The 57,671-nt window shown below is 70.1% G+C and carries 47 protein-coding genes, 1 tRNA gene and 3 pseudogenes (2 of these 51 only partly in view); 19 read left to right on the forward strand and 32 right to left on the reverse strand.

Going from position 1 to position 57,671, the window contains the following annotated elements; translation table 11 throughout:
* Positions 1 to 376, reverse strand: partial view of a hypothetical protein gene (locus IPN03_04015; GenBank protein ID MBK9372897.1) — the 5' portion only. 296 nt of this gene lie to the left of the window's left edge; the window shows 376 of its 672 coding nt (coding positions 1-376); the start codon lies at positions 374 to 376; its stop codon lies beyond the left edge, outside the window.
* Positions 377 to 421: 45 nt separating this feature from the next.
* On the opposite strand from IPN03_04015, the gene IPN03_04020 reads away from it, so the two are divergent.
* Positions 422 to 2,110: a serine/threonine protein kinase gene (locus IPN03_04020; GenBank protein ID MBK9372898.1), complete on the forward strand. Its 1,689-nt coding sequence runs from the start codon at positions 422 to 424 to the stop codon at positions 2,108 to 2,110.
* A gap of 22 nt (positions 2,111 to 2,132) precedes the next feature.
* A complete protein-coding gene (locus IPN03_04025; GenBank protein MBK9372899.1) occupies positions 2,133 to 3,785 on the forward strand; it encodes a tetratricopeptide repeat protein in 1,653 nt (550 codons plus the stop codon).
* Between the two features lie 30 nt (positions 3,786 to 3,815).
* Here IPN03_04025 and IPN03_04030 read toward each other — a convergent pair whose 3' ends face one another.
* From IPN03_04030 to IPN03_04060, 7 genes and pseudogenes are all read right to left on the reverse strand, one after another.
* Positions 3,816 to 4,427, reverse strand: a complete 612-nt coding sequence (locus IPN03_04030; protein ID MBK9372900.1) for a CoA pyrophosphatase — start codon at positions 4,425 to 4,427, stop codon at positions 3,816 to 3,818.
* Positions 4,424 to 5,524: pseudogene (gene prfB, locus IPN03_04035) on the reverse strand (peptide chain release factor 2). The gene IPN03_04030 and the pseudogene prfB overlap by 4 nt, the downstream one beginning before the upstream one ends.
* 73 nt (positions 5,525 to 5,597) lie before the next feature.
* On the reverse strand, positions 5,598 to 7,157 hold the full coding sequence (gene lnt / locus IPN03_04040) for an apolipoprotein N-acyltransferase (GenBank protein ID MBK9372901.1): 1,560 nt from the start codon (positions 7,155 to 7,157) through the stop codon (positions 5,598 to 5,600).
* A gap of 5 nt (positions 7,158 to 7,162) precedes the next feature.
* A complete protein-coding gene (gene lipA / locus IPN03_04045; protein MBK9372902.1) occupies positions 7,163 to 8,056 on the reverse strand; it encodes a lipoyl synthase in 894 nt (297 codons plus the stop codon).
* Positions 8,053 to 8,769 (reverse strand): SPOR domain-containing protein, encoded by a 717-nt coding sequence (locus IPN03_04050; GenBank protein ID MBK9372903.1) that lies wholly within the window; start codon positions 8,767 to 8,769, stop codon positions 8,053 to 8,055. The genes lipA and IPN03_04050 overlap by 4 nt, the downstream gene beginning before the upstream one ends.
* Positions 8,766 to 9,539 (reverse strand): slipin family protein, encoded by a 774-nt coding sequence (locus IPN03_04055; GenBank protein ID MBK9372904.1) that lies wholly within the window; start codon positions 9,537 to 9,539, stop codon positions 8,766 to 8,768. The genes IPN03_04050 and IPN03_04055 overlap by 4 nt, the downstream gene beginning before the upstream one ends.
* Entirely contained in the window at positions 9,536 to 10,828 is a 1,293-nt protein-coding gene (locus IPN03_04060) for a nodulation protein NfeD (GenBank protein MBK9372905.1), read from the reverse strand. The genes IPN03_04055 and IPN03_04060 overlap by 4 nt, the downstream gene beginning before the upstream one ends.
* A 35-nt stretch (positions 10,829 to 10,863) precedes the next feature.
* Between IPN03_04060 and IPN03_04065 the strand changes: the two genes are divergently transcribed.
* Complete coding sequence (locus IPN03_04065) at positions 10,864 to 11,772, forward strand: phosphatase PAP2 family protein (protein ID MBK9372906.1); 909 nt, start codon at positions 10,864 to 10,866, stop codon at positions 11,770 to 11,772.
* Here IPN03_04065 and IPN03_04070 read toward each other — a convergent pair.
* Together IPN03_04070 and IPN03_04075 are read right to left on the reverse strand one after the other, a co-directional pair.
* Positions 11,724 to 12,872 carry a hypothetical protein gene (locus tag IPN03_04070; GenBank protein MBK9372907.1) on the reverse strand — a complete coding sequence of 383 codons (1,149 nt, stop codon included), beginning with the start codon at positions 12,870 to 12,872 and terminating at the stop codon, positions 11,724 to 11,726. The two genes, IPN03_04065 and IPN03_04070, sit on opposite strands and share 49 nt — an antisense overlap.
* A gap of 99 nt (positions 12,873 to 12,971) precedes the next feature.
* Positions 12,972 to 14,210, reverse strand: a complete 1,239-nt coding sequence (locus tag IPN03_04075; protein MBK9372908.1) for a pyridoxal phosphate-dependent aminotransferase family protein — start codon at positions 14,208 to 14,210, stop codon at positions 12,972 to 12,974.
* A 190-nt stretch (positions 14,211 to 14,400) separates the two neighbouring features.
* Here IPN03_04075 and IPN03_04080 point away from each other — a divergent pair, with 190 nt between their 5' ends.
* From IPN03_04080 to pckA, 4 genes are all read left to right on the forward strand, one after another.
* Positions 14,401 to 16,482, forward strand: coding sequence for a M1 family metallopeptidase (locus IPN03_04080; GenBank protein ID MBK9372909.1), 2,082 nt, complete (start codon positions 14,401 to 14,403; stop codon positions 16,480 to 16,482).
* A 13-nt stretch (positions 16,483 to 16,495) separates the two neighbouring features.
* The gene (locus tag IPN03_04085; GenBank protein ID MBK9372910.1) at positions 16,496 to 17,437 is read left to right on the forward strand and encodes a hypothetical protein; all 942 of its coding nucleotides are present in this window, start codon (positions 16,496 to 16,498) and stop codon (positions 17,435 to 17,437) included.
* A 91-nt stretch (positions 17,438 to 17,528) separates the two neighbouring features.
* Positions 17,529 to 18,746 (forward strand): aminotransferase class I/II-fold pyridoxal phosphate-dependent enzyme, encoded by a 1,218-nt coding sequence (locus IPN03_04090; protein ID MBK9372911.1) that lies wholly within the window; start codon positions 17,529 to 17,531, stop codon positions 18,744 to 18,746.
* 95 nt (positions 18,747 to 18,841) lie between these two features.
* The gene (pckA, locus tag IPN03_04095) at positions 18,842 to 20,383 is read left to right on the forward strand and encodes a phosphoenolpyruvate carboxykinase (ATP) (protein MBK9372912.1); all 1,542 of its coding nucleotides are present in this window, start codon (positions 18,842 to 18,844) and stop codon (positions 20,381 to 20,383) included.
* 104 nt (positions 20,384 to 20,487) lie between these two features.
* On the opposite strand, the gene IPN03_04100 is transcribed toward pckA, so the two are convergent.
* Positions 20,488 to 21,396, reverse strand: a complete 909-nt coding sequence (locus IPN03_04100) for a DUF1684 domain-containing protein (GenBank protein ID MBK9372913.1) — start codon at positions 21,394 to 21,396, stop codon at positions 20,488 to 20,490.
* Between the two features lie 259 nt (positions 21,397 to 21,655).
* Here IPN03_04100 and IPN03_04105 point away from each other — a divergent pair, with 259 nt between their 5' ends.
* Complete coding sequence (locus tag IPN03_04105) at positions 21,656 to 22,813, forward strand: DUF1207 domain-containing protein (GenBank protein MBK9372914.1); 1,158 nt, start codon at positions 21,656 to 21,658, stop codon at positions 22,811 to 22,813.
* Positions 22,814 to 22,820: 7 nt separating this feature from the next.
* Here IPN03_04105 and IPN03_04110 read toward each other — a convergent pair whose 3' ends face one another.
* Complete coding sequence (locus IPN03_04110; protein MBK9372915.1) at positions 22,821 to 24,863, reverse strand: NADPH-dependent 2,4-dienoyl-CoA reductase; 2,043 nt, start codon at positions 24,861 to 24,863, stop codon at positions 22,821 to 22,823.
* Positions 24,864 to 24,875: 12 nt separating this feature from the next.
* Positions 24,876 to 26,363, reverse strand: a complete 1,488-nt coding sequence (locus tag IPN03_04115; GenBank protein ID MBK9372916.1) for a hypothetical protein — start codon at positions 26,361 to 26,363, stop codon at positions 24,876 to 24,878.
* On the opposite strand from IPN03_04115, the gene IPN03_04120 reads away from it, so the two are divergent.
* From IPN03_04120 to IPN03_04135, 4 genes are all read left to right on the forward strand, one after another.
* A complete protein-coding gene (locus tag IPN03_04120; GenBank protein MBK9372917.1) occupies positions 26,362 to 28,068 on the forward strand; it encodes an amidohydrolase in 1,707 nt (568 codons plus the stop codon). The genes IPN03_04115 and IPN03_04120 overlap by 2 nt on opposite strands.
* Positions 28,069 to 28,133: 65 nt before the next feature.
* The gene (locus IPN03_04125) at positions 28,134 to 29,180 is read left to right on the forward strand and encodes a histone deacetylase family protein (protein MBK9372918.1); all 1,047 of its coding nucleotides are present in this window, start codon (positions 28,134 to 28,136) and stop codon (positions 29,178 to 29,180) included.
* Positions 29,177 to 29,737, forward strand: a complete 561-nt coding sequence (locus IPN03_04130; protein MBK9372919.1) for a dual specificity protein phosphatase family protein — start codon at positions 29,177 to 29,179, stop codon at positions 29,735 to 29,737. Before IPN03_04125 ends, IPN03_04130 begins: the two co-directional genes overlap by 4 nt.
* Positions 29,734 to 30,519, forward strand: a complete 786-nt coding sequence (locus IPN03_04135) for an RNA methyltransferase (GenBank protein MBK9372920.1) — start codon at positions 29,734 to 29,736, stop codon at positions 30,517 to 30,519. The genes IPN03_04130 and IPN03_04135 overlap by 4 nt, the downstream gene beginning before the upstream one ends.
* Here the strand turns inward: IPN03_04135 and amrA are convergent.
* Positions 30,480 to 31,037 (reverse strand): AmmeMemoRadiSam system protein A, encoded by a 558-nt coding sequence (gene amrA / locus IPN03_04140; GenBank protein MBK9372921.1) that lies wholly within the window; start codon positions 31,035 to 31,037, stop codon positions 30,480 to 30,482. The genes IPN03_04135 and amrA overlap by 40 nt on opposite strands.
* Before the next feature lie 17 nt (positions 31,038 to 31,054).
* Positions 31,055 to 31,708: an alpha/beta hydrolase gene (locus tag IPN03_04145; protein ID MBK9372922.1), complete on the reverse strand. Its 654-nt coding sequence runs from the start codon at positions 31,706 to 31,708 to the stop codon at positions 31,055 to 31,057.
* Between the two features lie 26 nt (positions 31,709 to 31,734).
* On the opposite strand from IPN03_04145, the gene IPN03_04150 reads away from it, so the two are divergent.
* The 3 genes and pseudogenes from IPN03_04150 to IPN03_04160 all read left to right on the forward strand — a co-directional run bounded on the left by IPN03_04150 (position 31,735) and on the right by IPN03_04160 (position 37,216).
* The gene (locus IPN03_04150) at positions 31,735 to 33,429 is read left to right on the forward strand and encodes a glycosyltransferase family 39 protein (GenBank protein ID MBK9372923.1); all 1,695 of its coding nucleotides are present in this window, start codon (positions 31,735 to 31,737) and stop codon (positions 33,427 to 33,429) included.
* Positions 33,430 to 33,627: 198 nt separating this feature from the next.
* The gene (locus IPN03_04155; protein ID MBK9372924.1) at positions 33,628 to 36,303 is read left to right on the forward strand and encodes a protein kinase; all 2,676 of its coding nucleotides are present in this window, start codon (positions 33,628 to 33,630) and stop codon (positions 36,301 to 36,303) included.
* A gap of 823 nt (positions 36,304 to 37,126) precedes the next feature.
* A pseudogene (locus tag IPN03_04160) lies at positions 37,127 to 37,216 on the forward strand (SEC-C domain-containing protein).
* Positions 37,217 to 37,280: 64 nt separating this feature from the next.
* On the opposite strand, the gene IPN03_04165 reads toward IPN03_04160, so the two are convergent.
* Together IPN03_04165 and IPN03_04170 are read right to left on the reverse strand one after the other, a co-directional pair.
* Entirely contained in the window at positions 37,281 to 37,859 is a 579-nt protein-coding gene (locus IPN03_04165) for an NUDIX hydrolase (GenBank protein ID MBK9372925.1), read from the reverse strand.
* 4 nt (positions 37,860 to 37,863) lie between these two features.
* Complete coding sequence (locus IPN03_04170; protein MBK9372926.1) at positions 37,864 to 38,628, reverse strand: NYN domain-containing protein; 765 nt, start codon at positions 38,626 to 38,628, stop codon at positions 37,864 to 37,866.
* A gap of 225 nt (positions 38,629 to 38,853) precedes the next feature.
* Here IPN03_04170 and IPN03_04175 point away from each other — a divergent pair, with 225 nt between their 5' ends.
* The 3 genes from IPN03_04175 (at position 38,854) to IPN03_04185 (ending at position 42,096) form a co-directional block, all read left to right on the forward strand.
* The gene (locus IPN03_04175) at positions 38,854 to 39,849 is read left to right on the forward strand and encodes an aminomethyl transferase family protein (GenBank protein MBK9372927.1); all 996 of its coding nucleotides are present in this window, start codon (positions 38,854 to 38,856) and stop codon (positions 39,847 to 39,849) included.
* A complete protein-coding gene (locus IPN03_04180; protein MBK9372928.1) occupies positions 39,839 to 40,759 on the forward strand; it encodes a DMT family transporter in 921 nt (306 codons plus the stop codon). The genes IPN03_04175 and IPN03_04180 overlap by 11 nt, the downstream gene beginning before the upstream one ends.
* Positions 40,760 to 40,857: 98 nt before the next feature.
* A complete protein-coding gene (locus IPN03_04185) occupies positions 40,858 to 42,096 on the forward strand; it encodes a hypothetical protein (GenBank protein MBK9372929.1) in 1,239 nt (412 codons plus the stop codon).
* Between the two features lie 12 nt (positions 42,097 to 42,108).
* Here the strand turns inward: IPN03_04185 and uvrB are convergent.
* Positions 42,109 to 44,099, reverse strand: a pseudogene (gene uvrB, locus IPN03_04190) (excinuclease ABC subunit UvrB).
* Positions 44,096 to 44,521, reverse strand: a complete 426-nt coding sequence (locus IPN03_04195; GenBank protein MBK9372930.1) for a hypothetical protein — start codon at positions 44,519 to 44,521, stop codon at positions 44,096 to 44,098. Before IPN03_04195 ends, uvrB begins: the two are co-directional and overlap by 4 nt.
* A 64-nt stretch (positions 44,522 to 44,585) precedes the next feature.
* On the opposite strand from IPN03_04195, the gene IPN03_04200 reads away from it, so the two are divergent.
* A complete protein-coding gene (locus IPN03_04200) occupies positions 44,586 to 47,015 on the forward strand; it encodes a PBP1A family penicillin-binding protein (protein MBK9372931.1) in 2,430 nt (809 codons plus the stop codon).
* Between the two features lie 111 nt (positions 47,016 to 47,126).
* Here IPN03_04200 and IPN03_04205 read toward each other — a convergent pair whose 3' ends face one another.
* The 13 genes from IPN03_04205 to IPN03_04265 form a co-directional block, all read right to left on the reverse strand.
* Positions 47,127 to 47,570: a 50S ribosomal protein L9 gene (locus IPN03_04205; GenBank protein ID MBK9372932.1), complete on the reverse strand. Its 444-nt coding sequence runs from the start codon at positions 47,568 to 47,570 to the stop codon at positions 47,127 to 47,129.
* A gap of 16 nt (positions 47,571 to 47,586) precedes the next feature.
* Entirely contained in the window at positions 47,587 to 48,558 is a 972-nt protein-coding gene (locus IPN03_04210) for a DUF2232 domain-containing protein (protein ID MBK9372933.1), read from the reverse strand.
* 46 nt (positions 48,559 to 48,604) lie between these two features.
* Positions 48,605 to 48,865 (reverse strand): 30S ribosomal protein S18, encoded by a 261-nt coding sequence (locus IPN03_04215; protein MBK9372934.1) that lies wholly within the window; start codon positions 48,863 to 48,865, stop codon positions 48,605 to 48,607.
* Positions 48,866 to 48,883: 18 nt separating this feature from the next.
* The gene (gene rpsF, locus IPN03_04220) at positions 48,884 to 49,423 is read right to left on the reverse strand and encodes a 30S ribosomal protein S6 (GenBank protein MBK9372935.1); all 540 of its coding nucleotides are present in this window, start codon (positions 49,421 to 49,423) and stop codon (positions 48,884 to 48,886) included.
* Between the two features lie 67 nt (positions 49,424 to 49,490).
* Complete coding sequence (locus IPN03_04225; protein ID MBK9372936.1) at positions 49,491 to 50,108, reverse strand: aminoacyl-tRNA hydrolase; 618 nt, start codon at positions 50,106 to 50,108, stop codon at positions 49,491 to 49,493.
* 2 nt (positions 50,109 to 50,110) lie between these two features.
* A complete protein-coding gene (locus IPN03_04230; protein ID MBK9372937.1) occupies positions 50,111 to 50,857 on the reverse strand; it encodes a 50S ribosomal protein L25 in 747 nt (248 codons plus the stop codon).
* Positions 50,858 to 51,035: 178 nt separating this feature from the next.
* On the reverse strand, positions 51,036 to 51,992 hold the full coding sequence (locus IPN03_04235) for a ribose-phosphate pyrophosphokinase (protein ID MBK9372938.1): 957 nt from the start codon (positions 51,990 to 51,992) through the stop codon (positions 51,036 to 51,038).
* 13 nt (positions 51,993 to 52,005) lie between these two features.
* Positions 52,006 to 52,080, reverse strand: a tRNA-Gln gene (locus tag IPN03_04240).
* Between the two features lie 15 nt (positions 52,081 to 52,095).
* Positions 52,096 to 52,962, reverse strand: coding sequence for a 4-(cytidine 5'-diphospho)-2-C-methyl-D-erythritol kinase (locus tag IPN03_04245; protein ID MBK9372939.1), 867 nt, complete (start codon positions 52,960 to 52,962; stop codon positions 52,096 to 52,098).
* The gene (locus tag IPN03_04250) at positions 52,959 to 53,606 is read right to left on the reverse strand and encodes a hypothetical protein (protein MBK9372940.1); all 648 of its coding nucleotides are present in this window, start codon (positions 53,604 to 53,606) and stop codon (positions 52,959 to 52,961) included. Before IPN03_04250 ends, IPN03_04245 begins: the two co-directional genes overlap by 4 nt.
* Complete coding sequence (locus IPN03_04255) at positions 53,603 to 55,552, reverse strand: tetratricopeptide repeat protein (protein ID MBK9372941.1); 1,950 nt, start codon at positions 55,550 to 55,552, stop codon at positions 53,603 to 53,605. Before IPN03_04255 ends, IPN03_04250 begins: the two co-directional genes overlap by 4 nt.
* Before the next feature lie 139 nt (positions 55,553 to 55,691).
* Positions 55,692 to 57,392, reverse strand: coding sequence for a methylmalonyl-CoA mutase family protein (locus IPN03_04260; protein MBK9372942.1), 1,701 nt, complete (start codon positions 57,390 to 57,392; stop codon positions 55,692 to 55,694).
* A 115-nt stretch (positions 57,393 to 57,507) separates the two neighbouring features.
* Positions 57,508 to 57,671: the end of a pseudouridine-5'-phosphate glycosidase gene (locus IPN03_04265; protein ID MBK9372943.1), read on the reverse strand. The gene runs 766 nt beyond the window's last position; 164 of the gene's 930 nt are visible here — the last part of the coding sequence; the start codon falls outside the window, past its right edge; the stop codon is at positions 57,508 to 57,510.

Raw genomic sequence — 57,671 nt, forward strand, 5'->3', positions numbered from 1 at the left:
ACGCCGCTGCCTCCGCCTCGAGAATCCGCTCCCTCACCCAGAGGTATTCCTCGGGCGGCACGGCGAGCTGGCGGGCCGCGCGCATTTCGGCGGCCCGAGCCAGGGTCGCGCGGGAGATCCCTTCCTCCCCCTCCAGCGGCACCGGTTCTCCGGGAGAGGAGAAGGTACGGACGGTCGCCTCCCGCACCTTCAGAAAGTCCTCGACCTGGGCGGCGGTCAGGATGGCGTCGTCAGGGGGCCGGTAGCCCTCTCTCTCCGAAAGGGCCGGACGCCTGGTCTCCCCCGGCCGGCTCTCCCCTGAGGCACCGTCGCGGCAGGCGCCAGCCCCGAGTGCGAGGGCCGCGACGAGGGTAAAGGCGAGGAACGAAGACCTCACGGGGCAGGAATATACGCGACCGCGTGGTAGGCTCGCCGGACGGGCATGCTCACGAAGGTCGGCAAGTACGAAATCATCGAAAAGATCGGCGTCGGTGGCTTCGGGACGGTCTACAGGGGACGTGACCCGTACATCAAGCGCACCGTCGCGATCAAGACGTGCCAGAGCGACGAGGACGAGCTGCGGAAGCGGTTCTTTCGCGAGGCCGAATTCGCCGGCAACCTTCACCACCGCAACGTCACGACGATCTACGACTTCGGCCTGACGGACGAGGGACTCCCTTACATCGTCCAGGAGTTCCTCACGGGAGAGGACCTGGACCGGAAGATCAAGCGGAAAGACGACCTGCCGCTCGCCTGGCGCGTCCGGGTCCTCGCCGACATCTGCGACGGCCTCCACTACGCCCACACGGCCGGAATCGTCCACCGCGACGTCAAGCCGTCGAACATCCGGATCCTCGAGGACGGCACGGTCAAGATCATGGACTTCGGCATCGCCAAGTCCATGGTCACCGAGTCGACCCTCACGCAGACGGGGATCACGCTCGGCACGGCGTCGTATCTCGCGCCGGAGCAGATCCGGGGAGAGCCGGTCGACGCGCGTACCGACATCTTCTCGCTCGGCGTCCTCGCGTACGAGCTGTTCACCTACGCGCGCCCGTTCACGGGCGACCACATCTCGACCGTTCTGTACAAGATCATGAACGAGCGCCCGCCGTCGCCCTCCGAGGTCGACCCGGGACTGCCCCCGGAGATCGTCCGGGTCATCGAGAGGTCCCTCGAGAAAGACCGTACGAACCGCTTCGCCTCGTGCGCCGAGATGAAGGAACACCTGCTGGCGGTTCTCGAAGTGCTCTCCGGGCCGGTCGGGGCCCCTCCGCGCACGGTCCCGGGGGAAGAGCCTCTTCCGTCAGGCCCACGAACCTTCGGGAGCGCCCGCCTCGACGAAAGGGCCCTCGTCGCCCCGGGCGGGCCGTCCATGGCCGCGGAGCTTCCCCTCCGGCCGGACCCGCCGTCGTCCGCCACCCCCGCCCCGCTCGCTCCCGCACCCGAAGAGACCGGCGGCGCGCTCAAGGTCTTCCTCGGAGCCCTCGCGATCCTCGTCGTCGTCGGAGGGGGCCTGGGCTGGCTTCTGCTCGGCCCCGGGGCGAAGAAGACGACCCTCCCGGGCGGCACCCCGGATCCCGCAGCCACGGTCGCTGCGGCGCCGACACCAGTTCCGGGGGCGGCCGCCGAGCCGACCCCGCTCCCTCCGACGCCCGTCCCGACGCCTGTTCCGACGACCGCCGCGAAGGTCGTCGCCTCCGGGACGGCCGTCGTCTCGTCGAACGCCTACGCCCAGGTCTCCATCGACGGCACTCCGCGTGGCGGAGTGTTCAAGCCCAGGAGCTTCACGCTTCCGCCTGGCCGGCACGTCGCCTCGTTCGAAAGCGGCGGCTTCGGTCCGCTCAAGGAGACGTTCGAGGTGAAGGCGGGAGAGACCGTCCCCGTGCGCGCGGACTTCCCCCCGCTCGGACAGCTCTGGGTCTCCGTCAACCCCGACGCCGTCGGGGCGGAGATCCTCGTGGACGGCGTCGTCGTCGGTCGCGCGGGGAACGCCCCGCTGAAGAAGACGGTCGCCGCGGGAAACCGTCGCGTCCAGGCGCGGCTCCAGGGGTTCGAGACGGAAGAGCAGTCGGTCGAGGTCTACGAGCAGGACAAGGCCGACGTCCTTCTCACGCTCCGGAGGAAGTAGCTCCTCGCCGTAGAATCAACGGGTGATCCGCTCCCGTCTTCTCCCCGTCGCCCTCGCGTTCCTCCTCTGCCCGGTGTTGCAGGCGCAGCCGGCGTCCGAGTCCCTCGAGAGAGAAGCCCGGGCCGCGTCGAGGTCCGGGAAGTTCCGCGAGGCCTCGGTGAAGTTCGAGCAGGCGGCCACGGCCGCGTCCGACGCCCGCCGCCGGGGCAGGCTCCGGATGCAGGCGGCCTACGCCACCCTGAACGGCGGGAACGCGAAAGAGGCGCGCGAGACCCTCGAGGTCGCGTTCGCCGACGACCCCGCGCTCGAGATCGTCGAGCAGCTCTATACGCCCGAGTTCCGGAAGCTCTGGAATGACGTGAAGGCCGACGTGGCGAAGGCCGTCCCGCCGGCGCTTCCCGACCTGGCCGAGCTGAAACGGGCCTCCGAGGAGAAGCTCAAGGACGGCCGGTTCGCCGAGGTCGTCTACGACCTCGGGAACTACCCGCAGGACAAGCTCGACCGCGACGCCTGGGCGCTGCTGGCCCAGGCCTACGAGAAGGCCGGGCGGGCCGACCAGGCCGCCCTCGCGCGGCGGCGCGCCCTCGGTGAGACGGTCCCGGTCCTGCCCGTCCCGGCCCCCGCCCCAGCCGCGGCGGGCCTGCCCGGCGCGGGCGCCACGCCGACCGACCTCCTTGCCTTCGGCAGGGAGGCGCTCAACCGCGGGGACGCGCTCACGGCGCAGGCCGCCGCGAATCGCGTCGTCGAGGTCGAACCGACCTCGAGCGAGGGGTACCGGCTCCTCGGAGACTCGTACGCGGCCCGCGGCGAGAAGGCGCTGGCCGACGCGATGTGGCGCCAGTCGCTCAGGCTGAACGAGCAGAACGAGGGGACGCTCCTCTCCCTGGCCGACCTCTCCCTCGGCGCCAGGGAGTTCGACGAGGCGCTCGGCTTTCTGAAGAGGGCCGTCGAGGTGAATCCCCGCAATGCCGACCGCCTGACGACCCTGGGCCGAAAGGCGCGGGCCGAGGGCGACCTCAAGACGGGACGCCAGGTCTTCGCCGTGGCCGCCGAGGCGCTTCCGAAGGACGTCGCCGTCCTCGCGGAGTACGGGGCCGTTCTCTTCCAGTCGGGCGACGTCGACGCCGCCCTCGATCCGCTCATGAGGGCGGCCGCCGAGGCGCCCGATCGTGCCCCGGTCCGGGCGAGCCTCGCCGCAGCCCTCCGGAAGAAGGGCTCGACGAAGGAGGCGGAGAGAGAGTACCGGGAGGCGCTGCGGGCAGACCCCTCGTGGACCCCGGCCCTGAAAGGACTCGGCGCGCTCCTCCTGGCGACGGGCCGACCCGCCGACGCCGTCGAGCCGTTCCGGACGGCCCTGGGGGCGAGGCCGTCGGACGTCGAGTCCCTCGTCGGGCTCGCACGGGCGCAGCGCCTCTCGGGCGACGTCGAAGGCGCGGCCGCTTCGCTCGCGACCTCCGTCGCCGGAGGCGACGCCGCGATCCTGAACGAAGCGGGTGCCGTCGCCTACGCCCGGGGCGCATGGGCCGACGCCGCAGCCCTCTTCGGGAAGGCCCTCGCGGCCGATCCGGCCCTTCCTGGGGCCGCCGCGAACCGCGATGTCGCGTTGGCCGCCGCGGGGCTCGTCGCGCAGCTGGCCGAAGCGCCTGCCCCCCTGGTGATCCCTCCGAAACGCTGACGCATCCCGCCGCGCCGGACGGCTCCCCCGTCAGGCCGGCGGCCGGCCCTCGTCGGCGAGCGCCTCCAGCAGGCTCGCCAGCAGGAACGCGGTCGCCCCCCAGATGACGTGGCCCTTCACGTGGTAGACGGGGGTCGGAATCGACCTCCCCTTCCACGAAACGCCCCGTTCCTCGACGAGCGTCGGCCCCATGAGGACCCGGATCGGCATCTCGATCACCGAGTCCACCTCACCCGGGTTCTTCCGGATCTCGAACGGGTACGGTATCGCCCCGACGAACGGACGGATCCGGAACCCGGTGAAGGTCACCACCTCGGGTAGCTCACCGAGCTTCAGGATCGCCTTCTGCGGGACGCCGATCTCCTCCTCGGTCTCGCGGATGGCCGTGTCCCAGGGCGAGGCGTCGTCGAGGGCCTCCATCCCGCCGGGGAAGGAGATCTGCCCCTTGTGGTTCTCCACCGCCTCGCTCCGCTTCGTGAAGAGCGTCCAGAGCTCGCGGTCCCGCACGTAGAGCGGGACGAGGACGGCCGCCGGGCGCGCGTCGGGCGTGGCCTCGGCGATCTCCCTCACGACGTCCGGAACGACCCACTCCCGCTCGAGGCGCCTGCGGATCTCGAGGATCCAGGGCGGGGCGACCGTCACACCTCGTCCTCGAGCGCCAGCGAGTCGGAGCTCTTCCTCTCGCGGGCGTGCTTCTCGCCCTTCTTCACCGCCATCTGGAGCCAGGCCTCGACGAATCCGTCGAGGTCCCCGTCGAGGACGCGATCGACGTCGCCGACCTCGAAGCCGGTCCGGTGGTCCTTGGCCATCCGGTAGGGCGCCAGGACGTACGAGCGAATCTGCGAGCCGAAGCCGATCTCCATCTTCACGCCGGCCCGCTTGTCCTCTATGGCCTGGCGCTCCTCGACCGCCCGCTTGTAGAGGCGCGACCGGAGGACCTTCATCGCCGAGTCGCGGTTCTTGCCCTGCGACCGCTCGTTCTGGCAGGAGACGACGAGGCCGGTCGGGAGGTGCGTCAGCCGGACCGCGGAGTCGGTCTTGTTGACGTGCTGGCCACCCTTGCCACCCGCCCGGAACGTGTCGATGCGCAGGTCCTTGTCGGCGATCTCGATCACGATCGTGTCGTCGACCTCCGGGGTGATGTAGACCGACGCGAAGGAGGTGTGCCGCCGCGCGGCCGCGTCGAACGGCGAGATCCTGACGAGCCGGTGGACGCCGTGCTCGGCCTTCATGTGGCCGTAGGCGTACTCGCCCTCGAAGCGCAGGGTCGCGCTCTTGATCCCGGCGTCGTCGGCGTAGGAGACCTCGAGGACCTCGGTCTTCCACCCCTTCAGCTCGCCGTAGCGCACGTACATCCGCATCAGCATCTCGGCCCAGTCCTGGGCCTCGGTGCCTCCGGTGCCGGCATTGATCTCCAGGAGGGCCGGAAGCTCGTCCTCGGGCTCCGTCAGCTTGAAGCGCAGCTCCCGCCCCCGCGACCACCTCGAGATCGACGCCATCGCCGCGTCGGCGTCCCTCTCGACCGCTTCCCCCTCCCGGAGAAACTCCGCGAAGACCTCGAGCTCCTCGCGCTTCTGCCGGAACGCCTTGTCGTCGCTCAGGACGACGTCGGCCCTCTTCAGCTTCTTCAGCGTCTCCTGGGCCGCCGCCGCGTCGTTCCAGAAATCGGGCGCGCCGGCGCGGGCCTCGAGCTCGGCCTTCTCCTTCTCCGCGCGGCGGACGTCAAAGGTACCCCCGTAGCGCCTCGACCTGGGTGGCCAGCGCCATCAGCTTCTCGATCCGTTCCTCGTTCATGAAAAGGGTCCCTTCTGGTCAGACGTCGGGGCGCGCTCGGCGAGCCGACGCCCGGGCGCGGAGGATAGCCACGAGGAGCGCCGCCACGCAAACGAACGGTACGGCATCGCCCAGCCGCCCCGCGAGCGTGCGGTGGCCGCGCGGCGGGACTCGCAGCCGCCCGGCAATGCCGGCCCGCGCTCCGGGCCCGAGGCGCGCCAGCGTCCGGCCCCTCCCGTCCACCCAGCCACTGATGCCGGTGACCGCGGCGCGCAGCATCGGGCGCCCCGTCTCGACGGCCCTGAAGACGGCCGCCTGCCAGTGCTGCTCCTGGGCCCCTCCGCTGCCGTACCAGGCGTCGTTCGTGAGCGTGTAGAGGGCGTCCGCGCCCGCCGCCACCTGTGCCCGCACGATCCAGGGATAGACGACCTCGTAGCAGATCGCCCCGCCCAGCCGAACGCCCCGGAGCTCGAGCGGGATCGCCCTCTCCCCTGGCGTGAAGGAGCCGGGGACGGCCTGGCTCACCTGCGGCACCCAGCGAAACAGGGCCCGAAGGGGGATGTACTCCCCGAACGGGACGAGCCGGAGCTTGTGGTACGGCTCGCCGACGACACCGTTCCCGTCGACGAGGAGCGCCGAGTTGAAGTAGGCCGCGTCGTCGTCCTCCGGGCGGTCGGACCAGACCGTGTTGAAGAGGAGGGCGGTCTTCTCCTCGCGGCAGAGGCGCGTGATCTCCTGCCGGAACCCCTCCGACCACGGCCACGCCAGGAGCGTCGCGCTCTCGGGCCAGAGGACGAGGTCCGACGGCGACTCCCTCAGGAGAGCGCGCGTCAGCCCCGTGACGTCGAAGTGGATCCGTTCGGCCGTCCCCGGCGCGGTCCGCACGTCCTGCTCGACGTTCGGCTGGACGATCAGGACGCGCAAACCTTCGCCCGGGGCGAATGCTTCCGGGGAGGAGAGCCTCGCCGCACCGACGGCGAGCGAGACCGCGACGACCCCGGCCGCCACGGCGACTCCGGTCGCCCGCGCCCGGCCCGTTCCGCGAACGGCTTCGGCCAGCCCCGCGTTCACCATGACGACGAGGAACGACGTCAGCGCGGCCCCTCCGAAGGCCGCCGTCTGCGTCAGGAGGGGCCACGGGGCGAGGGGATAGGAGACGAGCGCCCAGGGGAAACCCGAGAACGCGTACGTCCTCACGAGCTCCTGCACGACCCAGGCGGCCGGGAAGACGAGGAGCCGCGCTCCCGTCGAGCGCGGGGCCGCGACGGCGGCGAGGGCCGCCATCGCGGCCATCGGCACGGTCGGGATGAGCGCGGCCAGGACGAGCGCGACACCTGCGAGCGGCGCGGGAAGCCCGCCGAAGCGGTGGACGACGTGGTAGATCCAGGGAAACGTCGTCAGCCAGAACGCGACGCCGAAGAGGCCGCCGAGGAGAGCGGCCCGCGCGGGCCGGACCCCGTCGAGAGCGAGCAGGAGAGGCACGAGCGCAACCGGCAGGAAGAAGACGAGAGACGCGTTCGGAAAGCAGAGACCGAGGAGGACGCCCGACAGGAGCGCCGAGACCGCCCGGGCGCCCGCGGACGCGGGGACGACGCCCATCGCGTTCAGGCCCGGCGCCGGGCCGATGCGGCGAGAGCTTCCTCCGCCCGGTAGCTCGACCTCACGAACGGCCCCGCGAAGACGTAGGAGAAGCCGAGCTCCTCGCCGGCCGCGCGGAGCGACTCGAACCTCTCGGGCGTCGCGTACGAGACGACCGGGAGGTTCCAGGCCGCGGGCCGCAGGTACTGCCCCAGCGTCAGGACGTCGACGCCCGCCGTGCGCAGGGCGCGGAAGACGTCGAGGACCTCGGAGTCATCCTCGCCGAGACCGAGCATCAGCCCGGACTTCGTCACCGTCACCGGATGGCGCTTCTTCACGCGGGCCAGGAGGGCGACCGAGCGGTCGAAGACCGCCTTCGGCCGGACCGTCGGGTAGAGACGGGGGACCGTCTCGACGTTGTGGTTGAAGACGTCGGGGCGCGCGTCGGCCACGAGGTCGATCGCGGCCGCGTCGCCCTGGAAGTCGGGGGTGAGAACCTCGACGGTCCGGCGCGGGGCGAGGGCCCTCAACGCCTCGACGACGCGGACCCAGTGGGCCGCGCCGCCGTCCGGGAGGTCGTCGCGGTCGACGGACGTGAGGACGACGTGCTCGAGCCCCATCTCGAGGACGGCGCGCGCGACGTTCCCGGGCTCCTCCGGGTCGAGCGCGCCAGGGCGCCCGGACTTCACGTTGCAGAAGCCGCAGGCGCGCGTGCAGACGTCGCCGCAGACGAGAAACGTCGCGGTCTTCTTCTCGAAGCACTCGCTCCGGTTCGGGCAGCGGGCCTCCTCGCAGACCGTGTGGAGGCCGCGCGTGCGCATGAGCGTCTTCAGCTCGTGGAGGCCCGAGAGCCTCACCTTCCGCTCGCGGATCCACGGAGGGAGCGCGGGCTCGCCCCGCACCGGGAGGGACCGGCTCATGTCCCGGGAACGACGATCGGCTTCGTGTCGAGCTTCTCCGCTTTCTGCACCTTCGTCGCGGCAGACTCGGCCTTCGCGCGGTCCGGATAGGGGCCGATGCGAACCCTGAAGGTCAGGCCCTTCTTCCCGGTCACGGGCGAGACGACCGGCTTGAACCCGTCGGCCTTGAGCTTCTTTGCGAGGTCGTCCGCCTTCTCGGCGTTGGACGTGACCACGATCTGCACCCAGAAGGGCCCGTCGGCTTCCTTCGCGGGATCGGTCGCCTTCATCGGAACCGGAGCGGGGGCGGCCTTCTCCGCCCGTGTCGCGACGGGCGTCGGCCCGAGCTCCACGATCTTCGGCTCCTGGGCCGGGACAGGCCGCTCCTGGCGGGAGGCCGCCTTCGGCGCCTCCTTCGCGGACGGCTCCGCTCTCGGAGCGGGCTGCCGCGAGGCCTCGGGGGGCGCGGCGTCGAAACCGATCGGCGCCTCCGTCGGCACCGGTGCCGGCCTGTCGCCTCTCTCGCGGTCCGCCTCGGGCGCCGGGACGGGGATGTCCGACTGGGCCGCGAGGGCCGTGACGGAGTCCGGGCCCTTCTTCGCCGCGGCTCCCGTCTTCATGCCGAAGAAGAACGAGAGCCCCAGCGCGGCCAGGAGGCCCAGAAAGAACGCCGCGGCCTGGCGGCCCGTGACCGAGACCTGGTAGTGAACCGGCCCGTCCTTCTCCTCGGTCACTTCACGTCCTTCGCCATCTTCTGGCCGAGGAGGGCCATCATCTCGATGGGGACCGGGAAGAGGATCGTCGAGTTCTTCTCGGCGGCGATCTCGGTCAGGGTCTGCAGGTAGCGCAGCTGCATGGAGGCGGGCTCCGTGGCGATGATGTGAGCGGCTTCGGCAAGCTGCTTGGACGCCTCGAACTCGCCGGAGGCGTGGATGATCTTGGCGCGCTTCTCGCGTTCGGCCTCGGCCTGCTTGGCCATCGCCCGCTGCATCTCGATCGGCAGGTCGACGGCCTTCACCTCGACCATCGTGATCTTGATCCCCCACGGGTCGGTGTGCTTGTCGAGGATCTCTTGGAGGCTCTCGTTCAGCTTCTCGCGCTCGGAGAGGAGCTCGTCGAGGGCGGCCTGACCGAGGACCGACCGCAGGGTCGTCTGCGCCAGCTGCGACGTGGCGTACATGAAGTTCGCCACCTTCACGATCGCCCGGGCCGGGTCCATGACGTTGAAGTAGATGACCGCGTTGACCTTGACCGAGACGTTGTCCCGGGTGATGACGTCCTGCGGCGGGACGTCGAGGGTGATCGTCCGCAGGTCGACGCGGACCATCGTCTCGAAGGGCCAGAAGATGAACGTCAGCCCCGGCCCTTTCGGGGCGGGCCCGAGGCGGCCGAGCCAGAACGTGACCGCCCGCTCGTACTCGTTGAGGATGTTCACCCACTTCGAGAGGAAGAAGATGACGACGAAGATGCCCGCGATGAAGATCGGGTTCGGAAGCATGTTCATGCCTTTTCGCTCCGTACGGAGGGCTTGACGAGGACGGCCAGCCCGTCGACGCCCGTGATCTCGACCAGCTGTCCGTCGTTGAGGGGTGCGGCGCTCCGGGCTTCCCAGAGCGCCCCGTCGGCGAAGACCTTCAGGGCGCCCGTGGCGCCGACGCGAGCCGGCACGACCTGACCGACGAGGACCGCGACGCCGGTCCTGCCGGGGAGGCGCTGGACGGAGAGGGCCATGAGGGAGAGGCCCGCGAGGATGACGGTCGTCACGGCCGCCCCGCCGACGATGAACCAGAGCTCGGCGCGGGGAGCGAACTCGTCGCGGTGGAAGAGGAGGACGGCCCCGAGAATGATCGAGACGCCGCCCGAGATCGCGAGGATGCCGTGCATCGTGAACTTCACCTCGAGGAAGAAGAAGAGGACCCCGAGGAGGATGAGGCCGATGCCCACCCAGTTCGTCGGGAGGACCGACATCGCGAAGAAGGCCAGGAGGAGGCAGATGCTCCCGAGGACACCCGGAAGGATCGCACCAGGGCTCTGGAACTCGGAGTAGAGGCCGACGACGCCGATCAGGAAGAGGAGGCCCGCCACCATCGGGCTCGCGATGACCCCGAGGGCCTTCTCGAGGCCGGTCTTTCTCTCCGTGCGGAACGTGAACGCGGCGCTCTTCAGAGCGACGTCGGGTTTTCCGACCCGCTTGACCGGGCGCCCGTCGAGCTGCGCGAAGAGGTCGGGAATGTCCCGGGCCACGATCTCGACGAGCTTCTTCTCCTTCGCCTCGCTCTCGGAATAGGAGAGGGCCTCGCTGATCGTCTTGACCGCGTCTTCGACCGGACGGCCGCGCGGGACGGCGAGCGACCGGACGAGGGCCGCGGCGTCCTCGCTCACCTTCTTGCCGATCGTCTTCGGCAGCTCCTCTCCCCCGCTCCCGACGGGAGAGGCCGCTCCGGTGTTCGTCCCCGGGGCCATCGCCGCGACGTCGCAGGCCATCAGGATGATGAAGCCGGCGGACGCCGCCTGGGAGCCGGGCGGGTGAACGAAGCCGATGACCGGGACCTCCGAGGCGAGAATCGTCTTCGTGATCTCACGGGTCGAATCGAGCCGGCCCCCGGGGGTGTTGATCCTGAGGACGACTGCGGGCGCCCCTCCGGCCACGGCCTCCTCGACGACCCTCTTGACGAACTCGGCGGTGACGGGATTGATGTCGGTGTCGAGGTCGACGACGACGGCCTCCGTCCCGGCCCCCAGGGCGGCCGGGGCGAGCAGGAGGAGAAGGCTCGCCATCGCGATCGCGTGCATCCTTTCATTATAGGTTCCGCGTGCTACAACGCGGCGTGCGCTTCGCCCTCGCCGACCTCCTGACGTGCGGGGCCACGGGATTGCTCCTCGTCACGGGCGTCGTCACGGGCGTTCCCCGGCGCGCGCCCGCGGAGACGGCGCTGGTGGCCTCAGCGTTCCTCCTCCCGTTCGCGTTCGCGGCGATTCGCGCCCGCCGCCCTCGGCCCGGATCGGTCCTGGCGAGCGTCGCGGAGTTCGGCCCGATCCTCCCGGTCCTTCTCGTCTTCGACAACCTGGGCCCCTTCATTCTCGGCGCGAGCCGCGTCGATCTCGACCCGTTCCTCGTCTCCGCCGACCGGTTTCTCTTCCTCGGCTCCGACCCGACGCGACTCCTCGAGCCCCTCATGGGTCCCCTTCCCCTCGAGGTCCTGACCGTCTGCTACGCCCTCTACTACTTCCACCCCATCATCCTCGGCGCGCTCCTCTGGCGGGACGACCTGCGCGAGAAGACGCCGGGAGCGCGATTCCCGGCGTACGTCTTCGGGATGCTCCTCGTCTTCTACGTCAGCTACGCCGGCTACTTCTTCGTTCCGGCGATCGGGCCACGATTCACCGTCCCGCACGACGGCCCGCTCCCTCGGGGACCGGTGGCGCAGGCGATCGACTCGACCCTCGACCGGCTCGAGACGAACCGCCGGAACTGCTTCCCTTCGGGGCACACCATGGTGACGATCGCCGTTCTCGTCGAGGCGGCGCGTCGGTCGAAGAAGACGTTTCTCGGCTTCCTTCCGTTCGCGCTCGGCCTCGTCCTGGCCACCGTGGCCGGGCGCTACCACTACGTGGTCGACGTCCTCGCGGGGATCGTTCTCGTCGTTTTCGTCGTCGGAGCGGCGAGAGCGCTGGCGGGAAGGGTCCCTCAGGAGCCCGACGGCACCGTCCTGGAAACGAGGCGATACCGGCGGTAGAGCCGCCCTTCGAAGACCTCGATCGGCTTCAGGAGGTCGAGGTTGTCCTCGAGGATCCAGGAGAACTCGACGGTCTTGAAGCCTCCGGCGATGGCCCGCTTGTACCCCTCGAAGTAGCAGACCGCGTCGAGTCCCTTCCGGCGGTATTCCGGCAGGACCCCGAAGGCGAGGAGCCGGATGCGGTCCACCTTCTTCCTCCCGAGGAGGAACTTCAGCCAGCCGAACGGGAGGAGGCGTCCTCCCATCCGGATCAGGACCTGGTTGAAGTCGGGCATCCCGAGCATGAACGCGACCGGCTTCTCCCCCGCCTCGACGAACCAGACGATCGGCGGATAGATCAGGTCCTTCAGCTTCTTCGCCATCGCGTCGAGCTCCTCCGACGTCATCGGAACGAAGCCCCAGTTGTTCTCCCAGGCCCCGTTGTAGACGACCTTGACCTTCTGGAGCTCGTTCGGGAAGTCCTCCATCCGGATCGTCCGGAAGGTCAGCTCGGGGTTGCGGCGCCGGACGGCATCCGTGATCCGGCCGAGCCGCGCGAACGAGCGGTCGTCGACCGGCGCCAGGAGGGCGACGAGGTCCTTCTCCTTGGCGAAGCCCGCGTCCGCCGCGAGGTCGAGGTAGTACGCCGGGTTGTAGGTCATCATCAGGACCGGCGGCCCCGGCTCGCTCTCGGCGGCGTGGAGGAATCCGACCTCGTCGTTCATCGACGGGTTGACCGGTCCCCGCAGCCGGTCGCATCCCGGGAGGAGCTTCGAGGCGGCGGATTCCGCGGCCTCGAAAAGGGCTCGGGCAGCCTCCGGGTCGTTCTCGCACTCGAAGAAGCCGAAGAACGCAGTCCGGTCGGCGTGGACCCGGTTGTGCTCGTCGTCGGCGATCGCCGCGATGCGGCCGACGACGCGCCCGCCCCTGCGGGCGAGGAAGAGCGTCCGGCGCGCGTGCTTCCAGAAGGGGTTCTTCCCCGGATCGAGCATCCAGCGGACGTCGCTCCGCAGCGGCGGGACGAAGTCGGCGTCGTCAGCGTACAGCCTGTACGGGAGCTCGACGAACCCCTTCAGATCCTTCGCGGACGACACCTCGGAGACGGAAACCCCTTCGGGCATCGACCTCGACCTCCTCAGGGGAAAGTCGCATCGTGCGGCTTTCCCGGCTCGTGGTGCGCCGAGCGCACGGACAACGCCTCCGGGCGGACGCCCCGACAGCTAGCTGACGAGCCCCAGCTCGCGGCCGACCTTCTGGAACGCCTCGAGCGCACGGGTGAGGTGCTCCCGGCGGTGCGTCGCCATGTAGGACGTCCGGATCAGGGCCCGGCCCGGTGCGCAGGCGGGGCTGACGACCGGGTTCACGAAGACCCCCTCTTCGTCGAGGCGCTTGGCCATCTTGAAGGCGAGGTAGTCCTCTCCGACGACGACGGGGATGACGGGCGTCTCGGATTCGCCGCAGTCGAACCCGATGGCCCGCAGGCTCGTCATCATGAAGCGGGTGTTGTCCCAGAGATGCTGCCTGCGCTCGGGCTCCGCTTCGATGATGTCGAGGGCGGCCAGGACGGCTCCGATGGATGCCGGCGGGGGCGCCGCCGTGAAGATCAGCGCCCTCGCCTTGTGCTGGATGTACTTGACGATCTCGGTGTCGGCCACGATGAAGCCGCCGATGGCCGCGAGGGACTTCGAGAAGGTCCCCATGATGATGTCGGTCCGGTCCTCGAGGTCGAAGTGTTCGGCTGTACCCCGGCCCGTCCTGCCGAGGACACCGATGCCGTGGGCGTCGTCGACCATGAGCGCCATGCCCCATTCGGCGCAGATGTCGGCGTACGCGGGAAGCGGGGCGATGTCCCCCTCCATCGAGAAGACACCGTCTACGGCCAGGATCCGCCCGGCCTTGTCCTGGTGGGTGCTGAGCATCCGGACGAGGTCGTCCGGATCGTTGTGCTTGAACTTCCTGACGTCCGCTCCGACGGCGAGCCTGGCGCCGTCGTAGATGCAGGCATGGTCCTGCCGGTCGAGGTAGATCGCGTCGCCTTTCGTCGGAAGGGTCCCGAGCACGCCCAGGTTCGAAAGAAATCCGGTGGAAAACGTGATGCAGGCGGGCTTGCGCATGAACGCGGCCAGCCGCTCCTCCAGCTCGACGTGGATGTCCAGCGTGCCGTTGAGGAGCCGGCTTCCGGCACAGCCGGCACCGTACTTCTTCACGGCGGCGATCGCCCGTTCCTTGACCTTGGGGTGGGACGTCAGGCCGAGGTAGTTGTTCGAGCCGAGCATGACGAGCTCGCGCCCGCCGATGTGCACGATCGGATCCTGCCCCGACTCGAGCATCCGGAAGTAGTTCCAGACCCCGGCCGCCTTGATGTCGTCCGGGACCGTGTACTTCCGGCACTTGTCGAAGATCGAAACCCGCGCCCTGGCTGGGGCCGCGACCGAGGGCTTGAGCGCCGAAATCCTCATACTCCTCCGCCAGCGTCACCGCCCGCCCGAGGGGCCGGGGCGACTCGCAAACATCGTCCATCTTACCACCCGGGATGCTCCGCCTCCTGAACCGGACCCAGGCCCGGTCCGGATTCGGGGCCACCCGTCCCCCGGGTCTCCTTCCTTCCGGGCCGACAGGCCTTATCCTCCTCTTTCGGAGGGAGTTCCGATGAGTTCGAGAATCCTCGCCGCCGCTGCGGCTCTCGGGCTTCTTCTGCCCGTCCTCCCCGCCCGAGCCCTCCCGGAGCCCAGGAAGGTCGTCGATTACGACATCCGCGTCACGCTCGACGACGAACGTCGCGAGCTGAAAGGGCGCGAGACGATCCGCTGGACGAATCCCTCGGACGTTGCCGTGCAGGAGCTGAAGCTCCACCTCTACTGGAACGCATTCCGAAACAACCGCTCGACCTTCTTCCGGGAGTCCGGAGGGCGGCTCCGGAGGGATCAGGCCGACGAGACCGAGGGCTTTGGTTCCATCGACCTGACCTCGATGACCCGGGACGGCGTCAGTCTCCTCCCGGCGGCCCGATTCGAGTCCCCGGACGACGGCAACCGCGACGACCGGACCGTCCTGTCGGTGCCTCTCGGCTCCCCCGTCGCCCCCGGGGAGACGGTTGCGCTCGAGATCGCCTGGACCTCCCGCATCCCGAAGGTCTTCGCCCGCGCCGGCTACGTCCGCGACTTCTACATGATCGGCCAGTGGTACCCGAAGGTGGCCGTCTTCGAGCCCCGGGGCCGGCGCCGCCGAGCCGAGCCGGCCTGGAACGCCCACCAGTACCACGCGAACTCAGAGTTCTACGCCGACTGGGGCGACTACAGGGTCGCCCTCACCGTCCCGGAAAGGTACGTCGTCGCCTCCGCGGGGGCGCTCGTGAAGGAGAGCCGCGAGGGCGGCCGGAAGACGCTCGTCTTCGAGCAGGCGTCGGTGCACGACTTCGCCTGGTCGGCCGACCCGCGCTTCGTCGTGAAGGAGGACTTCTTCGACCCGCACAGGGACCTCCCGGCCGGCGAGCTGGCCCGGGCGGCGAAGCTCCTGGGACGATCCGAAGCCGACCTTCGGGCGGGGTTCAGGCCCGTGAAGCTCCGCTACTACATGCAGCCCGACCACGTCGGGCAATGGACGCGTTACGCCGACGCCCAGAAGTGGGCCCTCGTCTGGTTCGGGCTCTACGCCTTCCCCTACCCCTACGCGCAGGCCAGCTGCGTCGACCCTCCCGAGGACGGGAGCGGGGCGATGGGGATGGAGTACCAGACGATCTTCACGGGCGGGACGATGCGTGCCTTCGGGCACTGGCCCCTGAACGGCATCCGGGAACCCGAGATGATCGTCGTCCACGAGTTCGGGCACGGCTGGTGGTACGGCCTCGTCGCCTCGAACGAGTTCGAGGAAAGCTGGATGGACGAGGGGATCAACTCGTTCACGGAGTACGAGATGATGGACCGCCGCTACGGCGGCATGATCCGGCTCCCTCTCGGCGCCCGCCTCGGGAGCTTCGACCTCGGCCGGATCCAGACGATCCGGGCGCGCGAGGTCGACCGGCTCGTCACACCCTCCTGGTCGTTCGCCCCGGGCGCCTACGGCCGAAACTCGTACGCCAGGGCTGCGACGTCCATCGACCAGATCCGCCGGATCCTCGGCGAGGAAGCGTTCTGGCGGGCCTTCCGGGCCTGGGCCGAACGCTGGCGATTCGACCACCCCACCTCCGAGGACTTCCTCGACGCCTTCCGGCCCGCGGGCGGCGCGAGCCTCGAACCGCTCATCCGCGAGATCTGGTACGGAAACGGGACGACCGACTACGCCGTCAGCCGAGTCTCGAGCACCGAAGCCCGGCCGTTCGAGGGGTACGACGACGCCGGGAAGCGCGTCCGCCCGCCGAAGGAGGAGTCCGGCAAGAAACCCCCGACGGGCGGGAAGGCAAAGGCGGCGAAAAGATACGAGTCGGTCGCCCTCGTCAGCCGCATCGGGACGATTCCACTCCCCGTGACGATCGTGCTCTCTTTCGAGAACGGGGCGACCTGGCGCACGACGTGGGATGGGAAGGCCCCCTGGCTCCGCCTCCGGACGACCTACGGCTCCCGCCTCGCGAAGGCCGAGGTCGACCCGGAGCGGAGGATCGTCCTCGACGCGAACCCGTGGAACAACGCCCGCTACACCGGAGAGAAGCAGGGACCCTCGGCCACCGCGAAGGTGCGGGCCTATGCCCTCCACGGCGTCCAGATCCTCCTCTCCTCCCTCTGGCTTCTTCGTTGACGGAGCGCCCGACATGCCGCCACGCCTCTCTCCCCTGACGACCGGCTTCTCGGCCACGTTCACCTATCGCCGTCTCGCCGGAGTCCTCTGGATGGGACTGCTCGTCTCGTCGCTGCCGGCCTGGGTCGCCTTCGGGCCACTCTTCGCCCCCATCGACCAGAGCCCGTTCCGCGAAGGCCTCCTTCGGGGCTGGGATTCCTGGGCGTTCCTCAGCTTCGCGGGGGTCTTCCCGCACGACGTCCGTATCGCCCTTGCGGCGATCGGGGCCGGCGTCGTCCTCTCCGTCCTCCTCGATCTGCTCCTGACGACGGGGGCCATCCGCGTCCTCCTTTCGGGCCTGCCCCGCCCGGCGCTGCGCCGAACCGTCTCCGAGGGGGCCGCCCTCTTCCGTCCCGTCGCCTGGGCGTTTTCACGCTATGCCGTCTCTCTCACGCTCTGGATCGGGTTCCTCGTCGTCGGCCCCGTCCTCCTTCTCGGCAGGATCGCCGGCAAGGACGCCGCGCCGAACGGGACGCTCGCGACGTTCGGCCTCGTCTGGGCCGTCGCCGCCACGCTCGCCATCGCCGCGAACGTGAACCTGCGCTTCTCGCTGGCCAGGATCGCCCTCGCGACGGGCGAAGCCGCGAACGCACGCGGGGCCTACCGGGCCGCCAAGGAAGTCCTCCGCGGGTCCCGTTCTCCCGCCGCCGGGCTCTGGCTCTTCTGGCTCTCCCTGGGGCTCGCGATCCAGGCCGGGTTCACGGCGCTCGGCGTCGCGATGAACCCCGCGACCTCCGCCGGAATCGCCGCGCTCGTCGGCGTCCGCCAGCTCGGCTTCTGGCTGTTCGCGATGACGCGGGTCGGCTACCAGGCCTCGCTCCTGCGGTTCGCGGACCTGAAGCGTGCCCTCCCGCCGATCCCCCTGGTCCACCCGTTCCCCCGCACCCCGGAGGACGCGACTTCCACGGCAGCGTAAACGCCCCCACGCCGGTACAATCCCTCGTTGCCCTCGGCGCCGCGGAGCTCTGCTCCAGCGGCCCACCGGCGAAAGGGAGGTTTCTCACCCCATGAGCGTCTCTCAGCTCGCGAAATCGATCGCGGAGTCGCCCACGCTCCGCCTGAACGAGCAGGCCCGGCTCCTGCGCGAGAAGGGCGAGGCCGTCGTCCATCTCGGGGCCGGCGAGCCCAAGAACAAGGCCCCCATCGCCGCCATCCTCGCCGCCGCCTCGAAGCTGAACGCCGGGGACGTGAAGTACACGCCGGCCGACGGAACGCCGGGATTGAAGAAGCAGATCATCCGGTACACCGAGGAGAACTACGACCGCGTCGTCGCCCCCGAGAACGTCATCGTCTCGGCCGGGGCCAAGCAGTCGGTCTTCAACATCCTCTACTCGGTCCTGAACCCGCAGGACGAGGTCGTCATCCTCGCCCCGTACTGGGTCAGCTACCCCGAGATGGTGCGGATGTGCTACGGCGTCCCGGTCATCGTGAAGGCCGAGGACGGCGGCTTCGTCCCCCGGATGGAGGACATCGAGAAGTCCGTCGGGTCGGCGACGCGCGTCATCATCTGCAACAGCCCGAACAACCCCTCCGGCGTCCTCTACCCCGACAGCCTCATCGCCGAGCTCGTCGAGTTCTGCGAGCGCAAGGGGATCTGGCTGATCATGGACGACATCTACCACAAGCTCGTCTTCGACGGAAAGAAGTCGCCGAGCTGCTTCAAGTTCACGAGAAAGGACACCGAGACGTCGAAGGTCATCGCCGTCAACGGCGTCTCGAAGCTCTACGGCATGACCGGGTTCCGGATCGGCTGGGCGATCGCGCCTCGGCCGCTCGTCCAGATCATGACGAACGTCCAGGGGCAGATCACGACGACCGTCTCCGTCCTCCTCCAGGCCGCGGCCGAGGGGGCGATGTCGGGCCTCCAGAGCGCCGTCGAGAGCCTCCGCCTGCAGCTCGAGAACAACCGGAACGTCATGCTCCAGGAGCTCGCCTCGTTCAACGGGGTGAAGACGATCAAGCCCGACGGCACGTATTACTGCCTCCCCGACTTCCGCGCCTACTCGAGCAAGTCGGTCGAGCTCTCCGACTTCCTCCTGAAGAAGGCGCTCGTCGTCGCCGTCCCGGGCCGCGAGTTCGGGATGGAGGGCTACCTCCGCCTTTCGTATGCGGGGACGATCAAGGAGATCCAGGAGGGAATCGCCCGGATCAAGTGGGCGCTCGACCCGTCGGCCCCCAACGAGATCTACGTCGGCGACAAGAAGCTCGTGAGGGACTGGCTGTGAAGAACCTGCTCGACATCAAGACTCCGGCCGAAGGCGAAGCCTCGGCGCGAAAGGCCGACTACGGGCTCGCGAACCACGGCCTCTCGAACCTGCGGATGGCCTACTGGAACCTCCCCACCGAGGCGCTCTACGAGGAGATCGCCTTCCGCCGCGAGGCGCGGATCGTCGCGGGCGGCCCGGTCGTCGCCCACACCGGAAAGCACACCGGGCGCGCCGCGAACGACAAGGCCGTCGTGAAGGAGCCCTCCACCGAAGGTCACGTCTGGTGGGGTCCGTACAACCGCCCCTACGCCCCCGAGAAGTTCAACGACCTCTTCAACCGCCTTCAGGGGTACCTGCAGGGGCACGACCTCTTCGTCCAGGACGTCTACGCCGGCGCCGACCCCGCCTACCGCGTCCCGGTCCGGATCATCACCGAGAAGGCGTGGCACTCCCTCTTCGTCAGGAACATGTTCATCCTGCCGCAGTCGCTGGAGGAGTACCGCCGCCACGTCCCGGAGTTCACCGTCATCGCGGCCCCCGGCTTCTCGGGCTTCCCGCCGATCGACGGGACGAACGCCCAGACGTTCATCACGCTCAGCTTCGACCAGCGCGTCTGCCTCATCGGCAACACCGAGTACGCGGGCGAGATCAAGAAGTCGGTCTTCACCGTTCTCAACTACCTCCTCCCTCTCGACGGCGTCCTCTCGATGCACGCCTCCGCGAACGTCGGAAAGGGGGGCGACTCGGCTCTCTTCTTCGGCCTCTCCGGCACCGGCAAGACGACGCTCTCGGCCGACCCGAAGCGGAGCCTCATCGGCGACGACGAGCACGGCTGGAGCGACGAGGGGGTCTTCAACATCGAAGGGGGCTGCTACGCGAAGGTGATCGCCCTCTCGGCGCAGGCCGAGCCGGAGATCTACTCCACGACCCACCGCTTCGGGACGATCCTCGAGAACGTCGTCTTCGACCCGGTCACCCGGAAGATCGACCTCGACGACGAGTCGATCACCGAGAACACCCGCGGCTCCTACCCGCTCGAGTTCATCGCGAACGCCGTCCCCGAGAAGAAGGCCGGCCACCCGAAGAACATCATCTTCCTCACCTGCGACGCCCAGGGGGTCCTGCCGCCGATCGCGCGGCTCACGCCCGACCAGGCGCTCTACCAGTTCATCTCCGGCTACACGTCGAAGATCGCCGGCACCGAGGTCGGCCTCGGCAAGGAGCCCGAGCTGACGTTCTCGGCCTGCTTCGGCGGTCCGTTCATGGTCCATCATCCTGCCTTCTACGCCGACCTCCTGAAGAGGAAGATCGAGCGTTACGGCGTCAGCTGCTGGCTCCTGAACACCGGCTGGGTCGGCGGTCCCTACAACGTCGGCAAGCGGATCTCCATCCGCTACACCCGCGCGCTCCTCGACGCCGCGCTGGACGGCTCCCTCCACGGCGTCGAGTACCGGAAGGACCCGATCTTCGGCTTCGAGGTCCCGAAGAGCTGCCCGGGCATCCCCGACTCCGTCATGGACCCGTCCAGCTCCTGGCCCGACAAGTCCCTCTACGCGAACCGCTACCGCTCGCTCGCCGCGCGCTTCGTCGAGAACTTCAAGAAGTTCGAGGAAGGGTGCGCGCCCGAGGTGATCGCGGCGGGCCCGAAGCTCTGACGCACGTCGCCGTCTGACACGACCCGGATACGAGGGGAGCCCGCACGAGCGGGCTCCCCTGTTCTTCGCGGCACCGCCGGCGCGTCCGTCACACCACCCCGACGTCAGTGATCCGCGGGCGCCTTCTCCCCCGCCTCGACCCGGACGGGAAGCGTGTTCCTCGGGAGGGCCAGCGGGCAGCTCGCGAAGGGAGTGAACGAGCAGGGCGGGTTCTCGGCGAGGTTGAAGTCGAGGGCGACCTTCGCCTCCCCCGGCTTCGGCTTCTTCGCGTGCAGGAAGCGGCCTCCTCCGTAGCTCTCCGTGCCGGCGGTGGCGTCGGAAAAGACGAAGAAGAGGGTTTCGTCCTCGGGCGACTCGACGGTCGGCTCGAGCGCGAGCTCCCGCCCGGCGAGCGTGAATCTGACGATGCCCGGCGCGAGCGCCTTGCGGGCGGGCCCTCTCGAGGAGGGGACGTCGATCTCCCGCGGCGCCGCGTACGGCTCGTACGCGCCCTCGACGCGGTACGCGGGATCGACCGGGAAATACTTCAGACCGGTGAAGCCCGCCCTCCGCGGGCTCTCGGGATCGCGCGCGCGGACGAGAACACGGCCGTCCTTCAACAGGAGGGAGATGCGCACGCGGCCCACCGTCACGACGTCGTGCCGCTCCCCGTCGCTTTCGGGGACGAGCGGCGCCGGGGTCGGCGGGCCGCCGTTCACGGCGACGGGAGCGCCTGCCCCGGCTCGGAGGACCACGGTGCCATCCGGGCGAAGGTCGAAGGTGCACGCCCTCGCCGGAATGCCCGGGTCCTCCAGGACCAGCGCGGCCGACGGGTCGGACCCGACGACGTTCTCGCCGGGCGCCAGGAGCTCGCGCGCAACGAGGGAGAGCCATCCGTCCTCGGAGGTCAGCTCCGCCATCCGTCGGGCGCGGGCCGCGTCGACCGCGGCGAGGTACGCGGGGTCGACGGCGGGAGGTCGGCGGCACGCGAGGAGCGCGAGCGCGGCGAGGAGGACGGGGCCGAAGCGGCGCATGAACCCTTGTAGCACGGGCGCATTCCGCCCGTGGAACGCTGGCAGGCGCATCCTTTGTACTCCTTTCAACCGACCGGGAAAGCGCGTCCACCTTCGGGGCCGATGCCTGGCCTTTGCCCTCCCGACCGACGTCAGAGGCGTTCCCCTCGCCACCACCCACCTGGCAAGGCTCTTGCGCTGGATCTCGGAGGATCGAAGGAGGTTCGTTCTGTCCGCACTCTATCGGTCATGCCTTTCGACAGGATCACAGGTGCCATCGATGCCCACATCCGTTCCGGAGTGCGAAGAGGAGCTTCCCAGGCGACCCACGAAGCGGCGCGCCGCTTGCAGCCTTTGTGCGGTCTCCCTGAGCTTCGCGCTTCTCCTCGGAGCGCACGCTGCCCTCTCGGAGGAGAAGGCCAGCGACGAGTTCCTGGCCGGTTACGTCGCCTCCCTCGTCGAGCGGAATCTGCACTGGGACCGGGACTCCTATCGCCTGACGGTCGTGAACGGGGTTGCCACCATCACCCTGTTCGAAGACGACCCATCGCGGCGGAAGGCGGCCGAGCAGGAACTCTCCACCGTCAAGGAGCTGCGCGGGGTCGCGATAGAAGTGAAGGCCGCGGAAGCCGTTCCATCCGGAGCCGTGGGTGGAGCGCCGGAAGCGGCCGGGAAGGGAGAGGCCTTTCCGACGGGTGACTTCTTCCGGCCCCTCGTCGCCGATCCGAAGCAGGCACAGTTCTTCGTCGGCCTGAACCGCTTCACCTCGTCGGGCGCGCGGTTCACCATGGCGTCCGTCGGGTTCGGCGAGACCTTCGGCCTTTACCGTTTCTTCGGCAGCTCCGAAGGGCAGGGCCTGCAGTTGAGCGTGCAGGGCGCCATCTTCGCCCAGTTCAACATGGACACGCCCTCGTATGACCTCGTGAACGCGGACTACGTCATCGGCTTTCCCGTGACGTTCCGGCACGGCAACGGGTCGCTGCGCTTTCGCATCTATCACCAGAGCTCGCACCTGGGGGATGAGCTGCTCCTCGGCGCCAATCCTCCTGACCGCGTCAACCTCAGCTTCGAAGCGACGGAGCTCCTCTATTCGCACGAATGGCGCAGCCTGCGCCTCTACGCCGGGGGCGAATACCTGCTCCACAACGAGCCGGCTGATCTCGAGCCGCTGAGCGCCCATTGGGGATTGGAGTTTCGCGGCAAGAAGGCGCTCCTGTGGCACGGGAGACCGATCGCGGGAGTGGACATGAAGAGCCTCGAGGAGCACGACTGGGCCATCGACACGAGCGTCAAGGCCGGCCTCGAGTTCGGTCATCCCGACCCGGGGCAGCGGCGGCTGCGCCTGATGGCCGAGTGGTACAGGGGATTCGACCCGCACGGCCAGTTCTACGTCAACGAAGTCGAGTACTACGGCCTCGCGCTCTCCCTGGGATTCTGACCGAGGATCAAAGGGAGACCGCCAGCCGCGAGCCCTGGTCGATGGCGCGCTTGGCGTCGAGCTCGGCCGCGACGTCCGCTCCCCCGATGAGGTGCAGCCGGACTCCGGCCTCCCTGAGCGGGCCCTCCAGCTCGCGCTGCGGCTCCTGGCCCGTGCAGAGGACGACGTTCTCGACCTCGAGCAGCCGGGTTTCTCCCCCCTTCTCTCCGAGGCGGACGGTGAGCCCACGGTCGTCGATCCGTTCGTAGGAGACGCCGGCGAGCATCTCGACGTCCTTCATCTTGAGCGAGGCCCGGTGGATCCATCCCGTGGTCTTTGCGAGGCCGGCGCCCGGGCGGCTCTTCTTCCTCTGCAGGAGGGTGACCTTCCGGGCGGGCGGCGCCGGCCGGGGCTGCGCCACTCCGCCCGGGGAGACCTCGGGGTCGGTGACGCCCCACTCCTCCATCCATCGGGCCAGGTCCGGCCCGGTCTCCCCCGCTGGCCTCTCGCCATGGACGAGGAACTCCGCCACGTCGAAGCCGATCCCCCCGGCGCCGACGACGGCGGCCGACCTGCCCACGGCCCTTCCGCCGAGGAGCACGTCGACGTAGGAGAGGACCATCGGGTGGTCCTGGCCCGGAATGCGGGGGCTCCGCGGAACGACGCCCGTGGCGAGGACGACGTCGTCGTAGCGCCCCGCGACCAGCTCGCTCGCGCCGACGCGCGTTCCGAGGTGCAGGGCGACGCCGGTGGCGCGGACCCGCCCTCCGAAATACCGGAGCGTCTCGGCGAACTCCTCCTTGCCCGGGACACGCATCGCCATCCGGAACTGGCCACCGATTTCGGCCGCGGACTCGAACAGGTGCACGTCGTGCCCCCGCTCGGCGAGGACCGTGGCACAGGCGAGCCCGGCCGGCCCCGCACCGACCACGGCGATCCGTTTCCTGGACGGCGCCGGCGAGTAGACGAGCTCGGTCTCGTGTCCGGCGCGCGGGTTGACGAGACAGGACGCGAGCTTCCTGCTGAAGACGTGATCGAGGCACGCCTGGTTGCAGGCGATGCACGTGTTGATCTCGGCGGCGCGCCCCTCGCTCGCCTTCCTCACGAACTCCGCGTCGGCCAGAAGCGGCCGGGCCATGGAGACCATGTCGGCGGAGCCCTCGGCGAGGATCCGCTCCGCGACCGCGGGGTCGTTGATCCGGTTCGTCGTGCAGAGCGGAATCCCGACCTGGCCTTTCAGCTTGCGCGTGACCCAGGCGAAGGCCGCGCGCGGCACGCTCGTGGCGATCGTCGGGATGCGGGCCTCGTGCCATCCGATGCCCGTGTTGAGGATCGTGGCGCCGGCGGCCTCGATGGCCTTGGCGAGCTGCACGACCTCGGGCCACGTGCTCCCGCCGGGGACCAGGTCGAGCATCGAGATCCGGTAGACGATGATGAAGTCGCGGCCGACGGCCTCGCGCAACCTCCCGACGATCTCCACCGGGAGGCGCATCCGGTTCTCGTAGGTCCCTCCCCACCGGTCCGTTCTCTTGTTGGTCCGGGTGACGAGGAACTCGTTTATGAAGTAGCCCTCGGAGCCCATCACTTCGACGCCGTCGTAGCCGGCCTCCCGGGCGAGCACACCGGCGCGCACGAACGCCCGGATCTGCCTCTCGACGCCGGCCGCCGAGAGCGCACGCGGGGTGAACGGGTTGATCGGCGCCTTGATCCGGGACGGGGCGACCGAGAAGGGCGAGTAACCGTATCGGCCTGCGTGGAGGATCTGGAGGGCGATCCTGCCGCCGTCGGCGTGGACGGCCCCCGTGATCATCCGGTGCGCTCGGGCGGCCCGCGGGGTCGCGAGCCGGCCCCCGAACGGCGACAGCCACCCCTCGACGTTCGGCGCGAAGCCGCCCGTGACGATCAGCCCGACGCCGCCCCGCGCGCGCTCGGCGAAATAGGCGGCGAGGCGCGGGAAGGTCGCCCTTCGGTCCTCGAGCCCGGTGTGCATCGAACCCATCAGGACCCGGTTCGAGAGCGTCGTGAAGCCGAGGTCCAGCGGCGACAGGAGATGAGGGTACGGTTTCGTCACGGTATCGGGAGATTATCGTCCGAGCCGCGGCCCCCGGCGTGCCGCCAGGAGGAAGAGCGCGCCCGCGGAACGACCCGCGAGAATGGCCGTCGTGGCGACGATCGCGGCGGGAACGCGGCTGAACGAAATGCCGGCGAACAGGGTGGCGGTGAGGACGGCCAGCTCGACGAGCGTCCCGACCGTGACGAGGCGCGTCGTCCGGAGCAGCACGAGGCGCGCGTGCATCCAGACGAGGACGGTCGCGGCCGCAGGAGTCAGCACCAGGACCGCCGCGGCGCGTCGCGCCAGCGGGACCAGCTCGCTGTCGAGGCCCGTGACCCCTGCGAACCAGAGCCCGGCGGCGGGGGTCAGGACGACGGCCGCCATCGCGAGCGACGACAGCCCGCCCAGGAGCGTCGCGAAGCGGCGCAGCGACCGAAGCGCGGCGTCGCCACCCCGGCCCAGGGCGATGACGACCTCCTGGAACGCCGTGGCGGGACACCGGAAGAGGAATCCGAACGTGTTGACGACGGGAAGGACGGCGAGCGACTCGATCGGGAGGTGGCCGCGTCCGACGAAGAGAATCACGAGGGGCTGGGCGGCCATGTTCATCAGCGGGGTGACGGCGAGGGGCCAGTAGAAACGCTGGATGTCCGCCAGGCTCGGGACGTCACCGGGTGACGCCGGAGCCCTCAGCGTAAGCCTGTTCCGGTCCGGCCGGGCCCAGGCCCAGGAGGCCGCGGCCTCGACGACGACGCCCGCCGAAAGGGCGCCGGCTCCCACGAGGGCCCCTTCGAGCCTTCCGTCCAGGAAGAGGACCAACCCCGTGGCGGCCATCGTCGAGAGGCGCACCACCGTTCCGTACGCGACGAGACGGGTCCGTCCCGCGCCGATCAGGATCCCCTGCTGGAACCGCCGGAACCCGATCGCCGCGGGCCACGGGAGAAACAGCGCCACCGCGAGCTGCGCCCGGCCCGCCACCTCGGGCGGGAGCGCCAGGACCCTCGAAGCCAGGACCTCGAACACGGGCGGAAAGACGATGAAGGCCATCGCCGCCGTCACGCCGCCGTTCATCAGGATCGAGAACCGCCGGAGCCGCCGGAAGCTCTCGCGGTCGCGCGCGAGGGCCGTGGTGGCGGCGAGGAGCATGATGATGGGAGCCTCGGCCACGAAGGCGAGGGAGAGGGCCACGCCGAACGCCGCGAGGTTGAACGTCGGCTCCGGCAGCCGGGCGACGAGGGCCGCGACGAACGGGCCCTCCGCGGCCATCATCAGCCACGTCGCCGCGAGCGGGAGCCAGAACCGGAAGATCGTCCAGAGGCCGAGATCCGGCCCGTCCCCGTCGGGTAGGCGCCGCCCGCGAGACCGGGCTTTCGCCGCTCGATTCCGACTCGCGAGGACCTTCGAACGCCATCCCTCGATGTTGGCACACGCGGAGCGGTTCCCGCCGCGACCACGTTCCCGCGCGAGCGGGTTCCGCTCGCGTATCCCTTCGTCGACAATCCCGGGTGGAGGAGCCATGCGCACTGCCCTGCTCGCGATCCTGCTGCTGTCCCCGCTCGCCGCCCCCGCCCCCGCCCCCGAGCCCGCCGCCGACCTGCTCCTGACCGGCGGGCGGGTGTGGACCGCCGACCCGTCCCGGCCATGGGCCGAGGCCGTGGCGGTACGCGACGGGCGCGTCGCCCTCGTCGGAACTGACGCGGAAGTGGCCCTGCTGAAGGGGCCGAAGACGACGACGGTCGCGCTCCGGGGGCGCCTCGTCACCCCCGGTTTCGAGGACGCGCACATGCACCTCATGAGCGGGGCCCGCAACCTCGAGCGCGTGGACCTCGCGGAGGAGACGACCCTGACCGGGCTGCAGGAGAGGATCCGGAGCTTCGCCGAGGCCAACCCGAAGAGCCCCTGGATCGTGGGACGGGGCTGGGTCTACGGGTCGTTTCCCGGCGGCCTCCCCACGCGCCAGCAGCTCGACGCGATCGTTCCCGATCGGCCGGCCTACATGGACTGCTACGACGGGCATACCGGCTGGGCCAACAGCAAGGCCCTTGCGCTCGCAGGCATCACCCGTGACACGAAGGACCCGGTGAACGGCACCATCGTGCGCGACCCGAGGACGGGCGAGCCGACCGGGGCGTTGAAGGAAGCGGCGGGCAGCCTCGTCGAGGAGCTGATCCCCGAGCCGAACGCAGAGAGGCACTACGCCCTGCTGCTCCAGGCCCTCGCCCTGCTCAACGGCAAGGGGATCACCGCGGTTCAGGACGCGGGCTGGGACGCCGAGGAGGTGGCCCGGTTCCTCCCACTCCTCGAGAGGGCACGCGCGGAGGGCAAGCTCACGGTACGTACCCGCCTGACCGTGAGCATCGCTCCGGGCGACCCCGCCCCCGGCATCGCGGAGGCCGTCCGCCTGCGGGAAAAGTACCGCGACGGCGCGATCGTCTTCGGCGGCGTGAAGGGGTACGTCGACGGGGTGATCGAGGCGCACACCGCGGCGATGCTGGCGCCGTACTCCGACGACCCCGAAGTGGGCCGGGGAACGCCGCGCTGGGACCAGGCCGCCCTCGACCGCGCGGTCGCTGATGCAGACAAGGCCGGCCTCCAGGTGTGGCTCCACTCCATCGGGGACCGCGGGATCCGCATGGCCCTCGACGCCTACGCGGCGGCGGCGAAGCAGCACGGTCCGCGCGACCGCCGGCATCGCGTCGAGCACGTGGAGGCGATCGACGCGGCGGACGCCCCGCGCTTCGCGGCCCTGGGGGCGGTGGCCTCCATGCAACCGCTGCACGCCAACCCCGACCAGAACAACGAGACGGTCTGGTCGCCCAACGCCGGTCCGGAGCGCGCCAGCCGCGGCTTCGCCTGGCGGCTCATCGAGCAGACCGGGGGCCGCCTGGCTTTCGGCAGCGACTGGCCGGTCGTGACCCCCGACGTGCTCCGCGGGCTGTACTGCGCGGTGGCGCGCAAGACCCGCGAGGGAAGGCCCGCCGGCGGCTGGCAGCCGCAGCTCGCGGTGAGTGTGGAGAACGCGCTGCGCCACTACACGATCGACGCGGCCTGGGCCGGGTTCGGGGATAGGGAGCGGGGCTCGATCCAGGTCGGAAAGCGCGCGGACCTCGTCGTGCTCTCGCGCGACATCCTCGCCGCGCCGCCTGAAGAGATCCTCCAGACGAAGATCCTCCTGACTCTCTTCGAGGGCAAGCCCGTCTGGCGCGACCCGTCGCCACAGTGATCCGCGCGGGCGCCGCACCGCGAGAGCGCACGCCCTGACGGCGCGGCCCCGCTAAGATCGCGGACGTGATCACCTTCTACTCCTCGCTGCACGAGGGGCACGACCCGAAGCACGAGTTCTTCCGCGGGGAACGGGTTCCCTGCTTCGAGTCCCCCGCGAGGGCGGCCTTCGTCCGCGACGAGCTCGTCGCGCGGGGCCACGAGCTGCGCGCCCCCTCGGACGACAGCGCTCCCCTGCTCCTGCAGGTCCACACTCGCCGCTATCTCGCCTTCCTCGAGTCCGCCTGGAGCCAGTGGCTGCAACGGCATCCCGCGAATGCGACCGTCCAGCCGTTCCCTTCGGTCTGGCCGGTGCGGACGCTGCGCAGCGACGTCGAGCCGGCCGATTTCGTCGCCCGGCTCGGCCTCTACTCGATGGACAACGGGACGCCTCTCGCCGCCGGCACCTGGGCCGCGGCGAAGGCAGGGGCCGACGCGGCCGCCAGCGCGGCCGCGCTCGTCGCCTCCGGCGCGCGGGGCGTGTTCTGTGCGACCCGGCCACCGGGCCATCACGCGGGGGCGGACTTCATGGGGGGCTACTGCTTTCTGAACAACGCCGCGATCGCGGCCCGGGCGCTCCAGGCCCGCGGTTGCGGCCGGGTCGCCCTGCTCGACGTCGACTACCACCACGGCAACGGCACCCAGAGCCTCTTCTACGCCCGCGCCGACGTGCTCTTCGTCAGCATCCACGGAGATCCGCGCACCGAGTACCCGTTCTACCTCGGCCACGCCGACGAGGTCGGCGAAGGAGAGGGCGAGGGCTTCAACCTGAACCTCCCGCTGCCGGCCGGCACGTCTGCCGATGCGTGGTTCGAAGCGCTGGAGGTCGGCTGCTCCCGGGTGACGCGGCACGCCGGTGACGCGCTCGTCGTCTCCCTCGGTCTCGACACGTACGCCTCGGATCCGATCTCGAAGTTCGGGCTTCGATCGGACGCCTTCCGCCGCCTCGGCGCGCGCGTTGCGCGCCTCGGGCTCCCAACCGTGTTCGTCCTGGAAGGGGGCTACGCGGTCCGGGAGCTGGGAGTCCACGCGGTGGACGTCCTGGAAGGCTTCGAGGAGACTCCGTGCCGATGACCCCGCCACTCCCGATTCCCGAGTGCTACTGGGTCGTTCCCGGCCTTCTCCTCGCGGGCGAGTACCCTTTCTCTTTCGTCGAGGAGGAGGGGCGCGCTCGTCTCCGTGCCTTTCTGGACGCCGGCATCCGGCTCTTCGTCGACCTGACGGAGGAGCGGGAGAGCGGGCGGACGGGTGTTCTGGAGCCGTACGAGGTCGCCCTCGAGGAAGAGGCGGCGGCCAAAGGAGTCGGGGCCCGGAAGGTCCGCCACCCCGTGCGCGACATGAGCGTGCCGCGCGCCGACGGCCTCGAGCGGATCGTCGCGGAGCTGGACGGCGCCGTGGAGCGCGGCGAGCCGGCCTACGTCCACTGCTGGGGGGGCATCGGGAGGACCGGCACCGCGGTGGCCTCGTTCCTCGCCCGCCGCCACGGGGTGACGGGAGACGAGGCGCTCGCGCTCCTGGACGCACTCTGGCAGGACGTGCCGAAGAGCGCTGTCTTCCCCGAGTCGCCCCAGACGGAAGAGCAGCGGCGGGCCGTCCGCCGATTCGCCGGGAACGGGGACGGGAAGCCGTGAGCGACCGCATCGAATCGCCGGCGAACCCGCGCATCGCCGCAGCCGTCCGCGCGGCGCGGGAAGGCAAAGCGCTCGTCCTCGAGGGTGCCAGGATGCTCGTCGACGCCCTCGACGCGGGCCTCGTACCGGACGTCGTCTTCGCGGCGTCCGACCTCGCGCCCGTCGACACCGTGGCCGTAGACCGCGCGCGGCGTGCCGGCGTCGAGATCGTCGAGGTCTCCCCCCGCGCCCTTTCGCGCCTCTCCGACCTCGGGTCGACCCGGGCCCTCGTGGCTCTCGCACCCGTGCCGTCCTCGACGCTCCCGGCTCTCGCCGGGTCGCGGCTCGTCCTCCTCCTCGACGGGCTTCAGGACCCCGCGAACGTCGGCGCGATCCTCCGGGCTGCGGAGGCCTTCGGCGCCGGAGGTGTCGTCCTGACGCCGGGCACCGCATCGCCTTTCGCTCAGAAGGCGTTCCGCGCCTCGGCAGGAAGCGCCCTGAGGGTTCCCGTCGTGAGTAACGTCCTCTCGACCGAGGCCGTGACCTGGGTCCGCGCAACCGGGGCCACCCTGGCCGGGGCCGACGCCCACGACGGCCGCGAACCAGACACGCTGGAGGCTCTCGCGCCCCTCGTCCTGGCCATCGGCTCGGAAGGGCACGGGCTCTCGGCGCCGGTCTTCGACGCACTCGACCTGAGGGTCCGGATTCCCGTCTCTGCGCGGGTCGAGTCGCTCAACGCCGCCGTGGCGACGGGAATCCTCCTCTACGCGCTCTCCCCGAAGACCTCTGCCGAGAAGCGGTAGACCGTCGCGGGCGGATGGCCCGATCTCCAGGCATCTTCCGGGAGGCCCGCCTTCAGGCACACCTGGGAGAGGAGCGTCGGGACGTCCCAGCCCCACTCCGGGGCGACCTGCGGAAGAAGCAGGCCGGAACGCTGCCCCTTTCGCGCGACGACGCCGTGAACGCCGATCTCGATCTGCGTGAGGGGCTCGGTCACCTCCTCGAGCGGGGTCATGACCGATACGTCCAGAGAGAGCTTCGACAGGTCGCGAGGCTGGGCCGGAGCAAAGCGCGGATCGCGAAGGAGGGCCGCCACGGCGTTCTCTTCCACGTCCTGGGAAAGGGGCCGCCACGGCTCGACGCTGCCGATGCAGCCTCGCAGCCGGCCGTCCTTCTTCCAGGTCACGAACGCGGCCCCGGGCTCGGCGAGGCGCCCCTCGGCCTGCGGAAGGTCCCGCCTCCCCTCGGGGAGGCCGAGGGCGCGGGCCGCCGCGTGGCGCGCCCGCTTCAGCAGCTCGGCCTTCTCGCCTTCGGAGAGCATGTTCGTCCTCCCTGCCGTCAGGCGTGGGCCCTTGGCCGCGCGAGCCCGGCCTCGACGAGGAGGCCTACGGCGGTCTTCTCGAACGCATCGAGCCGCCCGGTGAAGAAGTGGTCCGCTCCCGGCACGACGGCCGCCCGGAAGCCGTACCGGGCCGCGGTCTCGAGGGCGACCTTTCCGGGGCCGAACTGATCCGCCGCCCCCTGGACCCAGACGACGTTGCGTCCCGCCAGGGCCCGGGCTTCCTCTTCGGGCCAGCGGTCCGAGGGGACGCCGATCAGGAGAAGGACGGTGGGCTCCACGACGAGAGCGGCCCGCGCCGCGCAGAGCGATCCGAAGGAGAAGCCCGCGAGAGCCAGCGGGCCGGACGGGTACCTTTCGCGGACGAACCCGACCGCGGAGACGAGGTCGTCCGTCTCTCCACGCCCCTCGTCGTACGTTCCCTCGGACGCGCCCACGCCCCGGAAATTGAAGCGGAGCGAGGCGAGATGGAACCGCTCGGCCAGGAACTTCGCGGTCCGGTGGACGACCTTCGTGTGCATCGTTCCGCCGAAGAGGGAGTGAGGGTGGGCGACGACGGCGGCGCCCGCCGGGCTCGGCGGGAGGCGAAGGAGCGCCTCGAGGGAGCCGGTGGGCCCGGGAAGCGTCAGGGAGAGCATTCGGACGGCGGTCACGACCGCCCGAAGTTAGCATGCGCCGGATGAACCGGTCCCAGCCGAGTGTCCCGCCGGCCCGGCGGCCCCGTTTCGAGCCGTGGATATCGCTCGCCCTCGTGGTCTTTTCGGCGGCCCTCGCCCTTCACCATCTCTCGGGCGACGCCGCGACCGCCGACGAGCCCGTTCACCTCGCCGCGGCCCTGGAGACCGTCCGGGACGGAACGGGACGGTGGAATCCGGAGCACCCGCCCCTCGCGAAGGCTCTCGCCGGCATCGCTCTCACGAATCTGCCGATCCGCCCCGCCGACGACCCGCTCCACTCGGTCCCGGGTCCGGCCCGGCTCCTTCGCTTTCTGTACCAGAACGCGACCCCGCCGGAAACGATCCTCTTCCGCGCGCGGCTTCCGTTCGTCGCGCTCCTCGCAGCCCTCCTCCTGGCCGTGCGCGCCGAGGCGCGCCGCCGGTGGGGCCCGTGGGCCGGGTGCGCCGCCCTCGCCTTCGCCGCGCTCGAGCCGACCCTCAACGCCCACGCGGGCGTGGTGCACACCGACCTGGCCGTGACCTTGTTCGTCGTCCTCTCGCTCGGCCCGCTCGCGCGCCTCGCGCGGCCCGAGGCGCAGAGCGCCACCCTTCTGCTCGGACTCCTCTGGGGCCTCGCCTTCCTCTCGAAGTTCAGCGCGCCCCTCCTCGCCCTCTGTACGCTCCCCTTCCTCGCGGCCGACGTCACGCCCACCCTTCGGGACCTCCCGCGCCTCGCGCGCCGCCTCCTCGGCGCCGCCGGGATCGCCCTGCTCGTCACGCTCGCCGGCTTCGGATGGGCATACCGGAACCAGACGCCAGAGGACCGCCACGCCCTCGCCGTCGACCGGCTCGAGGTGAAGGGGCGCTCCCCAGCCCTGGCCCGCGCCGTCATTGCCGCCGGAGACGCACTCCCGCCGCTGGGCAACCTCCTCACGGGCGCCCTCTCCGTCGCGCTGCAGAGCGACGTCGGGGCCGGAGCGAACTACTTCCTCGGGCAGGTCTCGCGCGAGGGGTCACCCTGGTACTTCCCCGTCGCTCTCGCCGTCAAGACGCCCCTCGGACTCCTCGTCGGACTCGCGGCGGCTCTCGCGGCGCGTCCGTCGCGCCGATTCGCCGCCGTCTTCGGAGGCGCGCTGCTCCTCTTCCTCCTCCTCTCCTCGCGGACGACCTACAACATCGGCGTCCGCCACGCACTTCTCCTCTTTCCGCTCGCCGCCATCGCCGCCGGGTCCGCTCTCGCCTCACCGGCCGTCCGCCTTCGCAGCGCCGCCGCGCTCGGAGCGCTCTTCGTGGCGACCGTCGAGATCGCCACGGTCCACCCCCACGAGCTGTCGTTCTTCAACGCCCTTGCGGGAGGGCTCGAAGGGGGGCGCCGCTTCTTCGTCGACAGCAGCCTCGACTGGGGCCAGGACCTCCTCCGCCTGAGGGACGCCGCTCCCTCCTTCGCACCGGGCGGGCTCGGCGCCGTCGTCTTCGGAGGCGACCTCCCTGCCCGTCACGCCCCGGTCCTTCGCCCGCCCTTCCCGGGAGAGGAAGACCGTCCCGGCGCCCTCCTGGCCATCGGTGAAGCCCCGCTCGCCCTCGGCCCGGAGCTCCTGCGCGCCAAGGGCGCTCTCGAGGACGCCGACCGGCTCGAGCGCATTCGCACCGCCCTCCTCAAGCGCGGCACCCGCGTCGGAGCCATTGGCGGCTCGATCGGAATCTGGCGCATCGAGTAGAAACGGGGTCAGGTCTTGATTTTCTATTCTGGGCCGGGAGTCCGGCAGCCCTGAATGGATACGGCGGCATCAGGATGTCGAGGTCGGTCCTGAGCCTCGACCGTCCGTTGCACGGACGGCGCGGCGGCAAGTCCGACTGCCTGTAGACTCCGCGGTTTTCATGGACACAGTCGGGCGACTCGCAGACCGCGGGCTCTCGTGATCGGTACGACCGTCGGCAGCTACCGGGTCTCCGCCAAGCTCGGCGAAGGCGGGATGGGCGAGGTCTGGCGCGCGACGGACGAGAAGCTCGGCCGCGAGGTCGCGCTCAAGGTCCTTCCCGCGGCCGTGGCCGACGACGAGGAGAGGCTCTCGCGCTTCCAGCGCGAGGCCAAGGTCCTCGCGTCGCTCAACCACCCCGCGATCGCCACGCTCTTCGGCCTCGAGACACTCGACGGCCGGCAGGTCCTGGTCATGGAGCTCGTCGAGGGCGAGGACCTCTCGGCACGGATTGCCCGAGGGCCCCTGCCGCTCGCGGAGGCTCTCCCGATCGCCCTTCAGATCGCCCAGGCCCTCGAGGCGGCGCACGAGAAGGGGATCGTCCACCGGGACCTCAAGCCCGCGAACGTCAAGCTCCGGCCCGACGGGGCCGTCAAGGTCCTCGACTTCGGCCTCGCCAAGGCCTGGGACGAGGAGCGGTCGCAGAGCAACCTCTCTTACTCGCCCACGATCACGCAGCACCACACGAAGGCGGGCGTCATCCTCGGGACTGCCTCGTACATGGCCCCCGAACAGGCAGCGGGTCTCGCGACCGACCGGCGCGCCGACGTCTGGTCCTTCGGCGTCGTCCTCTGGGAAATGCTCACCGGGCGGAAGCTCTTCGAGGGCGAGACGGTCTCGCACGTCCTCGCGTCCGTCCTCAAGGACTCTCCGGACCTCGCGGCTCTCCCCTCGGACCTGCCGCCCGTCCTCGCCCAGCTCGTCTCCTCCTGCCTGAAGAAGAAGCCGGCCCGCCGGCTCCAGTCGATCGGGGACGCGCGCGTGACGCTCGAGGACTACCAGGCCCAGCCGGACTCCTTCGTGACGGCAGCCCCGACCGCGACGGCGGCCCCCGCGGGCCGCAGGGGCTTCGGCGGGGCGCTGCCCTGGGCGGTCGCGGCTCTCGCGGTGACCCTGGGGCTCGGCGGAGTCCTCTTCGCCCGCAGGAACGGCTCCGCCCCGCTCGTGAAGGCCGCGATCCCGGCGCCCGACGGCACGAGCTTCAGCCTCTCCCCCGAGAGCCCGGGCCCCGTGGCCGTCTCTCCCGACGGCCGGCGCATCGCGTTCTCGGCGAGCGACGGGGACGGCAAGGTCCGCCTTTTCGTCCGCAACCTCGACGCGGGAACGGCCCACGCGCTTTCCGGGACGGAGGGCGCGGGCTACCCGTTCTGGTCGCCCGACTCGCGCTGGCTCGGCTTCTTCGTGAGGACCGATCGCGTCCTTCGAAAGATCGACGTCACGGGCGGCCCGCCCGTCACGCTCTGCCCTGCAACGAACGGAAAGGGCGGAACCTGGGGCACGGAAGGGGTCATCGTCTTCTCGCCCGACAGCTCGGGCCCCCTCCAGCGCGTCCCGGCGGCCGGCGGCGCACCCCAGCCGATCACGAAGGTCGACGGGGCGAAGCACAACTCGCACCGGCACCCCCGGTTCCTGCCCGACGGGCGGAGATTCCTCTACTTCGCGCGGGGGCTCGCGCCGGACCGGAGCGCGATCCTCCTCGGTTCGCTCGACGACGGCGAGAGCCTGGAGCTGCTGCGTGGCTCGAGCCAGGCGGAGTTCGCCTCGGGGAAGCTGCTCTTCGTGAGGGAGCGCGTTCTCGTCGCCCAGGAGTTCGACGCGGCGAAGGGAACGCTCTCGGGAGAGGCCGTTCCGCTCGCGGAGGACGTCCTCGTCGTCTCGGGCGCGGCCGTGGCCGTCTTCTCCTCCTCGCAGAACGGCGTCCTGGCGTTCCTGACCGGCAAGGCGGAGAACGAGACGACCCTGGAGTGGCGGGACCGGACTGGAAAAGCGACGGCGCCCCTGGGCGAGGCGGCGACCTACCGGCGCGCGGTGCTGTCGCCCGACGGCAAGTTCGCCGTGGCGCAGCTCGCCGACTTCAGCCTCGGGACCCACGATCTCTGGGTCTTCGAGATCGGCCGCGGGCTGAAGACTCGCTTCACGTTCGACCCGGCCGAGGACCTCATGCCGGCGTGGGCCCCGGACAGCAGGACGGTCTACTTCGCCTCCAACCCGAAAGGCCGCTGGGACGTCTATCGGAAAGCGATCGAAGGGGCGGGAGAAGTCGAGCTCGTCTACTCGGGAGAGCCGGGGACCCAGCCCGCGTCCGTCTCGCCGGACGGCCGGGTCCTTCTCGTCAACAGGAGCGCGGACGCGACGAGGTCGGACATCTGGGTCCTGCCTCTCGAGCCGAAAGCCGAGCCGAAGGTCTTCCGGCAGACCGAGTTCACGGAGGTCGCCGGCTCCTTCTCTCCCGACGGGCGCTGGGTCGCCTACTTCTCCAACGAGTCGGGGGAGTACGAGGTCTACGTGACGCCCTTCCCGGGACCCGGCCGGCGCTGGCAGGTCTCCACGAAATCCGGCGCTTATCCGCAGTGGCGCTCGGACGGGAAGGAGATCGTCTACGTCCAGATGGACGGCCAGATCATGTCCGCGGAGGTCGCGGTCGAGGGCGACTCGTTCCGCGTCGGGGCGGTGGCTCCCCTCTTCCGCCTCTCCGTTCCGAACCCCGGCGGGCCGAGCTTCTCCCTCGCGGCAGACGGCTCGCGGCTTCTCGTCGTCCCCTTCACCGCGCAGAAGGCGGGAGGCCTCCTCAGCCTCGTCCTGGGCTGGCCGAAGGAGCTCGAAGAGAGGCGCTGAGCGTGAACCGGGCCCGACCGGCTTCGGGCGTAGTCTTCACGAGGGGAACCGAATGAACCAGTCCGACGACGAGACCGATGTCGCCTTCACCCGGATCTTCGACGACGGAAGCCGGATGATCCTCCCGGGGGAGGAGGGGGACGATGCCGATGCCGGGCTCATCGCCCTCGACACCGCCAGCTGCACCGGCACGGAGTGCCACTGCCACGAGGTGGACCTGCTGGCCCAGCCTCTCGAGATCGTCGAGGGGAAATTTCTCGAGAGCGAGGACCCGCCGCTCCATGCGACCCTCGACGTCGAGTCGGGCGAGATCTCCGTCGAGAAAGTCCCCGACCCCGGGACGTCGCAGGCCCTTCTCCTCGCGCGCCTCCGCCGACAGCTGCGGGGAGACCGGCTCGAGGCGCTGCACGAGAGATGGCGGCGCGCGCGCCGCCAGGACGACCCGGACGAGTGGAAGGAGGTCGACTGGAGCGACGTCGACCTGGAGGCCATGGTCCCCTTCTTCGAGCTCTTTCCCAGCCGCTGGGACCTCTCGGTCGTCCTCGACGGGCGGCGCTACTGGGTCGTCGACCTGTGGTGCCTGACGCCCGACTGCCCCTGCACCGAGGTCGCCCTCGATTTCGTCGCGGCGGACGACGAGACCGCCGAGCACCTCTTCGTCGACCTCGAGACGGGTCAGCCGAACGACCCGGACGCGACCGAGACGGCGCACCGGCTCTGGAACGCCCTCGCCGGGGACTCCGACGCCCTCGACGAGCTCAGGACCCGGCACGAGGCCGCGCGGCGTGTCGCGCGCGAGCTTCCCGAGCACCTCGCGCCCCCGAAGCCGGTCGTTGCGGGCCCGCGCGCCGGACGCAACGACCCCTGCCCGTGCGGTTCCGGCAAGAAGTTCAAGCGCTGCTGCGGGGCGTGACGTCCCGCCGGACCCGTCTCGATCAGGGGAATCGGATCCACGAAGGCCCCTCGGGACGGCCGGCTCAGCGGGCGCCCAGGCCGTACCAGTGGAACGCGGCGAGCACGAGGGCGTGCCGGATGTGGCCGTCGCGGACCAGGCCCGGGACGTCCGCTTCCGGAATGGTCTCGACGCGGAGGTCCTCCGTCCCGTCGGGCGAAGGCTCGCCGACCTTCCGGCAGCCGCGGGCGAGGTACGTGAAGCAGCGGTTCGCCTGGATCGCGGGGTTCGGGCTCACCCAGCCGAGCTCGGCCCAGTCGCTGGCGACGTAGCCCGTCTCCTCGCGCAGCTCCCGCTCTGCGGCGGCGAGAGGGGACGCGTCGCCGGGGTCGACACAGCCGCCCGGGATCTCGAGAGTCTCCTCCTCCGTCCCGTGCCGCCACTGGCGGACGAAGAGCATCTCGCCGGCGTCCGTCAGCGCGACGACGTTGACCCAGTCGGCCCCCTCGAGGACGAAGAACGCATGCTCCGTCCCCTTCACGGGAGAGACGGAGACGTCCTTTCGGACCCGGAAGACCCGGAAGTCGCCGAGCGCCTCGCGCCTCGCGAGAGGCCACGCCGGGACCGCGTCCCCGAAGCGAGGTCCCGGCGGAGACGCCGTCAACGGCTCAGGCCACCGTCCCCGGCCCGAAGCCGGTGATGATGTAGGAGCCGCTCTTGACGTCGCGCTTCAGCGAGATGACCTTCTGCTTCTGGGCCGACTCGAGGAGCTCGGAGAAGGCCCGGAAGCCGTAGTAGGACTCCGAGAAGCTCGGGTTCTTGCGCTGCATGGTCTGCTTGACCATCGAGCCCCAGAGGACCTCCTTGTTCTCGCGCTTCAGCGCCTGCATCGAGTCGATGAGGAGCGCGAAGACCTCGCGCTGCTTCTCCGTCAGGCCGGCGAACGCCGGGACCTTCACCTGCTCGCGGACGAGGTCCTCGTAGTAGATGAACTCGTCGCAGTTCTCGATGAGGAGCTCGGACGTCGAGCCCTTCACGCCGAATCCGAGAACGGTCTTGTTGTTCTCCTTGAGCTTCGAGACGAGGGGCGAGAAATCGGAGTCGCCGGAGCCGATCACGAAGGTGGTGATGTGGTCCTTGTTCGACGCCAGGTCCATGGCGTCGACGACCATCCGGATGTCGGCCGAGTTCTTGCCCGTCATCTTGTGCTGGGGGATGTCGATCAGCTCGAAGGCCGACTCGTGGAACGCCCGCTTGTACTCCGCGTAGCGGGACCAGTCGGCGTAGGCCTTCTTGATGACGATCTTCCCCTTGTCGAGGAGACGGGAGATGAGGAGCTTGACGTCGAACTTCGGGTGGCCGCTCTCGCGGAGGCCGATGATGACGTTGTCGATGTCGATGAAGAGTGCGAGTTTCTGGTCTTCCTGGCTCATGCTCACAGGGGGCGGGGCGGAGGCGACCGTCTCGACGATCGTCGTGTTGGAAGGGGCGTACGCCTCGGTCTCGAAGAAGGAGACCTCGGAGGCGGGCGTCGCGGCGGCTTCTGCCGGACCGTTGGCTACGGCTCTTCCCGTCCGCCGGCGGCGGCGCGGGGCTCGTGGTTTTGGTGTGGATTCGTTCAAGCGTCTCATTTTACGACACATGCGAGAATCGCACGAATGTTGCTTCCTCCCGCTCCCGATGCCGGTCTCGCGTTCCTGCGGACGAGTGCCGTTCTCGTCGACCTCACCGGGCGCGGCGCCATCGCGGTGACCGGACCCGATTCCGCCGAGCTTCTCCACGGGCTCGTGACGAACGACGTGAAAGGCCTGCGCCCAGGCTCGGGCGCACATGCTGCCCTCCTCACCCCGAAAGGGAAGATGAGGGCGGACCTGTCCGTCCTCAGGCTGTCGGAGCAGGAGTTCCTCCTCGACTGCGAGCCGTCCCTCGCCGCGCCTCTCCTGTCCCTCCTCTCGGGCTACGTTCCCTTCAGCCGGTCGATTCTGGACGACCGGACGGCATCCACGTGCGTCCTCCACCTGGAGGGCCCGGGTGCGTCGGACGTCCTCGCGGCGACCGGAATCGCCGAGCCCGCCGCCGCGCCGTTCTCGCACCTGGTGACCGAGCTCGAGGACGCCGCCGTCCGCGTCGCCCGCGTTTCGCGGGCAGGAGAGGACGGGTTCGACCTGCTCTCCCGGCCGGACGCATCGGCCCTGCTCCTCGAGCTCCTCGCCAGCTGCGGGGCGCAGACCGTGGAGCCGGATGTCCTCGAGACCGGCCGGATCGAGGCGGGGCTTCCACGCTGGGGCGCGGAGCTGGACGAAACGGTCCTTCCAAACGAGGCGTGGCTGGAACGGACGGCGATCTCGTACACGAAGGGGTGCTACCTCGGACAGGAGACGGTGGCCCGACTGAAGACCTACGGACACGTCAACCGTCACCTCGTCGCGCTGCTCCTCCCCGCCGGAAGCGGCGCGGCGCCGGGCGACCCGGTACGCGCGGGCGACGAGCCGGTCGGCCGGGTGACGAGCGCGGCCGACTCGGCGCTTCGCGGCCACCGGGTCGCCCTCGCGTTCGTGAGGCGCGAGCACGAGGCGCCGGGAACGACGCTCGTCGTCGACTCCGCGTCGGGGCCGGCCGAGGGCGTCGTCGCCGCGGTTCCACTTGGCCGCTGAGCCCCGGGCCCGAGACGCGGGCCTCGCTCCCTACGTCGCGCTCCTCTTCGTGCAGGTCTTCTTCGGGACGCTTCCCGTCCTCGGGAAGGTCGCGATGCGCGAGCTGACCCCGTTCACGCTCGCAGCCGTCCGGGGGGTCTTCGGGGCTCTCCTGCTCTCACTCGCCGCGCGCGCCTTCTCCGGGCCGGCCCCGCGCCAGACTCCCGGCGACCGGCTCGAGATCGCCTTCCTCGCCCTCTTCGGCATCGTCGCCAACCAGGTCCTCTTCATCTCCGGCCTGCACCGGACGACGGCGACCCACGCGACGCTCCTCGTGGCCACGGTCCCGATCTTCACCATCGTCGTCGGGCTGCTCATGCGCCGCGAGCGGCCTTCCGCGCGGCGTCTCCTCGGCGTCCCGATCGCCTTCGGCGGGGTCGTCTTCCTCCTCGGCACGGCCGGCCTCTCGTTCGGGAGCACGACGCTGGTCGGCGACCTCCTCGTGACGCTGAACTCGGCGGCCTACGCGTTCTTCCTCGTCCGCGCACGGGACGTCCTCGCCCGCCGTTCCGCGCTCTCCTTCGTCGCCCAGGTCTTCCGTTACGGGGCGATCCCGATCGTCCTCGTCGCCCTTCCCGACCTCGTCCGCCTCCGACCGGCGGAGTTGTCGGGCGAGGCCCTCGCCGCCGCCGGTGGCGTCGTCCTCCTCGGCACGGTCGGCGCCTATGCCCTGAACGCCTGGGCACTGGCCCGGACGGGCGCCTCCACGACGGCGTTCTTCATCTACATCCAGCCCCTCTTCGCCGGGGTTCTCGCCTATTTCGTCCTCGGCGAAACGCCCTCCCCCCGCCTCTTCGGCGCCGCGCTGCTCATCTTCACGGGCGTCGCCTTCGCGATCTGGCCCTCCCGCGTCCTCCGGCCAGCGGCCTGAGGGGCCCGTGGGATCTCGCCGGCACCGACACTACCGGATGGGAACATAATCTGGTCCCGGAACCCGGGGTCTCGCCCCGCGAAGAAGAGAGGCATCACATGAAGCCCTGCCGTTCCGTCCTCGCCATTTCCGCTCTCTTCCTTCTCATGGCCTTCCCGGCCGCTGCAGGAGTCCGCACGGCGCCGGCGCCCGAAGGCCCGCCCTCGTCGGCGATCGAGGGGACCGTCACGTCCATCAACATCCCGATCGTCGGTGGTGGCCCGATCGTCACGCTCCTCGACGGCCTCGTCTCTTTCGACGCGACCGGCGCGACCGTCCGGTTCTCGGACGGCACGGTCGGAACGACCGCCGACCTCGCGATCGGGCACAGGCTCGTCGCTTTCGTCGAGCCGGCCGTCGGGATGCTGAAGGCCAAGAGCGTCGTCGTTCTGGCCCAACGGACCGACCTGACGCTGACGGGAAAGGTCGATGCGGTCGACCTGGCCGCCCGGACCCTGACCGTCCTGGGGTTCACGGCGCACGTGACCGACCGGACCGTCTTCGGCGGGCCCAGGGAGGGCGCTGGACGATCCGGCCTCGAAGACGTGCGCGTGGGGGACCTCGTTCTCGTCGGCGCGATGGCCGACTCGGGAGTCCTCGTGGCGGCCCGCGTCATGACGCTGGCGCCGAGCCCGCTCCCGACCACCCGCATCCACGGCCTCGTCGAATCGATCGGTACCGACTCCTGGACGCTCGTCCTCAAGGACGGCACGAAAACCGTCGTGAAGGTCGACGCCGAGACGAAGTTCGCCGGCGGCCCGAAGGTCGGTGACCAGGTCGACGTCCTCGCCCGGCAGATGCCCGACGGTTCGGTCCTCGCGCTCCTGATCGCGGGGTTCGTCCCGCCGCCGACGGTCCAGACGGAGCGGTACGAGGGAATGGTCAAGGCGATCGGCACGACCTCGTGGACGGTCGGGCCGACGGCGGGGGACGGACCGGACCGGCTCTTCGCGGTGAGCGGGAAGACGAGGATCGTCGGCGACCCGAAGGTCGGCGACCAGGTCGGCGTCCTGGCCCAGATGCAGGCCGACGGGTCGCACCTGGCTCTCGTGATCGCGAAGGCGGCGCTCGCTCCCGCCGTTCCGAGAGCGGTCGCATTCGAGGGCATCCTCTATCGCGTCGCCCGGGAGGGAACGACGGGGGCCGCGACCTCCACCTGGCTCGTCGGCGAGACGACGGTGACCGTCTCGCGCCTCACCCTGGTTGTCGGAGAGCCGACGGTGGGCGACAGGGTCCGCGTGGAAGGGCTCCTGGTCCGGGACGGGTCCGTGATGGCCGCCAGGATCGCGAAGCTCTGAGGCTCCCGCACCTCAGCGAAAGACCTGCATCCCCCTGAGCTCGCGGATCCGGTCGCGCAGCTGCCCGGCCGTCTCGAACTCCAGCTCCCGCGCCGCTTCCTTCATCTTCTTCGTCAGTGAGCCGATCTCCTCCTCGATCGACCGGTCGTCCAGGAGAGCATCGCGCCGTGCGCCGCCCAGGGCCGGGACGCCGCCGTAGTCGAGGTTCGACATCCGGAGGAGCGGCGAGTCGATCGCCTTGACGATCGACTCCGGGACGATCCCGTGCTCCAGGTTGTACGCCTCCTGGGTCGCGCGCCGCCGGGTCATCTCGTCCATCGCCCGGCGCATCGAGTCGGTGACCTTGTCGGCGTAGAAGACGACGAGGCCGTTGAGGTTCCGCGCCGCCCGTCCGGACGTCTGGATGAGCGACGTCTCCGACCTCAGGAACCCTTCCTTGTCGGCGTCGAGGATCGCGACGAGCGAGACCTCGGGCAGGTCGAGGCCCTCGCGCAGGAGGTTGATGCCGACGAGGGCGTCGAAGACGCCGCGCCGCAGGTCTCCGATGATCTGGACCCGCTCGAGCGTCTCGACGTCGGAGTGGAGGTAGCGGGTCCGCACGCCGAGCTCGAGGAAGTAGTTCGTCAGGTCCTCGGCCATCCGCTTCGTCAGGGTCGAGACGAGCGTCCGCTCCCCCTTCGCCGCCCGCTCGCGGACGCGGCCGAGGAGATCGTCGACCTGCCCCTTCACGGGCCTCACCTCGACGCGGGGTCGACGAGGCCCGTCGGGCGGATGACCTGCTCCACGACCTCGCCGCCCGCCTGCTCCAGCTCGTAGGGCGCCGGCGTGGCCGACACGTAGAGCCGCTGCCCGACGCGCTCGAGCCACTCCTCGAACTTCAGCGGCCGGTTGTCGAGGGCCGAGGGGAGGCGGAAGCCGTACTCGACGAGCGTCTCCTTGCGGGAGCGGTCGCCGTGGTACATCGCCCGCACCTGCGGGAGCGTCTGGTGGCTCTCGTCGATGATCGTCAGGTAGTCGGCCGGGAAGTAGTCGAGGAGGGTCGGCGGCGGCTCCCCGGGTGCGCGGCCCGAGAGGTGTCGGGAGTAGTTCTCGATGCCGGAGCAGTAGCCGATCTCCCGGATCATCTCGAGGTCGAACCGCGTCCGCTGCTCGAGGCGCTGCGCCTCGAGGAGCTTCTTCTGCGCCGTGAGCTCCTCGAGCCGGACGACGAGCTCGGCCTCGATCGACCCGAGCGCCCGCTCGCGGACCTCCTGGGGCGTGACGTAGTGCGACTTCGGGTAGAGGGCGAACTCTCCCAGCCCCTCGAGGACCTTCCCCGTCAGGAGGTCGACGCGGGAGACCTTCTCGATCTCGTCGCCGAAGAACTCGACGCGGATCCCGGTGTCCTCGTACGACGGGTGGATCTCGAGGACGTCGCCCCTCACGCGGAACGTCCCGCGGTCGAGGTCGAGGTGCGACCGCTCGTACTGCGCCTCGACGAGGCGCTTGAGGTACCACGTCAGCCCGTAGCGCGCGCCGGTCTTCAGCTCGATCGACATCTTGCCGAACGACTCCGGGCTGCCGAGGCCGTAGATGCACGAGACCGAGGCGACGATGATGACGTCGCGCCGCTCGAAGAGCGCGGCCGTGGCCGCGATCCGGAGCTTGTCGATCTCCTCGTTGATCTGCGTTTCCTTCTCGATGAACGTGTCCGACTGCGCGATGTACGCCTCGGGCTGGTAGTAGTCGTAGTAGGAGACGAAGTACTCGACCCGGTTCTTCGGGAAGAACCGCTTGAACTCCTGGTAGAGCTGGGCGGCGAGGGTCTTGTTGTGCGACAGGACGAGCGCGGGCCGGTCGAGCGCCTCGACGACCTTGGCCATCGTGAACGTCTTCCCCGACCCGGTGACGCCGAGGAGGACCTGGTGCTCCTTCTCCTCGCGGAAACCGCGGACGAGGGCCTCGATCGCCGCGGGCTGGTCTCCCTGCGGCGTCAGGTCGGAGATGACCTCGAACCGGCTCACGTCTTCGGCATCGCGCGCAGCGCCTCGGTGATGGCCTGGAGCTCCTCCGCGTTCACGCTGCCGTCCTCCAGCGCCCCGACGATCTTCTTCTGCACCGCGTGAATCCCCTCCGGCTTCGCCTTTCCGGCCTTGGCCGCGGCGACGAACGCCGCGTACTCCCTTTGAAACGCGTCCCGGTCCGCCGCCGGCACCTCCGGGGCGATCGCGGAGACCACCTGCGTCTGGGTCGCCCCGAGGAGGGTCTCCATCAGCTGCGGCGCCCGGCGCAGGAACAGGACCATCCCGGCGATGGCGACGAGAGAGAGGACCGCGCAGCCGACGAGACCCCACTTCATGCAGCCCCGCGACTCGGGGTCCTTCGTCCCGGAGGGCGGAGGGAGACCTTCGCCGGGGGCGATCGGGGGCGGTGCCACGCTGCTCATGCTCTCTCCTCCCGGTCCCGCCCGCCGCCGGGGACGGGGCCGGACCGCGTGTGAGAATACCTCCGTGATCGGCCGCCGCGCCGCCGCGATCCTCGTCCTCTTTCTCCCGGTCCTCCTCGCGGCGGGGCTCGGGATCGGCGCGGGCTGGGCGGCCTCGCAGCTCATCCGCGTCCCGAAGGTGGAGCAGCTCGCGAGCTACCGCCCCGACATCGTCACGGAGATCCGCGGCGCCGACGGCACGATCGTCGCCCGCTTCGCGATCGAGCGCCGGTTCCTCGTGTCGCGGGGGCAGATCCCCGACGTCCTCGTGAAGGCGGTCCTCGCGGCCGAGGACGCGCGCTTCTACGACCACGGCGGCGTCGACATCATCCGGATCGGCGGGGCCGCGCTGCGCGACCTCGCCACCCGCAGCCTCGAGCAGGGCGCCTCCACCATCACGCAGCAGCTCGCGAAGCTGGTCTTCCTGACGCCGGAGAAGTCGTTCGCCCGGAAGATCAACGAGGTCTTCCTCACGGTCGAGATCGAGAAGCGGTTCTCGAAGGACCAGATCCTGACGATGTACCTCAACCAGGTCTACCTCGGTCACGGCAACTACGGCGTCGAGGCCGCCTCGAAGTGGTTCTTCAACCGGCCGGCGAAGGACCTCACGCTCCCGCAGGCCGCTCTCCTCGCGGGCCTCATCCAGCGTCCCGAGGCCTTCTCGCCCATCCGGAACCCCTCGGCCGCGAAGGCTCGCCGAGACCTGGTCCTCCGCCGGATGCTGGAGGAGAAATACATCGACGTCCCGACCGCCGCATCCGCGCGCGAGGCCCCGCTGGCCCTCTCCCGTTCCGCGCGCGAAGCGACGATCGGCCCCTACTTCTGCGAGGAGGTCCGGCAGTACCTCGAGAAGACCTACGGCGACCGGGGACTCTACCGGCAGGGGCTTCGCGTCGACTCGACGCTCGACCCGCGCCTGCAGGCGTGGGCCGAGGAGGAGCTCCGGCGGGGCCTCCGGAGGCAGGAGCGGCGCTTCGGCTTCCGCAAGCCCCGCAACCTCGTCGACGACGGGATCGACCCCGAGAGGTACCACGATCCGGAATGGGAGGAGGCGGTCGGACCGGGCGACGGGCAGAGCGCGCAGCGCGCCGTCGTCCTGTCGTCGACGAGGTCCGGAGCCGAGGTGCGCGTGAAGGACCGCCGGATCACTCTTCCTCCGAGGGCGTTCCGCTTCACCCGCACCGAGAGCCCGGCGAAGGCCGTGCGCCGCGGAGACCTGATCCTCGTCGAGCGCCTGGTGGACGACGGCGGCAAGGAAGAGACGATCGTCTCGCAGGAGCCGGCCGTCGAGGGCGCCGTCGTCGTCCTCGAGAACGGCACGGGCGCCGTCCGCGCCCTGGTCGGCGGGTACGATTTCTCCCGTTCGAAGTTCAACCGGGCCGTCCAGGCGCTCCGCCAGGTCGGATCCGCATTCAAACCCATCGTGTACATGACGGCCATCGAGGCGGGCTTCACCCCCGCCGACACCGTCCTCGACTCGCCCATCTCGATCACGATCGACCCGCGCCAGGCTCCCTGGCAGCCGCAGAACTACACCCGGAAGTACGGCGGGATCCTCACGTACCAGCACGCCCTCGAGAACTCGATCAACGTCCCGGCGGTCCGCGTCGACCTCCTGGTCGGGACGCGCAAGGTGATCGAGACCGCCCGGCGCCTCGGCATCCGCCAGAACCTCCTCGCCTACCCGTCGCTCGCGCTCGGGTCGTTCGAAGTGACCCCGATGGAGATGACGGCCGCCTACTCGGTCCTCGCCAACCAGGGGCTCCTCTACCCGCCCCGGCTCGTCGAGAGGGTCCGGGACGCCGACGGGGTCCTCCTCGAGGAGAACCCGCCCGACCCGAAGGAGGCGGCCGCCCCGGCGCCGTCCTACGTGTTGCTGAAGATGCTCGAAGGCGTCACGGAGAGGGGCACCGCGGCTCGGGCGAAGTCTCTCGGCCTGCGCATCGCCGGGAAGACCGGGACGACGAACGACCACACGGACGCGTGGTTCATCGGCGTCACGCCGAAGCACACGATCGGTGTCTGGGTCGGGCACGACGCCAAGAAGAGCCTCGGGGCAAAATCGACCGGCGGCGACACCGCCCTGCCGATCTGGATGGGGATCGTCGCGCGGATGAAGGACGCCGGGATCCTGACGCCGTCCGACGACTTCGACGTCCCGCAGGGGGTCGTCTTCGTCCCGTTCGACCTGGCGACCGGCTACCGCGCGACCCCGTCCTGCTCGAAGGTCGTCCTCGGCGCTTTCTCGAACGGAACGCAGCCGACCGAGCTCTGCGGCGACCGGCCCCACGCCGTCGCGACGCTTCCCCAGTACCTCCAGAAGGCGGTCTACGCGCCGAAAAGGGGCGAGCCGAGCGGGCCGGACGTCAAGGTTGACGACGCGCCGCGACCCGCGGACGGAGCGCGTCCGCCGCAGATGCCGGGAACGTCCGCGAGCGGCAGGCCGCCGGGCTGACCCCCGCCGGTCTCTTTCACGGGAGAACCGTTCGTCCGTCGGCGGGCACCGGGAACACGAAGGCCCCGCACGCGCGGGGCCTTCGAAAACCGGCAGCTGCCGGGAACGGCGTTACGCCGCGACGACTTCGACGTTGAGGGTCGCGACGACCTCGCGGTGCAGGCGGACGTGGACCGTGTGCGTTCCGAGGCGCTTGATCGGCTCCTCGAGGTCGATACGCCGGCGATCGACGGTGATCCCCTTCGCCGCCAGCGCCTCGGCCAGCTCGGAAGCCGTGACGGAGCCGTAGATCGCGTCGTGCTCGCCCGCCTTCTTGCGAACGGTGACGGTCAGACCCTCGAACGCCTTCGCGACGGTCGCAGCCTGGTCCTTCTCCTTCGCCTGGGAGACGTCGTACCGCTTCTTCTCCTGCTCCAGACGCTTCACGTTCCCCGGCGTGGCGAGGTAGGCGAGCTCCTTGGGAAGGAGGAAGTTGCGGGCGTACCCGGCGGCCACCGAGACGACTTCGCCTCGATTGCCGAGGCCGCGCACCTCATCGGTCAGGATCACTTTCACGTCGGACATGTTCCGCTTACTCCCTTCTTCCGGACCCGCCGTCGCTCTCTTGTCCGTCTTCTCTCCGGGGAATCCTCCCCCGAAAGTCGAGGAACTCGTCGAGGAGCCCACCGATGGCCACGAGGACCGGTATCGGCATCTGGACGGCGAGAACGTACACCGGTGCTCGGATCAGGAGGCCGACACGCCCCCTGTCGAGCAGAGCGCGGATTATCGCCATCCCACGGAGGAAAAACAAGACGCCCAGAGGAATCAGGAGCGTCACCGCAGCCCGCGCCGCCAGCCCATCGGCCAGGGCGGCGAGCGCGCCTGCCGGAATGAACGCCGCCGCGGCCGCCAGGGGCGTCCGGAACGTGGCGAACGAGCCCGGCGCCAGTGGCGCCTCTTCGAGTCCCGCCCGGCGCCCGAAGGCGTAGACGAGGAGCGCCGCGTGGATCGCGCAGCAGGCCAGAACGAGGCCGGGAAGGTACCAGGCGACGAGGTCGCGCATCCGGTCGAAGGCCGATCCCGTCGCGGCGAGGGTCTCTTCGGTCCAGCCCGCATTCCGGTAGAACGCGATCAGCTCGGGCCGGAGTATGTCGAACTTCCGGGCGAGGAGCGTTCCCGGGTCGACCCCCTCCACGAGCGTGACGGCGAGGATCGCGCCGAGGGCCCCCACGCCGGAAAGGGCCGCCGAGAGCCAGACGAGCTCCTCGCGCCGCCGATTCTCCGTCGCCCCGGCGACGAGGCCGAGGGCCGGCAGGGCGACGAAGGCGAGAGCACAGGTGGCCGCGAGGATCGCACCGGTCCCGCCTCCGAGAAGGCCGAAGGCCGTGGCGAAAGGGAGGACGGCCGCGGCGAGCGGGAAGGCCGCAGCGGGGCTCTTCATCTCGCGCCCGGCTCGTGCCAGCCGGGCCGCGGCGGCGGGGAGAAGGTACGGGGCCACCGGCGGCAGGACCGCCGCGAGGGCCGCAGCCAGCCCCGCCAGCGGCGGGGCCAGAAACGGCAAGCCCCTCCGGCGCGGAGCCGGAGGGGCGGAGCCGGACGGGGTCTCGCTAGTCGGCGACGTAGGGCAGGAACGCCAGGTAGCGCGCGCGCTTGATCGCGGTGGCGAGCTTGCGCTGGTAGAAGGCCGAGGTCCCGCTGATGCGGCGCGGGAGGATCTTGGCCCGCTCGGGGACGAAGCTCTGGAGGAGCTTGACGTCCTTGAAATCGATGTAGCCGATCTTCTCGACGGTGAACTTGCAGACGCGCTTCCTGCGGACGAAGAACTTCTTCTTCGCGGGACGGCGGGCGGGACCGGACGGAGCAGCCATCGTTCTTCCTTTTCTCGATCAGCTCTCGGGCTGGACCGGCGCGTCGGCAGCGGCCTCGGGGGCCGCAGCGACTTCGGGTGCCGGGACGGGCGCGGAAGCGGCAGCGGGCTCGGCGGCGGGTGCGACCTCCGGTGCCGGGACGGTTTCGACGGCCGCGGAGACCGGCGCCGGGGCCGGAGCGGACTCGGGCGACGCCGGAAGGGCCCGCGACGGACGCGCCTTCACGCGACGGGCGATCTTCTGCCCGTGGCGCATCTCCTCGTCGATCCGGACCGTGAGGTAGCGAAGGACGTTCTCCGAGAGCTTCATCTTCCGCTGCAGCTCGTTGACCGCCTTCGAGCCGGCCCGGAAGAGGAAGTTGTGGTACGTCGCCTCGGTCTTCTTGTTGATCTGGTAGGCGAGGCGGCGGCGGCCAATCGACTCGTCCTTGTCGATGATGGCACCGAGGTCCGTCAGGAGCTTGCGGTACTCCTCGACGACCTCGGCGGCCCCCTGCTCGTCCTTCTCCGGGACGATCAGGAAGACCAGGTCGTAGAGACGTTTCGGGGTTTCGGTCACGATTCCTCCTTGCGGATCGCGGGGCAAGCCCGCGAGGCGCGGCCCATCGGCCGAGCCAAGGGTTTATTCAGCCTGCCGGGACGATCTCCGACGGGCGGTTGTAGCGGTTCATGGCGGCGTCGATCCCTTCCGCGACGAAGGTCTCGATCGCCTCGCAGGCGGTGTCCACGACGGGCCCGAGTGCGGCGCGCTCGGGCTTGGAGAAGCGGTCCAGGACGTAATCGGCGAGATCCTCGCCGGGACGGAACCGGTCTCCGGCGACGCCGATCCTCAGGCGCGGGAAGTCGTCCGTGCCGAGGCAGTCGATGACGTTCTGGAGCCCCTTCTGCCCTCCCGAAGAGCCGGACGGGCGAATCCGCATCCGGCCCACGGGCAGGGCCACGTCGTCGGAGACGACGAGCATCCGCTCCCGCGGGACGGCGTGCTTCACGAGCAGGCCCTTGACCGATTCTCCCGAGAGGTTCATGTACGTCTGAGGCTTGGCGAGGAGGACCGGCGTGTCGCCGATTCTCAGGCGCCCTGTCAACGCCCGGCAGTCGAGGCGGTCGACGCGCGTCGGACGGGCCGGATCGGCGGCGAGGCGCCGGACGAGCGCGTCCAGCACCTCGAAGCCGACGTTGTGGCGCGTCCCGACGTACCGGTCGCCCGGATTGCCGAGCCCCACGACGAGGGCGACCTCGGACAAGCCTACTTCTTCCCCTTCTTCTCCGCGGCCTTCGGAGCGCCGGCCGCAGGAGCGGCCGCCTTCGCGGCACCAGCCTTCGGTGCGGCGCCCTTGGCCCCTTCCTCTTCCTTCTTGCCCTTCTTCGCGACCTCGGGCTCGGCCGTTGCAGCGGCAGCCTCGGCACCTTCCGCCACCTCGGCGCGCGGCATGACGACGTGCGCCAGGACCCGGTCCGTGTCGCCGAGGACCCGGAGCTTGTCGCCGAGGTTCAGGTCGGCCACCCGGAGCACGTCGCCAGCCCCGAGGGCGGAGACGTCGACCGGGATCGACGCGGGGATGTCGGCCGGAAGGCACTCGATCTCGAGCTCGCGGGTGACGACGTCGAGGGTCCCGCCGAGCTTGACCCCGGCGGCGATCCCGACCGCCTCGACGCCGACCTTCATCTTCATCTTCTTGTCGAGAAGGATCCGGAGGAAGTCGACGTGGATGAGCTCGCGCCGGAGCGGGCTGAGGGTGACGTCACGCACCATGACGTGCCGCTTCTCTTCCGTCCCCTTGAGCTGGAGGAGAAAGACGACGTTCTGGTGGATCCCCTTGCGGAAGAGGCCGAGGAGCGACTTCCGGGGAACGCTGAGCGGCATTGACTCCATGCCGGCTCCCCCGCCGTAGAGAACGGCCGGGATGAGGTCCTTCTCGCGCAGCCGGTTGCAGGCGTTCTTGCCCGTCTCGCTCCGGCGCTCGACCTCGATGATGACGTTTTCCTGGAGCATGGGGTGTTCCTTTCTTCGGGCGGACGGTCCGGCAGTGCCCGGGCGTCCGGTCCGACGCAGAGCCGAGGATTCTACACGAGCGGCCCGAATCGCCATTTCGCGGCGGGGGTCCGGGGGCGCGCCCCGGCGCGACCTCTCCGCCGAGGGGCCCGGGGGCGGACCGGGTCCCCCGGAAAGCTCAGACGAAGAGCGACGAGACCGAGGTCCCCTCGTGGATCCTGTGAATCGCCTCGCCCAGGAGCGGACCGATCGACAGGGGCGTCAGGACCGGGCAGCGGGCCACCTTCTCGTCGATCGGGAGCGAATTCGAGCAGAAGACCCGCTCGATGGAGCTGGCGTTCAGGCGGTCGATCGCGGGGCCCGAGAGGACGGCGTGAACGCAGCCCGAGAAGACCCGCTCGGCACCGGCCTCTTTCAGCGCGGCCACGGTGTTGATGAGGGTCCCGGCGGTGTCGATGATGTCGTCGACGATCAGGACGTTCTGGCCTTTCACGTCGCCGATGACGTTCATGACCTCGACCTCGTTCTTGGCCTTCCGCCGCTTGTCGACGATGGCGAGGGAGACCCCGAGGCGCTTGGCGAAGGCGCGGGCCCGCTCGACGCCCCCGGCGTCGGGGGAGACGACCGTGAGCGGGTCGAGCTTGGCGTCCCGGATGGCGTCGAGGAGGACGGCCGACGCGAAGAGGTGGTCGACCGGGATGTCGAAGTAGCCCTGGATCTGCGCCGCGTGGAGGTCGACGGCGAGGACGCGATCGGCCCCGGCGGAGGTCAGGAGGTCGGCGACGAGCTTGGCGGTGATCGGGACGCGGGGCTTGTCCTTGCGGTCCTGCCGGGCGTAGCCGTAGTACGGCAGGACGGCCGTCACCCGCGACGCCGAGGACCGCTTGAACGCGTCGAGCATGATGAGGAGCTCCATCAGGTTCGCGTTCACCGGCGGGCACGTCGGCTGGACGACGAAGACGTCGGCCCCGCGGACGTTCTCCTCGATCTGGCAGTAGTTCTCGCCGTCCGAGAAGTTGTAGAGCGTCACCCGCCCCGCTTCCCGTCCCAGCGCCCGGCAGATCTCACCGGTCAGCGACGGGTGGGCCCGGCCTCCGAAGACCTTCAGCTCTCCGTAAGGAACCCTCAGCGTCATGGCTCTCTCATCCTGGCTGGGGAGGGAGGATTCGAACCTCCGATAGGCGGTTCCAAAGACCGCTGACTTACCACTTGTCGACTCCCCAGCACGGGGCGGGATATTACTCTGACCTGCGGGGTGCGCTCCGGGCGCGGCTTTCCTCGCGCGTCAGCGTCGGGACGACGCGGATCACCGAGCCCGCGGGGAGCCCTTCGAGCCCTCGCGCGGCTTCGGCGGCCGTGGCGACGTCGGGAAAGAGACCGAACACCGTCGAGCCGCTCCCGGAGAGGCGGGCCCGGGCTGCCCCGGCCCTTCCGAGAGCGTCTCTCACGTCGCGCAGCGCCGGGAAGAGAGCCTCGGCCGCCGGCTCGAGATCGTTGCGGTCGGGGTCGTCACCATCCTCGAAGACCCCGCCCCCGAGCCCGTCCCAGGCCCGCGCCCCGAGCCGACCGAAAACGGCCGGCGTGGAGACCGGAAAAGGAGGCATCACGAGGACCACGGCCTGCGGCGGAAAGTCGGAGAGCGGCTCGATCCGCTCTCCACGTCCGAGTCCCCGCGCCGTCCCGCCGTGGAGGAAGAAGGGAACGTCGGAACCGAGCCGGGCTCCCACCTCGGTGAGCAGGTCGAGGGGCAGGTCGAGCTCCCACAGGGCCGAGAGCCCGAGGAGCGTGACGGCGGCGTCGGAGCTCCCGCCCCCGAGACCCCCGCCGGACGGGATCCGCTTCTCGAGCGTTATGGCTGCCTTCGGCCGGGACCCGACCGCCTCCGCGAGCGCGCGCGCCGCGCGCAGGACGAGGTTCTCCGACCCGGACGGTATCGACGGGTCGTCGACGTCGAGCGTCAGGAGGTCGCTTCTCTCGAACGTGAGCCGGTCGGTCAGGCCGACGGCCTGAAAGACCGTGTCGAGCTCGTGGTACCCGTCCGGCCTCTTCCCGAGGACGACGAGCGACCGGTTCACTTTCGCGAACGCCTCCGCGACGAGCCTCATCCCTTCGGAACCTCCTCGCCCTCCGGCCACGCACCGTAGCTTTCGAGCGTCAGCAAGGCCCTGCCCTCGGGCCCCCGGACCTCGATCCGCCTCGGGACACCTGCGCCGGGAGAGATCTCGACGCGCACGTCGCCCGGGAGGGAGAGCCCCGTCACGCCCCCGGGCCTCGAGACGAGGACGGCCCGCCCTTCTCCCGACGGCAGCTTCAGCTCCACCCGATCGCCCTTGACCAGAGCTCCGACTGCCGAGGGCAGCTCTTCGGGGACTCCGAAGAGCGCGGCGAGGACGTCCGTCGCGGCGAGTCGCCCCGGGAAGAGCTGACCCGTATCTCCCTCGCCCGATCTCCGGATGGTTCCGGACCTGGGCGACCCGGCCAGGGGGACGGACGCGCTCCACGTGAGCGTCTCACCATCCCAGAAGAGCGCGAGGTAGCCCCGAATGGACAGGCCCCCGTTCGAAGAGATCTCTCCCCGAAAGAGCGCCTTGAACCGGCGAGGCCCCCACGCCTCGTCGCGGATGGCGAGGACGGTCGCGAACGCGCTCGCCGAGAGTGCGGTGTCCGCCGGAAGCGCGACCGGCCCCGCGGTCCGGCACGAGACGGTGGCCAGAAGCGCGGCCGCGGTGAACGCGGCCGGCAGCCTCACGGGGCCTTCGCGGCGGCGGCGGCCCTCTCGAGCTTGGCGCGAATGGCCGCCCCGCCGTCCTCCGGCTCGAGCGCCAGCGCCCGGGACCAGCGCTCACGCGCTTTCGAGAGGTCTCCGCGCTTCTCTTCCAGGTCCCCGAGGTGATCCTCGATCGTCGGGTCGTCGGGAGAGAGCTTCTTCGCCAGGAGGAGGTGCCTCTCGGCCTCGTCGAGGTTGCCCATCCGGAAGCAGATCCACCCGAGCGAGTCGAGGTACGCCGCATTCGACGGCTCGAGGGCGACGGCCCGCGTCACGAGATCGAGCGCTCTCTCGAGGTTCTCGTTGCGGTCGGCGAACATGTAGCCGAGGTAATTGAGCGCCGCGCCGTGGTCGGGCTTCAGCTCGATGAGCCTCTCGAAGGCCGCGATGGACTCGGGGATCTTCTTCTCGCGCTCGAGCGACGCCGCCTTGCGGAAGAGGAGATCGGGGTCGTCGGGGAACTGCACGAGACCCGCGGAGGCCACCTCGGCCGCACGCCCGTAGTTCTCGAGGCGCTGCCAGACGTCTGCCGCCGCGAGGATGCCCGGCCGCCCCTCCTTCGCGAGCGCCACGAGGATCTCCCCGCCTTCCGCCCGCTCCTTCTCCTTCTCCGAGCGGAGCAGGAACTCCGCGAGGAGGGACCGCACTGCCAGCTCTTTCGGCTCCTTCGCCGAGGCCTCGCGGCAGACCTTCAGACCTTCGGCGGGCTCCTCGGCCTCGCGCGCGACCTGGGTCAGCAGGTTCAGCGCCTGCAGGTTGACCGATCCGTCCTCGTCGAAGAGGTGCGGCCTCACCGCGGCCCTCGCCCGCGCCCAGTCCTTCTTCAGCAGCGCGACATACCCCAGCTGGCCGTCCACGGACGCGACCCCCGCCGCCGGCGCCTTCTGCGCCACGAGGGTCGTCCGCAGGTCACCCAGGACCGTCTCCGCCTCGTCCAGCCGGCGTGCTTCGAGGAAGTTCAGCGCCCGGCGGAAGGAGACGTCGGCATCGTCGGGTTCCAGCCCCTGGAGCTTCTTGAGCAGCTCGTCGGCGCGCGCCGTCTCGAGCCGTTCCGAGAGGAGTGAGGAGTAGTGCCTGAGGGCATCCCGGTTGTCGGGGTCGGCCTCGAGGACCTCCTTGAACATCTTCTCCGCCTCGTCGAGGCGGCGGGCACGAAGGAGCGCGAACCCGTACTGGGCCTTGAGTCCGAGGTTTCCGGGCTGGTCCACCACGAGCTCCGCCAGGAGCGGGAGCGCCTTGTCGAACTTCCGCGTCGTCTGGTAGACGCGCAGGAGTCCGAGCGTGGCGCCGCGATTCCCTTCGTCCTGGCGCAGCACGCCCTGGTAGACCTCCTCGGCCTCCTCCGGCTTCCCGCTCTTCTCGAGGGCTTCACCGTAGAGCAGAGGCAGGATCGGGCCACGTGGGCGGTCCTGGACCCGCGAGAAGACGGCCGCCGCCTCCACGTTTCGATCGATCCTGAGATAGGCCTGCCCCAGCGCGAGGGCGCCAGAAGGCTCCGCCGGCTGCAGGTCGTTCGCTCTCTTCAGGGCTGGGAGCGCGGCCTCGATCCCTTCCTTGTCGCGCGCCTTCGAAAGGAGGATCTGCCCAAGAACCCTGTGTGCGGCCGCGCTCTCGGGGACGAGCTCGACCGCCTTCCGGGCCTGCTGCTCGGCTTCCGGCAGGATGCCGAAGTCCCGAAGAGCCTCGGCGTACTCTCTTCTCAGGTGCCCGTCCTCGGGGTCGAGCTCCACGGCGCGCCGGAACTCCTTGAGGGCCTCCTGGAACTCGCCCTCCGCGGCGAAGAGCCGGGCTCGGAGGAATCTCTCGACCGCGTCGCGGCGCGCGGACTCGACCGGACCGAGCGCCTCGGAACGGACCGGTGGGACGGCGTGGAGCGGCGCGGCGAGGGCCGCGAGCGCGAGGACGACGACAGCGGGACGAAAACTCATGCCGGAGCGGAGGGTAGCAATTCCGGGGCCACTAAGGGAACGGTGCGGGAACCACGGCTCGCCCACTAGAAGATCGCAGGCCTCTCCGGGGGGCTGAGCTTCGCGCGCCCCCCGGACCCCCAAGTGTCCGCTGAAGCCCTCAGAAAATCGCAGGTTCGTTCCACGTGTCGAAGACCTCCCGCATCACGTCGGAGATCTCCCCGACCGTCGCGTAGGCTTTGACCGCCTCGACGAGAGGTGGCATGACGTTCGCGCCGTTCCGGCACGCCTCTCGGAGGGCGTGGAGCGTCGAGAGGACCGCCTTGCCGTCCCGCGTCCTACGCACCTCGTTCAGCTGCGCCACCTGCTCGGCCGCCGTCTGCTCGGAAATCTCGAGCGTTGCGACGCGGTCTTCCGGGACCTCTTCGGTGAAGGCGTTCACGCCGACCATCACCTTGTCCCCGGAATCCAGCCCCCGCTGGAAACGGTAGGCGGCGTCCATGATCTCCTTCTGCGGGAAGCCTGCCTCGATCGCCTCGACCATACCGCCGTAGGCGTCGATCTTCCGGAAGTAGTCGAAGGCGCCTTCCTCCATCCGGTTCGTCGCCTGCTCCACGAAATACGAGCCGCCGAGCGGATCGATCGTGTGCGCGACGCCCGTCTCGTGCATCAGGATCTGCTGCGTCCGCACCGCGACCTTGGCGGCGAACTCGGTCGGGAGGGCGAGCGTCTCGTCGAGAGCGTTCGTGTGGAGCGACTGCGTGCCGCCGAGAACGGCGGCGAGCGCCTGGACCGCGATGCGCGCGACGTTGTTGTAGGGCTGCTGCGCGGTGAGGGAGACGCCGGCCGTCTGCGAGTGGAAGCGCAGCTTCCACGACTCCGGGTTCTTCGCGCCGTACCGGTCCCTCATGACCTTCGCCCAGACCCGCCGTGCCGCGCGGAACTTCGCGATCTCCTCGAAGAAGTCGTTGTGCGCGTTGAAGAAGAACGACAGGCGCGGCGCGAACTCGTCGACCGAGAGGCCGGCGTCGACGCCGTACTTCACGTACTCCATCCCGTCGCGGAGCGTGAACGCGAGCTCCTGCAGGGCCGTCGAGCCCGCCTCGCGGATGTGGTAGCCGGAGATGGAGACGGTGTTCCACTTCGGGACGTGCCTGGCGCAGAACGAGAACTGGTCCGTCACGAGCCGCATCGACGGCCGCGGCGGGAAGATGAACTCCTTCTGCGCGATGTACTCCTTCAGGATGTCGTTCTGGAGCGTCCCCCCCACTTTCGACCAGGGGGTTCCCTGCTTCTCGGCGACGGCGAGGTACATCGCGAGGGCGATCGGCGCCGTGGAGTTGATCGTCATCGACGTCGTCACCGCGCCGAGGTCGATCCCATCGAAGAGCGCCTCGAAGTCGCGGAGCGTGTCGATGGCGACGCCGCACTTGCCCACCTCGCCGGCCGACATCTCGTGGTCGGAGTCGTAGCCGTAGAGCGTCGGGAGGTGGAAGGCGGTCGAGAGGCCCGTCTGCCCGTGCGAGAGGAGGACCTTGAAGCGCTCGTTCGTCTGGCGCGCCGACCCGAAGCCTGCGAACTGCCGGATCGTCCAGGCCCTGCCCCGGTACATCGTCGGCTGGACGCCCCGCGTGTACGGGAACTCGCCCGGGAAGCCGAGGTCCCTCTCGTAGTCGAGGCCGACGACGTCGTCGGGGGTCGCGAGGGGATTCACGTCGGCCGAGGAGACCGTGGTGAAGTCCCGCTTCCAGGCGGGCCGCTTCCCGAAGGCCTCGGCGACCCGGCGTCGCCACTCGTCCTTCGCCCGGGCGATCCTCTCCTCGGCGGCAGTCAGCGGGGCGGCGGTCGTCTCCGTGCTCATGCGGTCACCTCGGCAGGGTCGTCTCGGCGGCGGGGGCCGCCTGGAAAACCCTTGACTTTACCAGCTGGCCTGTCCGGGGCTCTTCCGCCCCGGTCTCGAACCGACACGGGTCGAGTCAGGTGACGGGTCCCGCCTCGGAGAGGGCCGCTGAAATCCGTGCCGCCACGGCGGCGTTCGAGACGACGAGCGCCCGGTTCGCCACGAGAGTCCTCCCACCCGTCTCCTCTGCGAGGCGCGCGAGCAGAAAGGGAGTCACAGCCTTCCCGGCGATTCCGGCCG

It is taken from the genome of Holophagales bacterium, assembly GCA_016719485.1.
Classification (GTDB): domain Bacteria; phylum Acidobacteriota; class Thermoanaerobaculia; order UBA5066; family UBA5066; genus UBA5066.

Excerpts from the sequence above, each read along its gene's own strand:
- IPN03_04020 (MBK9372898.1), top strand. The coding sequence starts at position 422 with ATGCTCACGAAGGTCGGCAAGTACGAAATCATCGAAAAGATCGGCGTC.
- lnt (MBK9372901.1), bottom strand. The coding sequence starts at position 7,157 with ATGGGCGTCGTCCCCGCGTCCGCGGGCGCCCGGGCGGTCTCGGCGCTC.
- lipA (MBK9372902.1), bottom strand. The coding sequence starts at position 8,056 with ATGAGCCGGTCCCTCCCGGTGCGGGGCGAGCCCGCGCTCCCTCCGTGG.
- IPN03_04055 (MBK9372904.1), bottom strand. The coding sequence starts at position 9,539 with ATGAACATGCTTCCGAACCCGATCTTCATCGCGGGCATCTTCGTCGTC.
- IPN03_04060 (MBK9372905.1), bottom strand. The coding sequence starts at position 10,828 with ATGCACGCGATCGCGATGGCGAGCCTTCTCCTCCTGCTCGCCCCGGCC.
- IPN03_04070 (MBK9372907.1), bottom strand. The coding sequence starts at position 12,872 with ATGCCCGAAGGGGTTTCCGTCTCCGAGGTGTCGTCCGCGAAGGATCTG.
- IPN03_04075 (MBK9372908.1), bottom strand. The coding sequence starts at position 14,210 with ATGAGGATTTCGGCGCTCAAGCCCTCGGTCGCGGCCCCAGCCAGGGCG.
- IPN03_04080 (MBK9372909.1), top strand. The coding sequence starts at position 14,401 with ATGAGTTCGAGAATCCTCGCCGCCGCTGCGGCTCTCGGGCTTCTTCTG.
- IPN03_04085 (MBK9372910.1), top strand. The coding sequence starts at position 16,496 with ATGCCGCCACGCCTCTCTCCCCTGACGACCGGCTTCTCGGCCACGTTC.
- IPN03_04090 (MBK9372911.1), top strand. The coding sequence starts at position 17,529 with ATGAGCGTCTCTCAGCTCGCGAAATCGATCGCGGAGTCGCCCACGCTC.
- pckA (MBK9372912.1), top strand. The coding sequence starts at position 18,842 with ATGGCCTACTGGAACCTCCCCACCGAGGCGCTCTACGAGGAGATCGCC.
- IPN03_04100 (MBK9372913.1), bottom strand. The coding sequence starts at position 21,396 with ATGCGCCGCTTCGGCCCCGTCCTCCTCGCCGCGCTCGCGCTCCTCGCG.
- IPN03_04105 (MBK9372914.1), top strand. The coding sequence starts at position 21,656 with ATGCCCACATCCGTTCCGGAGTGCGAAGAGGAGCTTCCCAGGCGACCC.
- IPN03_04120 (MBK9372917.1), top strand. The coding sequence starts at position 26,362 with ATGCGCACTGCCCTGCTCGCGATCCTGCTGCTGTCCCCGCTCGCCGCC.
- IPN03_04115 (MBK9372916.1), bottom strand. The coding sequence starts at position 26,363 with ATGGCTCCTCCACCCGGGATTGTCGACGAAGGGATACGCGAGCGGAAC.
- IPN03_04130 (MBK9372919.1), top strand. The coding sequence starts at position 29,177 with ATGACCCCGCCACTCCCGATTCCCGAGTGCTACTGGGTCGTTCCCGGC.
- amrA (MBK9372921.1), bottom strand. The coding sequence starts at position 31,037 with ATGCTCTCCGAAGGCGAGAAGGCCGAGCTGCTGAAGCGGGCGCGCCAC.
- IPN03_04150 (MBK9372923.1), top strand. The coding sequence starts at position 31,735 with ATGAACCGGTCCCAGCCGAGTGTCCCGCCGGCCCGGCGGCCCCGTTTC.
- IPN03_04170 (MBK9372926.1), bottom strand. The coding sequence starts at position 38,628 with ATGAGCCAGGAAGACCAGAAACTCGCACTCTTCATCGACATCGACAAC.
- IPN03_04175 (MBK9372927.1), top strand. The coding sequence starts at position 38,854 with ATGTTGCTTCCTCCCGCTCCCGATGCCGGTCTCGCGTTCCTGCGGACG.
- IPN03_04185 (MBK9372929.1), top strand. The coding sequence starts at position 40,858 with ATGAAGCCCTGCCGTTCCGTCCTCGCCATTTCCGCTCTCTTCCTTCTC.
- IPN03_04195 (MBK9372930.1), bottom strand. The coding sequence starts at position 44,521 with ATGAGCAGCGTGGCACCGCCCCCGATCGCCCCCGGCGAAGGTCTCCCT.
- IPN03_04215 (MBK9372934.1), bottom strand. The coding sequence starts at position 48,865 with ATGGCTGCTCCGTCCGGTCCCGCCCGCCGTCCCGCGAAGAAGAAGTTC.
- IPN03_04230 (MBK9372937.1), bottom strand. The coding sequence starts at position 50,857 with ATGCTCCAGGAAAACGTCATCATCGAGGTCGAGCGCCGGAGCGAGACG.
- IPN03_04235 (MBK9372938.1), bottom strand. The coding sequence starts at position 51,992 with ATGACGCTGAGGGTTCCTTACGGAGAGCTGAAGGTCTTCGGAGGCCGG.
- IPN03_04245 (MBK9372939.1), bottom strand. The coding sequence starts at position 52,962 with ATGAGGCTCGTCGCGGAGGCGTTCGCGAAAGTGAACCGGTCGCTCGTC.
- IPN03_04255 (MBK9372941.1), bottom strand. The coding sequence starts at position 55,552 with ATGAGTTTTCGTCCCGCTGTCGTCGTCCTCGCGCTCGCGGCCCTCGCC.
- IPN03_04260 (MBK9372942.1), bottom strand. The coding sequence starts at position 57,392 with ATGAGCACGGAGACGACCGCCGCCCCGCTGACTGCCGCCGAGGAGAGG.